The sequence below is a fragment of the Demequina gelatinilytica genome, assembly GCF_000971115.1.
In the GTDB taxonomy this organism is placed as follows: Bacteria; Actinomycetota; Actinomycetes; order Actinomycetales; family Demequinaceae; genus Demequina; species Demequina gelatinilytica.
The window spans coordinates 93,782-151,452 of sequence record NZ_BBLV01000005.1; the positions used below are offsets into that span (position 1 = coordinate 93,782).

49 protein-coding genes (2 of these 49 running past the window's edge) are annotated in these 57,671 nt (G+C 69.8%); 31 read left to right on the plus strand and 18 right to left on the minus strand.

Going from position 1 to position 57,671, the window contains the following annotated elements; all coding sequences use genetic code 11:
• Positions 1-420, plus strand: the final stretch of a protein-coding gene (locus AOM00_RS05450; protein WP_169746815.1) for a PD-(D/E)XK nuclease family protein. It extends 699 nt beyond the left edge of the window; 420 of the gene's 1,119 nt are visible here — the last part of the coding sequence; its start codon lies off the left edge, out of view; it ends in the stop codon at positions 418-420.
• 78 nt (positions 421-498) lie between these two features.
• Here AOM00_RS05450 and AOM00_RS05455 read toward each other — a convergent pair whose 3' ends face one another.
• The 6 genes from AOM00_RS05455 to AOM00_RS05480 are packed head-to-tail and all read right to left on the minus strand — an operon-like array spanning position 499 to position 17,898.
• Entirely contained in the window at positions 499-1,251 is a 753-nt protein-coding gene (locus AOM00_RS05455) for a hypothetical protein (RefSeq protein WP_062516825.1), read from the minus strand.
• Positions 1,248-1,877 carry a GTPase domain-containing protein gene (locus tag AOM00_RS05460; RefSeq protein WP_156159049.1) on the minus strand — a complete coding sequence of 210 codons (630 nt, stop codon included), beginning with the start codon at positions 1,875-1,877 and terminating at the stop codon, positions 1,248-1,250. The genes AOM00_RS05455 and AOM00_RS05460 overlap by 4 nt, the downstream gene beginning before the upstream one ends.
• Before the next feature lies 1 nt (position 1,878).
• Positions 1,879-4,083, minus strand: a complete 2,205-nt coding sequence (locus tag AOM00_RS05465; protein ID WP_062516827.1) for a 3'-5' exonuclease — start codon at positions 4,081-4,083, stop codon at positions 1,879-1,881.
• A gap of 12 nt (positions 4,084-4,095) precedes the next feature.
• Positions 4,096-10,464, minus strand: coding sequence for a DEAD/DEAH box helicase (locus AOM00_RS05470; RefSeq protein ID WP_062516828.1), 6,369 nt, complete (start codon positions 10,462-10,464; stop codon positions 4,096-4,098).
• On the minus strand, positions 10,461-15,005 hold the full coding sequence (locus AOM00_RS05475; RefSeq protein WP_062516829.1) for a hypothetical protein: 4,545 nt from the start codon (positions 15,003-15,005) through the stop codon (positions 10,461-10,463). Before AOM00_RS05475 ends, AOM00_RS05470 begins: the two co-directional genes overlap by 4 nt.
• A gap of 1 nt (position 15,006) precedes the next feature.
• Positions 15,007-17,898, minus strand: coding sequence for a DEAD/DEAH box helicase (locus AOM00_RS05480; RefSeq protein WP_062516830.1), 2,892 nt, complete (start codon positions 17,896-17,898; stop codon positions 15,007-15,009).
• A 340-nt stretch (positions 17,899-18,238) separates the two neighbouring features.
• Here AOM00_RS05480 and AOM00_RS05485 point away from each other — a divergent pair, with 340 nt between their 5' ends.
• The 18 genes from AOM00_RS05485 to AOM00_RS05570 all read left to right on the plus strand — a co-directional run bounded on the left by AOM00_RS05485 (position 18,239) and on the right by AOM00_RS05570 (position 36,284).
• The gene (locus AOM00_RS05485) at positions 18,239-19,162 is read left to right on the plus strand and encodes a hypothetical protein (RefSeq protein ID WP_062516831.1); all 924 of its coding nucleotides are present in this window, start codon (positions 18,239-18,241) and stop codon (positions 19,160-19,162) included.
• A 620-nt stretch (positions 19,163-19,782) separates the two neighbouring features.
• A complete protein-coding gene (locus tag AOM00_RS05490) occupies positions 19,783-22,290 on the plus strand; it encodes a hypothetical protein (protein ID WP_156159050.1) in 2,508 nt (835 codons plus the stop codon).
• A complete protein-coding gene (locus tag AOM00_RS05495; RefSeq protein ID WP_062516833.1) occupies positions 22,287-22,706 on the plus strand; it encodes a hypothetical protein in 420 nt (139 codons plus the stop codon). The genes AOM00_RS05490 and AOM00_RS05495 overlap by 4 nt, the downstream gene beginning before the upstream one ends.
• A gap of 38 nt (positions 22,707-22,744) precedes the next feature.
• The gene (locus AOM00_RS05500) at positions 22,745-23,341 is read left to right on the plus strand and encodes a hypothetical protein (protein WP_156159051.1); all 597 of its coding nucleotides are present in this window, start codon (positions 22,745-22,747) and stop codon (positions 23,339-23,341) included.
• Positions 23,341-25,026 carry an Hsp70 family protein gene (locus tag AOM00_RS05505; RefSeq protein ID WP_062516835.1) on the plus strand — a complete coding sequence of 562 codons (1,686 nt, stop codon included), beginning with the start codon at positions 23,341-23,343 and terminating at the stop codon, positions 25,024-25,026. The genes AOM00_RS05500 and AOM00_RS05505 overlap by 1 nt, the downstream gene beginning before the upstream one ends.
• A 313-nt stretch (positions 25,027-25,339) precedes the next feature.
• A complete protein-coding gene (locus AOM00_RS15765) occupies positions 25,340-26,065 on the plus strand; it encodes an SHOCT domain-containing protein (protein ID WP_062516836.1) in 726 nt (241 codons plus the stop codon).
• 182 nt (positions 26,066-26,247) lie between these two features.
• The gene (locus AOM00_RS05515; protein ID WP_062516837.1) at positions 26,248-27,393 is read left to right on the plus strand and encodes a 4Fe-4S dicluster domain-containing protein; all 1,146 of its coding nucleotides are present in this window, start codon (positions 26,248-26,250) and stop codon (positions 27,391-27,393) included.
• Between the two features lie 65 nt (positions 27,394-27,458).
• Complete coding sequence (locus AOM00_RS05520) at positions 27,459-28,136, plus strand: DUF8548 family protein (RefSeq protein ID WP_062516838.1); 678 nt, start codon at positions 27,459-27,461, stop codon at positions 28,134-28,136.
• Positions 28,137-28,213: 77 nt separating this feature from the next.
• On the plus strand, positions 28,214-28,840 hold the full coding sequence (locus AOM00_RS05525; RefSeq protein ID WP_062516839.1) for a hypothetical protein: 627 nt from the start codon (positions 28,214-28,216) through the stop codon (positions 28,838-28,840).
• A gap of 256 nt (positions 28,841-29,096) precedes the next feature.
• Positions 29,097-29,837, plus strand: coding sequence for a hypothetical protein (locus tag AOM00_RS05530; protein ID WP_062516840.1), 741 nt, complete (start codon positions 29,097-29,099; stop codon positions 29,835-29,837).
• Between the two features lie 186 nt (positions 29,838-30,023).
• Positions 30,024-30,947, plus strand: a complete 924-nt coding sequence (locus tag AOM00_RS05535; RefSeq protein WP_082096649.1) for an FAD/NAD(P)-binding protein — start codon at positions 30,024-30,026, stop codon at positions 30,945-30,947.
• Position 30,948: 1 nt separating this feature from the next.
• On the plus strand, positions 30,949-31,827 hold the full coding sequence (locus AOM00_RS05540) for an NADH-quinone oxidoreductase subunit B family protein (RefSeq protein ID WP_082096651.1): 879 nt from the start codon (positions 30,949-30,951) through the stop codon (positions 31,825-31,827).
• Positions 31,824-33,131 (plus strand): Ni/Fe hydrogenase subunit alpha, encoded by a 1,308-nt coding sequence (locus AOM00_RS05545; protein WP_062516841.1) that lies wholly within the window; start codon positions 31,824-31,826, stop codon positions 33,129-33,131. Before AOM00_RS05540 ends, AOM00_RS05545 begins: the two co-directional genes overlap by 4 nt.
• Positions 33,128-33,625: a hydrogenase maturation protease gene (locus AOM00_RS05550; RefSeq protein ID WP_062516842.1), complete on the plus strand. Its 498-nt coding sequence runs from the start codon at positions 33,128-33,130 to the stop codon at positions 33,623-33,625. The genes AOM00_RS05545 and AOM00_RS05550 overlap by 4 nt, the downstream gene beginning before the upstream one ends.
• Positions 33,616-33,858: a HypC/HybG/HupF family hydrogenase formation chaperone gene (locus AOM00_RS05555; protein ID WP_062516843.1), complete on the plus strand. Its 243-nt coding sequence runs from the start codon at positions 33,616-33,618 to the stop codon at positions 33,856-33,858. Before AOM00_RS05550 ends, AOM00_RS05555 begins: the two co-directional genes overlap by 10 nt.
• Positions 33,855-34,772, plus strand: coding sequence for an EamA family transporter (locus AOM00_RS05560; RefSeq protein WP_062516844.1), 918 nt, complete (start codon positions 33,855-33,857; stop codon positions 34,770-34,772). Before AOM00_RS05555 ends, AOM00_RS05560 begins: the two co-directional genes overlap by 4 nt.
• Entirely contained in the window at positions 34,769-35,581 is an 813-nt protein-coding gene (locus AOM00_RS05565; RefSeq protein WP_062516845.1) for a DUF6390 family protein, read from the plus strand. Before AOM00_RS05560 ends, AOM00_RS05565 begins: the two co-directional genes overlap by 4 nt.
• 19 nt (positions 35,582-35,600) lie before the next feature.
• Positions 35,601-36,284, plus strand: a complete 684-nt coding sequence (locus AOM00_RS05570) for an energy-coupling factor ABC transporter permease (protein WP_062516846.1) — start codon at positions 35,601-35,603, stop codon at positions 36,282-36,284.
• A gap of 355 nt (positions 36,285-36,639) precedes the next feature.
• Here AOM00_RS05570 and AOM00_RS05575 read toward each other — a convergent pair whose 3' ends face one another.
• The 5 genes from AOM00_RS05575 to AOM00_RS05595 all read right to left on the minus strand — a co-directional run bounded on the left by AOM00_RS05575 (position 36,640) and on the right by AOM00_RS05595 (position 42,285).
• Positions 36,640-37,197 carry a hypothetical protein gene (locus AOM00_RS05575; protein WP_062516847.1) on the minus strand — a complete coding sequence of 186 codons (558 nt, stop codon included), beginning with the start codon at positions 37,195-37,197 and terminating at the stop codon, positions 36,640-36,642.
• A 68-nt stretch (positions 37,198-37,265) separates the two neighbouring features.
• Positions 37,266-40,217: an AAA family ATPase gene (locus AOM00_RS05580; RefSeq protein ID WP_062516848.1), complete on the minus strand. Its 2,952-nt coding sequence runs from the start codon at positions 40,215-40,217 to the stop codon at positions 37,266-37,268.
• Entirely contained in the window at positions 40,214-41,410 is a 1,197-nt protein-coding gene (locus AOM00_RS05585; RefSeq protein WP_062516849.1) for an exonuclease SbcCD subunit D, read from the minus strand. Before AOM00_RS05585 ends, AOM00_RS05580 begins: the two co-directional genes overlap by 4 nt.
• 46 nt (positions 41,411-41,456) lie before the next feature.
• Entirely contained in the window at positions 41,457-41,750 is a 294-nt protein-coding gene (locus tag AOM00_RS05590; RefSeq protein ID WP_062516850.1) for a hypothetical protein, read from the minus strand.
• 58 nt (positions 41,751-41,808) lie between these two features.
• Positions 41,809-42,285, minus strand: a complete 477-nt coding sequence (locus tag AOM00_RS05595; RefSeq protein WP_062516851.1) for a CoA-binding protein — start codon at positions 42,283-42,285, stop codon at positions 41,809-41,811.
• A gap of 383 nt (positions 42,286-42,668) precedes the next feature.
• On the opposite strand from AOM00_RS05595, the gene AOM00_RS05600 reads away from it, so the two are divergent.
• The gene (locus tag AOM00_RS05600; protein WP_062516852.1) at positions 42,669-42,866 is read left to right on the plus strand and encodes a hypothetical protein; all 198 of its coding nucleotides are present in this window, start codon (positions 42,669-42,671) and stop codon (positions 42,864-42,866) included.
• 24 nt (positions 42,867-42,890) lie between these two features.
• Here the strand turns inward: AOM00_RS05600 and AOM00_RS05605 are convergent, their stop codons facing one another.
• The gene (locus tag AOM00_RS05605) at positions 42,891-43,259 is read right to left on the minus strand and encodes a VOC family protein (RefSeq protein WP_062516853.1); all 369 of its coding nucleotides are present in this window, start codon (positions 43,257-43,259) and stop codon (positions 42,891-42,893) included.
• A gap of 129 nt (positions 43,260-43,388) precedes the next feature.
• On the opposite strand from AOM00_RS05605, the gene glpK reads away from it, so the two are divergent.
• On the plus strand, positions 43,389-44,906 hold the full coding sequence (gene glpK / locus AOM00_RS05610) for a glycerol kinase GlpK (protein ID WP_062516936.1): 1,518 nt from the start codon (positions 43,389-43,391) through the stop codon (positions 44,904-44,906).
• 7 nt (positions 44,907-44,913) lie between these two features.
• On the opposite strand, the gene AOM00_RS05615 is transcribed toward glpK, so the two are convergent.
• A complete protein-coding gene (locus tag AOM00_RS05615) occupies positions 44,914-45,489 on the minus strand; it encodes an LbetaH domain-containing protein (RefSeq protein ID WP_062516854.1) in 576 nt (191 codons plus the stop codon).
• Between the two features lie 200 nt (positions 45,490-45,689).
• On the opposite strand from AOM00_RS05615, the gene AOM00_RS05620 reads away from it, so the two are divergent.
• From AOM00_RS05620 to AOM00_RS05635, 4 genes are read left to right on the plus strand one after another with little or no spacing between them, the layout of a single operon-like run.
• Complete coding sequence (locus AOM00_RS05620) at positions 45,690-46,100, plus strand: hypothetical protein (RefSeq protein ID WP_156159052.1); 411 nt, start codon at positions 45,690-45,692, stop codon at positions 46,098-46,100.
• Between the two features lie 55 nt (positions 46,101-46,155).
• Complete coding sequence (locus AOM00_RS05625) at positions 46,156-46,617, plus strand: heme-degrading domain-containing protein (protein ID WP_062516856.1); 462 nt, start codon at positions 46,156-46,158, stop codon at positions 46,615-46,617.
• The gene (locus AOM00_RS05630) at positions 46,617-47,126 is read left to right on the plus strand and encodes an aminoacyl-tRNA deacylase (protein ID WP_062516857.1); all 510 of its coding nucleotides are present in this window, start codon (positions 46,617-46,619) and stop codon (positions 47,124-47,126) included. Before AOM00_RS05625 ends, AOM00_RS05630 begins: the two co-directional genes overlap by 1 nt.
• 20 nt (positions 47,127-47,146) lie before the next feature.
• Positions 47,147-47,917, plus strand: coding sequence for a DUF6226 family protein (locus AOM00_RS05635; RefSeq protein ID WP_062516858.1), 771 nt, complete (start codon positions 47,147-47,149; stop codon positions 47,915-47,917).
• Positions 47,918-47,938: 21 nt separating this feature from the next.
• On the opposite strand, the gene AOM00_RS05640 is transcribed toward AOM00_RS05635, so the two are convergent.
• Positions 47,939-48,532 (minus strand): dienelactone hydrolase family protein, encoded by a 594-nt coding sequence (locus tag AOM00_RS05640; RefSeq protein WP_062516859.1) that lies wholly within the window; start codon positions 48,530-48,532, stop codon positions 47,939-47,941.
• Between the two features lie 119 nt (positions 48,533-48,651).
• Between AOM00_RS05640 and AOM00_RS05645 the strand changes: the two genes are divergently transcribed.
• The gene (locus AOM00_RS05645) at positions 48,652-50,352 is read left to right on the plus strand and encodes a cation:proton antiporter (protein WP_228373419.1); all 1,701 of its coding nucleotides are present in this window, start codon (positions 48,652-48,654) and stop codon (positions 50,350-50,352) included.
• 13 nt (positions 50,353-50,365) lie between these two features.
• Here AOM00_RS05645 and AOM00_RS05650 read toward each other — a convergent pair whose 3' ends face one another.
• From AOM00_RS05650 to AOM00_RS05665, 4 genes are all read right to left on the minus strand, one after another.
• The gene (locus AOM00_RS05650; protein WP_062516860.1) at positions 50,366-51,121 is read right to left on the minus strand and encodes an anti-sigma factor; all 756 of its coding nucleotides are present in this window, start codon (positions 51,119-51,121) and stop codon (positions 50,366-50,368) included.
• Positions 51,118-51,756, minus strand: a complete 639-nt coding sequence (locus AOM00_RS05655; protein ID WP_082096691.1) for a sigma-70 family RNA polymerase sigma factor — start codon at positions 51,754-51,756, stop codon at positions 51,118-51,120. Before AOM00_RS05655 ends, AOM00_RS05650 begins: the two co-directional genes overlap by 4 nt.
• 31 nt (positions 51,757-51,787) lie before the next feature.
• A complete protein-coding gene (locus AOM00_RS05660) occupies positions 51,788-52,099 on the minus strand; it encodes a hypothetical protein (protein ID WP_062516861.1) in 312 nt (103 codons plus the stop codon).
• An 83-nt stretch (positions 52,100-52,182) separates the two neighbouring features.
• Complete coding sequence (locus tag AOM00_RS05665) at positions 52,183-53,868, minus strand: cytochrome c biogenesis protein DipZ (protein WP_062516862.1); 1,686 nt, start codon at positions 53,866-53,868, stop codon at positions 52,183-52,185.
• An 84-nt stretch (positions 53,869-53,952) separates the two neighbouring features.
• Here AOM00_RS05665 and AOM00_RS05670 point away from each other — a divergent pair, with 84 nt between their 5' ends.
• The 5 genes from AOM00_RS05670 to AOM00_RS05690 all read left to right on the plus strand — a co-directional run.
• Positions 53,953-54,783, plus strand: a complete 831-nt coding sequence (locus AOM00_RS05670; RefSeq protein WP_062516863.1) for a patatin-like phospholipase family protein — start codon at positions 53,953-53,955, stop codon at positions 54,781-54,783.
• On the plus strand, positions 54,780-55,910 hold the full coding sequence (locus AOM00_RS05675; protein WP_228373420.1) for a 1-acyl-sn-glycerol-3-phosphate acyltransferase: 1,131 nt from the start codon (positions 54,780-54,782) through the stop codon (positions 55,908-55,910). The genes AOM00_RS05670 and AOM00_RS05675 overlap by 4 nt, the downstream gene beginning before the upstream one ends.
• A 9-nt stretch (positions 55,911-55,919) precedes the next feature.
• Entirely contained in the window at positions 55,920-56,396 is a 477-nt protein-coding gene (locus AOM00_RS05680; protein ID WP_082096655.1) for a methyltransferase family protein, read from the plus strand.
• Between the two features lie 185 nt (positions 56,397-56,581).
• A complete protein-coding gene (locus AOM00_RS05685; protein ID WP_062516865.1) occupies positions 56,582-57,289 on the plus strand; it encodes a DUF6318 family protein in 708 nt (235 codons plus the stop codon).
• Between the two features lie 38 nt (positions 57,290-57,327).
• Positions 57,328-57,671 carry the 5' end (the start) of a hypothetical protein gene (locus AOM00_RS05690; RefSeq protein ID WP_156159053.1) on the plus strand. 454 nt of this gene lie beyond the right edge of the window, so the window shows 344 of its 798 coding nt (coding positions 1-344); the start codon lies at positions 57,328-57,330; the stop codon falls past the right edge of the window.

The window sequence follows — 57,671 nt, forward strand, 5'->3', positions numbered from 1 at the left end:
CGCGTCGAGGGCGAGCCAGAACTGATCGACGACGCGGTGAACCGGGCGCGTGCCGCGCGGGAGGCAATCGCCGCCGCCGGCAGGGGAGAGCACGAGCTCGTCGGCCTGCCGGACCCTGGACGATGCACGGGTTGTCCCTACCGCGGAGTGTGCCGCGCCTACCTGGAGGCGCCTGAGAGCGATCGAGCGCTCGGCAGAGCCTTCGCGTTCGAGGTGCTCGAAGTCGCTGTGGAAGGGCCTCGCCACGGGGTCCGGGCCAGCGTGATGGCACCCAACGACATCGCGGGGGAGACCTGGATCACGGGGTTCCCGTTCCCGGATGGTGTCGCGGTCGGTTCACTGTGGGGAGCCGCAGGCTTCGAGCTCCTCCGCGGGCACGCGCGCGGGCATTGGACGACGTTGCTGCACCCGCTGGGCTGACCGGGCCGTCTACGGCCGCTTCGTGAGCGTCCATGAGACCGGTCAGTCCTGACCTGACGGGTTCGAGCCCTGCGGGAGTTAGAAAGAGATCTCGTACTTGACGGTGAGTTGGTCTACCGCGCTCTTGGTGCCACCGCCGGTGGCCTTTCCTGAGCCGTAGTCGGCGGCCTTCACCTCGAGAGCGAGCTTCAGCGTGCTCTTGGCTTCGCGCGTGACGTCGACAGTCAGAGCGCGTTCCTGAATCTGGTTGTTCTCGAACGCGACCATGTCGACCAGAGATCGCAGCATGCTGTCGGACTCGAGGTTGTGCTGTGCGAGGTAGTCCCGCGCGGCTTGAATGTCCGGAATCCCGCCGGAGCTCTTGTCACTCAGTGTGATCCGACGGGCCAGCTGCTTCGTCTTGCCGCCGGTGCCGCTGAACTTCCCCAGCACTCGCTTCGAACCGCCACCTGCGTCGGCGCTCCATTGGGTGCCGTCCGTATCGTTCTGCACGGACGTCACATTGAATCGGCGTGCTCCAATCAGGTGGCACACCTCGGCGATGCACAGGGTCTTCTCGAGAGCGATCTCCACGGCAGCGTCCTCCTCGAGGAAGTACCGCGAGGTGTCGTACGGGTTCTGCACGAGAACCGCTCCGTCAGTCACGGTGAAGTCTGCGAGCACACGTTTCGCCACAGCGGGATCCATCCGCGATTCCCCGTCGACGACAAGGATCGCGACGCCGGGACGTCCCGACACCTCACGCTTCCTCGCCCGGTCCATCGCATCCCACTTGGCTTGGGCGAACGCCACGAGTACCTTGCGTGATTCGGGACTGTCAGCCGTGGTCATGAACGGTCCTTTCGTGAACGCCGTTGCCGCTGTAGCAGGCCCAGAAGGGCCTCGGTGGTCTCGCTCCACGTGTCGCGATCCGTGAGGTCGCAGGGGCGGACGATGCTTGCGCCTGTGAGGTCTAGAAGGCGGAGCAGCTCCGGCGACTTCACCACATCCGCGAGTTCCTCGCTAGCGAGGGAGTCCGCGTGGCTCAGTACGATTCCACATTGCGTATTAGCGCCGGCCAGCGTACCTACGAGTTTCGCGATGCGTACTGGGTTCTCCCAGCCGTCAGACGCATGGAGTGCCTGTGCGGAGACGACCAGGCAGATGAGGTCGGCCTGCGCTGCCCTCTCTCTAATGGCGTCGACACCGTCGCGTCCGCCGGGAGTGTCGGTGGAGGCCACCTTCAACTGGAGATCAACGAGCTTCGACGCCCGGTTCACCCATCGCTCCTTGGACGACGGGCGCACCACGAGCTCGTTATCGCCGAAGATGCGCACGAGCGATGTCTTGCCCGAACCCGAGGGTCCGACGATCAGCACAGACTTCCCCTTGAGGTGACGCATCGACAACCCAGTACCCACTGCTCCGGCTGCTGCTGCGACGACAACAGCGCCGCCGATGATGAGTGGGAGCGGCATGTCAGGCGTCCGCCGCTGACGAGATGAGCGCACTCTTCTTCCCGCTCCACGTCACGACGAGTACATCGCGCGCTCGGGTCGCCGCGACGTAGAGCAGCGACCGCTCGCGGAGCATCGCGTCGGAGAACGAGTCTTCGGAGTAGCGTTCCGACCGCATCGCTGCCGGCACGGCGCCCTCGGAGACCCCGGCCAGCACCACTCGCGCGAACTCCGTGCCCTTGGCGCGGTGCATCGTCAACACGCTGGGGTGTCCGGCGTGGATCGAGCCGGTGTCGACCTGGTGCAGCGCAACACCGCGCTCGCTCAGCGCGGTGGCGAGGCGCGCCCGCGTCGACTTGTCGCGCACCAGCACCGCGATGGACTCGGGTGCGACGCCTTCGGCGAGCCACCCGCTGACCCGCGACGCGATCGCGTCGTACTCCTCGGTGACGGAGCCGCACGGGACCAGTTCCGGGACGGGACCCTTGCGTGCCGAGTGGTAACCCGCGGTCGTCTCGTCCACGCCCTCGACGTCCTCATACGCGGCCCCGGAGAGCACGTCCACAGCGAACCTCAAGTTCTCCGCGGTGGTGCGGTAGTTGAGCGTGAGGCGATGCGCACGGCCGACGATCTTGATGCCGTAGCGGCCGAGCACCACCTTCTGACCGTAGATGCGCTGGTGGGAGTCCTCCGCGATGAACAGGTCGTCGGGCCCCTCGGACGCGAGGGCCCGGAGAAACTGCCAGCGTGCCGGGGTGAGGTCCTGACCCTCATCGACGAGCACATGGTCGGCGAGTCCGGTCCCACCCACGGACGGCTCGGCGTAGGCCGCCGCGATCGCCGCGGCCTCGTCGTAGTCGATGACACCGTCGATGTCACAGGACGAGCGATACGCCTCGAGAACCGACCACACCTGTGCGCGGCCCGCGCGGTTGAGCGCGACGCCGCGCCCGGGACGCGGCACCGCGAAGTAGTCGGCCTTCGACGTGATCCGCGCCGGCAGCACGACCATGGAGTACTCGGCAGCGAAGAACGCGGGCGACCTGAGCGCTTCCGACAGCTGAGGATCGGCGGTGTCGATCGCCTCCTGCCAGGCGCCGTCAGGTGTGCGGTTGTTCACGTGCGTGATCAGCTTGCCAAGCACCGACTCGGCAGCCGTCGCGACCTCGGCACCAGCAGCCTTCAACACCCGGGAGATGAGTGCATCGACATTGGCGATGTAGACGCCCGGGTCGCCGAGATTCTTCGCCAGCGGAACCTCGGGGTCGAGCTGGTGCATGTTCGAGGCGAGCATGTCGGCAAGGTTGCGGGTGTACGTCGTGAGCACGATGCGGGCGGCCGGGTTCGCCTTCCACAGCTCGCGCGCGCGATGAACAAGCACGACCGTCTTGCCGGTGCCCGCGCCGCCCGAGAGCCTGAAGGCACCGTTGTAGTGCTTGGTGGCGTACTTGCGCTGGTCCGGATGAAGGAAGACGCGCCATGCGCCGAAGTCGCTCGCCTCGATCGCGTTCTGGAGTTCGGTCTGATCGCCGATGAACGTGAACTTCGCACGCGCGGTCGGGTGCGCGAAGCCCGCTTCGAGCTTCTCGTCCTCGGTGGCGTCGGGGTCGTGCTCCACCGGCTCGTCGAGGCTGAACTTCGCACGGATGTCGTCGATGCTGAGCCCATCGAGCAGGTAGTTCAGCGCCTCGCCCTGCCACCCACCGTCACGCACGGCGATCTCGAGCACGTCGACCTTGGTGGCGGCGGCCATCGCGGCGGCAGCGAGCGCTGGCGCGAGCCCCATCTTCTCGGTGAGGTCCTTGAGGGTGAAGCCCCATTGCGCCAGCTGCGACAGCGAGGGCTCGTCGTCGCCGATTCCAGGGGAGGAGGCGCCGATGGGCGCCGAGTCGGCTCCGGGCTCCACCTCCTCGATCTCGGTGAACCCTCCGACCGCGTTGATGGTGAGGCGCATCTTCTGCGCGCGCTTGATCGCGTCGTCGTGGTGCCACGTGCCCACGTACACGTACTTCACGCCGAACTTGCCGGTGAGCTTGAACAGCACCGCGCGGTAGTGGATGTCGACCCGTCCGGTGCGGACGCGGGGGTCCGCGACGTTGTTGAGCGGCTCGATGTGGAGGCCGGGCAGGGCGTCGTCCTCCTGGAGCTTCCCGAGGAAGTCGAAGACCTTGGCCTTCACATCCTTCTCGAGCTTCTCCTTGGGGTTCATCAATTCGAGCAGCGGCATCGGACTCCCTGACTACTGCGTGAAGGCGGCGGCGATGGACGTGAGCGTAGCGGGCACCACCGACCATCCCTCGGATGCGAGCGACGATGCGGCGGACGGGTGGAGATCCATGTCGACCACGATCATGTGGTCGGGCCACGAGACGGCGAGCGGGACACCATCGGCAGTCTCGAAGCCGAGCTCCGGCACGGGAACCGACGGGGCACCCGCGAGCGCCTCGAGGAGGCTGCGCTCGTCGTCGCTCGCTGCCAGGTCTCGGACCGCTTCCCACTCGGGTGCCAGCGCGGACCGCTCGGCGCGGGCCTCGACCACGGATCCGGAAGGAGCGCCGATCTCGCTGAGCGCCGTGATGACCGTCGAGTGATCGCGGAGCCCGAAGAGGTTGGCCAGCCGAAGCCACTCGCGCCACGCCGCCTTGTGCGAGGAGTCCTCGAGTGTCGAGTCCGCATCGTCGATGGCAATCGCGACACCGATCGCAGCGTTCGCCTGGACCTCTGATGCGAGGCCGACCGCCCCGGACCTCCACAGCCACGCGCGCGGTGGACTCGCCTCCGCCGGCTTGACCCCGTCCCTGATCGCGGAGGCGACGATGCTCTCGAGGCTCGAACCGGGCTCGGGCACGTAACGCACCTGTGCGGGGGAGAGGAAGTAATACGGTGCGAGCTCTGCGAAGCTGCGGAGCTCGTCGGGGCGTGGCGCGCGCATCCATTCCACCAGGAAGGACACCGGGCCGCTCGCGACGGATGCTACATCAGCGGGACCGAAGCGGGCGCCGGGGGATGCCATCAGCTGCTGCGTCACCTGCGGCGCCATCCACGACGGCGCCTCGACCGTGCCCGAGCGCCACGCCTCGATATCCGCTGCCGTCACCGCGATCACCCTGATGCCCTTGTCGCGCAGCGTCTGGCGCTTGCGGGCGTCGTCCGCGATGCGGTTGGTCAGCGGATGCGCATGCCAGCGGTGGCCGTCCGTGAAGACGGCGACCTTGTGCTCGTCCGCACCGGTGTTGGAGCGCAGCAGGAAGTCGGGCTTGACGCCGCCCATCGGCTCCTGCGGGTCGATCGTCCAGCGCAGCGGCTGGCCCGGGAACGAGGCCTGGATGCGCGTCCCGTTCGGACCCTGCTTCGACGTCACCTTGGCGCCGGCCTTCGTCAGTGCCTCCTGCAGCACGGCACGGAACGCCTGCTCGAGGTGGCTCTCGATGTCGACATCGACGGGAGCCTTCTCGGTGATGTTCCACGCGCGCGCCGCCGGCGGCTCAGCGCCCTCCGAGGAGCCGGCGAACAGGATGTCGGCCAGATGCCGTGCGGCGAGCGCACGCGACACGTGTGGCACCTCGTGGGCGCGGGCGAACGGAAGGAGGCAGCGGTGGCACGCGAGGCGCTCGCCGTCGCCTTCCTCCTGGCACGGGCATGATGCGAGCACGGCCCACGCGCGGCGGAGCAGGCTCCACACCTTGTCGGGGTCGGTGAGGTCGGCCAAGTACCCCGTGCCGCCGGGGACCACGTCGTGAAGCAGCAGCGCCGGCGCCGGGGAGCCGTCGGAGTCGCCAGGCTGCGGGTCCACGGAGACGGTGACGTCGATGTGGTCCGGCGCCCCGCCGAACTCCTCGCGCAGGCCCAGCAGCACCGCGGCCTTGAGGCTGGGGACCGCGAAGGTGTCGCCGACGGTGACCGCGAGCGGCAGGCGCAGCAGCACGCCCTGGGTGGTGAGCGTGCGCGACAGCGCGACCTTGCGGCTGCGCTCCTTGGCCGCGTTGCGGTGGCGGCACCACGTGCGGTGCTCCCACGGATTGTTGGCGCCCGCGGTGGTGTCCTGCTTGCCGCAGCCCTCGCACAGCGCGAACAGCGGCGCCGCGCGCTCCTCGCCGGCGATCATCTTGGTGTTCGCCTGGACGTCGGCCTTGCCCAGGTTGAGCCACGTGATCGACAGCTTCGAGAAGTACCGGGCGCCGAAGTCGTAATTCTGCACGTACCAGGAGCCGCGCTCGAAAGCCGGGTCGATGTCCGGCGCGGTGACCACGTGGAAGCGGGCGCGGTCGCGCTCGTCGCGGCGGTCGGAGATGCGCTGCTCGTCGCGACGCACCTCGGCCGAGGCGCGCGTGAACTCGAGCACCTCGAGCCGCTGGTTGACGTCCGCGATCTCCTTGTCGCCGCAGCGGGGACACACGGTGACCCCGGACCCTCCGGTGACGTCCTTGGTGTACCCGCATGCCCCGCACAGAGCCAGCTCGCGGATGCCGGTGCCGTCGACGCCCAGGTCGACCGCGTCGATGACGATCTCCAGGCCGTTGGCGTAGAACGTCGCACCGGGCGCGAACTCGCTCAGCGCCTGCCGCGAGCCACGGGTGTAGCCCACGGGCTCGGACTGGTACTCGCCCTCGTCGTCGACCCAGTTGAGCGCGATGTCGAGCTCCACCGAGTCGTCGAGCAGCGTGTAGTTGGGGAGGATCCCGTACTCCTCGAGCACGGCCACCCACCACTTCGACTTCATGTCCGCGATCTGCGCCTTGACCAGCTTGAGGGAGCCGCCGGCGCTGCGCGCGTCGCGCTTCTCGTCCTCGGTCGCGGCCGGCATCTCGGCCTTGCGGCGCAGCTCGGGGATCTCCTCCTCGATCGCCTTGAGGCGGTACTGGAGGCCCTCCAACGTGATCGCCCAGCGACGAGAGGCGCCGTGCACCAGAGCAGCGAGCCCGCTCGAGCCCTCGCCCGCGGCGGGGACCGCCCACGAGGTCAGGGCCTCGACGGTCGACGGCGCCAGCGTCTCGAACGTGGCGAGGAACCGTGCGACGTGGCCCCGTGCATCGTCCTCCGCGAACGCGATGAGCGAGCCGAGGAAGGTGCCCGGCTCGGACGAGTGCATGACCTTCGAAGCCTGGTCCGGGTGGAACAGCTCGGTGTCGCGCGCGAGTGAGTCGACCAGGTGCGCGATGTACTGGCGCTGGAGGATCTCCTCGGCGTCGAGGTACGTCGCGGGCGGGCGGACCTCGCCGTTGATGACGGACAGCGGATCTTGCAGGCGCGGGAGCTGCTCGCCGCGTCCGGTGATGAACGCGAGGTTCAGCGCATTGCCGGTGAGGCGGCCCGCGCGGCCCACGCGCTGCAGGTACGAGGCGACGGACCGGGGGAGCGAGGACAGGAACACCGTCGACAGGTCACCGATGTCGATGCCCATCTCGAGGGTGGGCGTAGCGACCAGCACGTTCGGCGCCTCGGGGCGCTCGCCGGACTCCTTGAAGCCCGTCTCGAACTCGAGACGGAGCTTGTCCTCGAGCAGCGACGTGTGCTCCCGGGCGACGATGCGGCGCATGGCGGCGTCGCCGTAGAACCGGCGGTAGAAGTTCGTCGTCCCGGATTGGCGCGCCAGATAGCCAGGGCAGCGGACCACGAGGCACGGGGCGCCGTCGAGCTGGTCGACGGCCTCGCGGCCGCCGGGGACCACGTTGGCGCACACGTTGCAGGCGAGCAGCGTGCCGCCGGCGGCGAGGTCCTCGTCGGACACACGGGTGAGCATGACGATGCCCGGGTCCAGCGAGTACACCGTCGAGCCGGAGTCCTTGACCGCGTGCTCGAGCACCAGGCCGGCCTTCGCGAGCTCGACGAACAGCGCGCGGGCGAACGATGCGGCCGCCTGGTTCGGCACGCCCAGTGCCCGCTGCGCCCAGCGGGCGTACCAGCTCTGCGGGTTGGTGACGTTGACGAACTCGGAGTTGCGCGTCGCGGCGCGGCTGTGGCCCACGCGCGGCAGTTCGGGCGCGGGACGGCCGCGGGGGAAGGCGGGCATGCCGACGTTCTTGGGGCGCCCGCCCCAGATCTTCCAACGGTTGCCGTCCTCGGCGATGTAGCCGTCGAGCCAGCGGTGATACAGGCCGCCCTGCTGGCGCAGGTAGACGAGCACGCCGCGCACCCACGCGGCGAGCGCGGCGTCGGACTCGGCGCCGAGCACCTGGATGTCGGCGCCCTCGACGGCCTTGCGGGCGATGCGCGCGAGCCGGTCCACGCCGCCGGCGTCCACGTGCGCGGCGACGGAGCCCGTGAGCTCCAGCGTGCGACCGACCCGGGACTGAAGACCGAACTCGAGGATCGCGTCGAACAGCAGTCGGTTCTGCACCCGGTCGCGGACACGCTTGGTCACAGTCGCCGAGGTCTTCTCCTTCCAGAACGGCTGGAAGCCCTCGTTGTCCACCAGGTCGGGCGGCAGGATGCGATACCGGGCCACGGCATCGTCCCCCGCGTCGCGGATGATGCGCTCGGCGAGCTCGTCGAGGCTGACCGAGCCCGTCGAGGGGACGGCATCCATGAGGAGCGAGCGGACGGTGAGGGAGTGGGAGCGCGTCTCGACGAAGCCGGCGCGGTGCGCGGCGTCCTGGACGGAGTCGGTGAAGACCAGCGCCTTCTTCTCGTTCTGGTCGAGCCCGGCGCTGCCGAAGAGCGTCGACAGCGACACGGAGAGCATGGTCGCGATCGCGGAGCCGAGGAAGCGGATCGCGTCCTTGGTGCCGCAGGAGGGGCAGGTGTCGGCGCGCGAGGCGTCGTCCGCATCGTCCCCGGTCTGGGTGAGGATGGGCAGGACGTAGCCGTCGCGCAGGTCCTCATCGTCGGCGTCGGGCGCTGCCCACGAGAGCTCGCGGTCCTTGATGCGCCAGTACGCGAGGCCCTGGATGGGGGCGGCGGCGAGCTCTGCGGCGTCGGCCTCGGCGGGTGCGTACAGCAGCGCGCGGAAGCGCGACTCCTTGGTCATGTGCTTGCGACGGATCGACGCGGTGTCGTCGTCGATCGCGGTGCCCGTGGGGCTGAGGGTGACGCCCCAGCCGGAGCGGCCGCAGTGGCGGCAGAAGACGGCGGGGAAGGCGTCGCGGTGGAAGGACTCGTCGAGGGCGGCGTCCTCGGTGGGGACGATGGCGCCGTCGTCGCTCCACAAGAAGCTCGGAGTGGCGCCGGCGCGGCGGTCGATGCGCGTGAGCTCGCGGACCCACAGGTGCATGTCGAGGTTGAGCATGGGGATGCGCTCGGGCCCGCAGGCCGCGCGCACGTGGCTGAGCGCGGCGAGCACGTAGAGGAGGAACTCCTCGCGGGTGGCCTGCCACTGCTCGGCGGTGTGGTCGGCGGCAGGGGCGCGGGGGAGCACACGGTCGGCGAGGTCGGTCAGCGAGACGGCGTCCGCGGCGGCTGCGGCCAGGTCGCGCACCAGCGGGAGGGACGATGCGGCGCTGACCAGGGTGCGTGCCTCGTCGGGCACCTCGCTGTGCATGCCAGTCAGATGGAAGAGGACAGAGGTCGCGGCCTCCGCGACGGTCGTCTCCTCGAAGGCGAACCGCCAGTGGTTGACGGCGCCGGCGATCCAGTCGGGATCGAGCTCGGTGGGGCGGCCGGCGGTCTCGAACGCGCCGGCATCAACCCTGGTCGCCCACTCGTCGTAGGTCATGCGCGACTCGGTGACCACCGCATCGTCGCCGAACCGCTCGCCGAACACGGTGTGCGCGAAGTCGAGCATGACGCCGGGGTCGCCCTTGTCGCCGAGCGTCGCAGAGGTGGCGATGGGGGTGATCCTGCCGAGCGGGCGCGCGAGGTCGTCGTCCGAGAGGCCGTCGCCCTGGTGACTGCGGAGCGTCAGGCCCAGGCGGCGCAGGAGCATGGCGACGTCGGTGCCCTGGGCGCCGTCGTAGGTGTGGAACTCGTCGAGCACCAGGTACTGGAGGCTGTCGGCGCTCGCGGACCAGAGGGGCTGGTCGGCGGCGCGCAGCAGCAGCTGGTCGAGCATCTTGTAGTTGGTGAGGAGGATGTCCGGCGGCGACGAGCGGATGACGTCGCGGTCGGTGATAAGGCCCTTCTCCGAGACGATGGTGCGGCGGCCGGAGTCCTCGCCGGTGTAGATCGCGGCAGTAAGGCCCGCGAGTCGGGTGTCGCTGGTGAGGAGCTTGGTGAGGCGCTTGGCCTGATCGTTGGCGAGCGCGTTCATCGGGTAGAGGATCAGCGCCTTGATGCCGGTCTGGCCGGCGGCTCGCATGCGGCGTGCGTGATCCAGGAGTGGGAAGAGGAACGCCTCGGTCTTGCCGGAGCCGGTGCCGGTCGTGACGAGTGTGGGGAGCGGGCGCTCGTAGAGCGAGTTCGACAGGCGCCCGAACGCCGCCGCCTGGTGGCCGTAGGGAACGAACCCGTCGGGGACCCACCGGAGCGCGTCCTTCCAGCCCGGCTCGGCCGGGCGGAAGGGCAGGCGCAGGCGCACGAACGGTCCCTTGAAGATGCCGGACGATGCGTCCTCGAGGAAGTCCTTGAGCGCCGCCTGCGCGTCGCCGTCGGTGAGCGCGAAGGTGGTCGCGAGGTACTCGAGCAGGCCCGAGCGGATCTCCTTGGCCTGCAGGGACGGCAGAAGCTCGCTCACAGATCGTCTCCGAACTCGGCCTCGAACCGGGCGTAGGCCTCGCGCATGTCCTTCTCACGGTCGAGGACCACGAAGGGGAACTCATAGGTGTAGTCGATGCCGCTGCCGGGGTGAGTCGCGGTGCGCTCGTCGACGGTCAGGTTCTCGCCCTTGGCCTTGTAGAGCTTCAAGACCTCGTTGGGCACGAGGCGCCCGTTCGCGTCGTAATGGTTCTCCTGGTCGTATCTCCGCAGTACCGCGAATTGCGTGCGGTACACGGTGCAAAGCTCGTCCGCGGTGACGCCGAGCCCGAGGGCGACGAGGGCGTCGATTTCTACCTGGATTTGGCGGCGGACTCGAGGAATTCGAGCCGCCACGGTCGGTGTCCATGGCGAGCCCTTCCCTGCCGTTGCCAGCCAGAAAGGTGCGAATGCGTCGGTCAGGCAGAATAGGCGTGCGGCGCGGTCAGCGATCATGGCTGCGAGGGCTTGATCCGTGATCCACGCAATTCGCGAAATCGTACTCAGCGGTATGTCCGATTTCGGCGACGAGCGGACTTGAAAGTCGGAAAGGAGCGAGCACAAAGTCCCGACGACCGACGCAAGTTCACGGGCGCTCAGATTCGCGCTACCCGCTGCAGATACCGGGTGCACATGCGCCGTACCAGGTGGAATCACGGCGGCGATGAGCGTGCGTTCTCCCGTGTTGTTCGCCATTCTGCGCCATGCAAGACGGAAGTGCGCTCGAGCCGGGGAACGCCCAGCTGCCTGTCCCCAGTGGGTGTAGCTCGCGTCGTACCTTTCAGTACCAACCGATGGCTTGTAGGAAGTGATCGGAACGTAGTCGTGCGGCAGGGCTTCGAGGTCGACCGGTGTCCAGTCAAGCTTGTGCAGCATGGTCTCGTTCGGGTACTTATACGCTGGATTGGCTACGTAGAGGTGGGGGCCCTGGAGAATCACCTCGTTCCAACTCTCGGCTGGTCCCCAGTCCTTCCTGAAAATGCCCTTCTTTCGGTCAATCGATTCGTCCCAGCCGCGTGAGAACTCGAGATCCAACTCACTGATCCTTGGTGAGGCTGCAATCTTGTCGAGCACGCGTGACTCAGATCGATTCACTGTGTAGAGCATCCGTGACTGCAGCACCGGTACAGGCTCGGCTGACAGCAACTCATGCCACGTGCGCAGGGTCGCGTCCGTCACCTCGGTAATGCGCGCCAAATGGGGTCGGACTTCCCATTTCCCTTCTTGGTCTTTCACCCCAGGTTCGGCACCTGACCCGTCGTGGTCGAATGAACGCTCAACCGTCGTCGGATGGTAGAGGCTCGACGCGCTGGAGAATTGAACAAGATCGGTCGCGGATCCATACACATGGACGCCGAAACTGGCGTGGTGGTGGACTTCCTCGAAGAGTTGCAGTTCGTTCAGGAACTGCCAATGGCGTCGGAGTCTCCGGTAGGTGGATGCCCGCAACAACCCGGCCTTCTCGTCGGTGAAGTGGGACTCGGGATGGATAAGGCCGACGGACGCGCGCGCCGATAGATTGGCCCAAGTCCGCATCATGAAACAGCGGTAGAGATCGGGCTGGAGTCCCGCCAATTCAGGGTAGTTGGCGCCTGAACCCAAGTACTCCGCCGAACAGGCGCTGTCCGTCGAACCGTCGAGCACCAGCATTTTGATTCCGGCGAGTTGAAGCGTGAGAGCGCGTCGCGCCGCGCGTTCAGATTCGGAGGGCTTGTTGGCGAGTTGCCACCAGGGGTCGCCCTCCGCTAGCAGCGCGTCAACGTCAGAACGAGGTCGCACCCACGGAGGATTTCCGATCTGCAGATCGAACCCGCCGTGACCAAGCACCGGAGCGAACTCGATTTGCCAATGGAAGAACCCGTGTCGTGAGGCGATTTGCCCGGCAACTGAGAGCCAGCCGTGGACTGCGTTGGCGTCAGCCGTGCGGAGCGCTCCTGCAAGGCCGAGGTCAGTCGCCTCGGCATCGTTCAGCTCTTCCCACGAGTCCGCGCTCGCGAGAGTGTCGGTCCCAAGCCGGCTCCGGCTCCGCGCCTCAGGGGCGCGGCCGAGAAGCGCGAAGCAGGTGGCGATCCACTCGTCGAGAGTCGGCGGGGCGACGTCGGTGGTGAGCGGCCAGAACCACAGCGCGCACCAGGCGTCCATGACGGCCCGCACGCGGCGGTAGGCGCCGTTCGCGTCGGCGAGCGACTCCTCGATCTGCTCGCGCGTCACGATCCCGGCCGGCGTATCGTCCTCTCGGCCCCACACGGGGATCGGGCGTCGAGCCTGCTCGTTCGCGATCTCCAGCCTCCGCGCGGCCATCTTCCAGAGTGTGTCGACGCGGTAGCTCAGTTCCATTAGGTCGTCGAGCTGCTTGCGGGTGGGCTTCGCCTTGATGGACTTGCGCCACGCCTTGAGCGACGCGACCGCCTCGGGGGCGAGCTCCTTGGCCTCCTTGGCGTCGGCGGCTGCGCCCCACCCCTCGGCCGGGAGCAGGAAGTGCCAGATCTGGTGGGACTCGCGATCCCCGAGCGTGATGTCGGTGGGCGGGGTGGTGAGCCACGCCTTCGCGTTGATGGTGTCGCGCGTGTAGACCGCGCTGCGAGCGCCGATGAGCGAGTTGCCGCGGCGCAGGTGCAGGCCGAACCACGGCGCCTCGAGACCCTCGACCATGGTGTCGAGCCACAGCGAGATCTCCGCGAGTTCGACCGCCGTCGCGTTGAGGTCGACGCCGTAGACGTTGTGCAGCGCGATGTACGCCTTCACCCGCTGGAGCTCCCTTTGGTACTCCTCCGGGGCGATCCTGTCGCCAAGTTCGGCCTGGCGCCTCTTGAGGTACTCGGAGGCGAGCTGACGCGTCGCCTCGATGGCGAACGCACCCGAGCCGAGCGCCGGCTCGCACACCGTCAGACTCAGGACCTCCTCGGCGGTGGTGGTCTTGCCGTCTTGATCGAGCAGCTCGGCGAGCGCCTGGGACACCGTGAAGCGGGTGAGCACCTCGGGCGTGTAGAAGGACGCCGACTGCTGGCGCTCGCGACCCGCGAGGCGGAACACGAACGTGCCCTTCTCGTGGATGACGGGCTTCTTCTCGCCGGTCTCGGGGTCCTCGGTGGTGACGAAGTCGGTCGCGGCGATGCCCTCGGCGCGGGTGGTCGGCACCACCCACGAGCCCTTGGACGAGTCGCCGTTCTTCGCGACCTCGAACAGGTCCTCCTCGGCGAAGAAGCCGGTGTACGACATCAGGCCCTCGTACACGGCGCCCAGTTGGTTGATGCCCAGCTCCGCGTAGGAGATGAAGCCGCGGTCGCGCTTGGACTTCTCCTTGCTCAGCAGCAGGTGCTCGAGCACCTGCTGGAGCGCGCCGTTGCCCAGTTTGACCTCGTCGAGGTAGGCGACGGCGCGGGGTAGGAACAGGTCCGCACGGAGGCTGTGGAACGTGAGCGAATCGGTGACGGCGTCCTCGCTGCGAGACGATGCGGGGGAGTGGCCCCGGTCGACGAGCCGGAAGAGCACGTCGAGGGACGCGTACAGGTGCGTGCCGTGCTGCGCCTGCTCCGTGGTGATCTCCTGGAGCACCAGCTCGCGGAGGCGGTCGAGGCTATAGCCCGCGTCGTACTCCGGTGCGCCGACGGGCAGCACGCCCAGTTCTGGCGATGCCTCCGCGTACAGGAGGAAGAGGATCCGGTAGATGTAGCGCAGCGACTGCTTGGCAAGCACCTGCGCCTCCGCCTGCGGCAGCGGCTCGAGTCCCTGGGCTGCGCGGCGGGCGACCACCTCGTTCGCGAGGATCTCGATGGAACGGCGCACGCCATCGCGGAGGTCCTTGCTCACGCCGACCGTGTGCTTGACCGACTCCTCGAGCACCTGCTCCCACCAGATGCGCCCCTCGGCGTCCGGCGCGAGCGACTCTGCGGAAAGGATCGTCAGGGCGGTGACGATCTCGCCGCCGTTCTTGGCGTCGTTGCGCTCGGCGACGAGTTGGAGGTCGACGGCCAGGTAGCGTCCCTCGGCCCAGCGGGCCGCCTCGGCGACCAGCGCCCACCTGCCGGCCAGGACGAGGACGAAGCGCGGCGCATCGTCCCCCGCGAAGAGGCTGCTGACGCGGCCGGGGAGCGACCAGGACGGCTTGCCGTCGACGCCCTCGAAGGGATCCCACAGGCCCATGCGTTCCTTGTCGCGGAGATCTTCGACCGCATCGGCCGGGCGCGCGGAGACGATCGCCAGCGGTGCCGCGCCAGAAAGCCCGGGCACGCCGACCGTGGTGACGTGCGCATCGTCCTTGATCACGTAGCCGGCGCCGCGGAAGCCGAGCACACGCAGATACTCCTCGTGGAGGGCGTCGACCTCGTCCTGCGCGGGGTGGTCGTTCTGCCCGATGCCGACGAGCGCCTTCTCGAGCGCGCCGCGCGCGGCGGTGAAGCGGGAGAGCGGGGAGTCCTCGGCGTCCTTCCACTCCTTGGCGCGGGCGGTCACCTGCGCGGCGAAGGAGGCCTTGCCGTCGGAGGTGAGGAAGTGCTCGCCGATCCAGTCGCCCTCGTTGACGATCGAGTCGAAGACGGCCATGTCAGATGTCCCCCTCGGAGAAGTCCTGCGGCACCACCACGAGCAGCGGGCGGACCAGGTAGCGGTCGGGCCGCATCTCCTCGATCATCCGCTCGACGTCCTTGACGGTGGTGCGTGAAGTCCTGATGTCGCTGCGCTGGATCAGCGCGTCCGCCTCCAGCTCCCAGGCGGTGGCGCGGCCGGCCCAGCGCTCGACACGCGCGGTGGTGGCCTGGCGGGCGGCGTCGAGGTGGTGCTCGAGGTTGGCGTGCGCGTCGCGGACGGCCATCCTCACGAGCGGCTGGAGGGCCTCGGCGCCCCTGATGGCGCCCGGGTTGGCCCGGGCGGCGGTGACCCCCGCATCGTCCAGCATCTCCAGCGCGGTGGCGTAGGCCGTGACGATGCACTGGGGCGCGCTCGGGCTCAGGCGGCGGGCCGCGATGTGGCTGGCGGCGACCACATGGCCGCGCTTGTTGGTGAGCGTGCCGACCAGGAGGACGGTGGGGGAGTCGACGTCGCCGCGCATGGCGTAGACGTGGTTGCGCTCGAGGCTGGCGAGCGCGCGGTCGGTCGCCCAGTCCACCACGGGGTGCTGCGGGCCGAGGAAGTGCGCAGCGGGCCAGCTGGAGCCCTTCGAGTCGGCGAGGGCGGCGGCGAGCTCGCTCTTGCCCTTGGCATCGGTGACGGCGAGCTTGAAGGTGGCCTTGACGTCGCGGTCGCTCAGGTAGGTCTGGGGTAAGGCGTCGAGGCGCTGGCGCAGGTCGCGCGGCGGGGAGAACTCGACGATGCCGTCGGCCGCGTGCTCGCGCCACCTCACGCCGCCCTCGTTCGGGCGGTCCGTGAGGTCGGCAGACTTGTCGGGGAAGGCCGCGTCGAGGGCGTCACGGAGGTAGTCCAGCGTGGTCGCGTAGAGGTGCGAGCCGTTGGTCGTGGTGGCTGGTGCGGGCGGTGCCGCCGCCGTTCCCGGGAGGCCGAGGTTGAGGATCTGGCTGATGAGGTCGACCTCGACGGCCGCCTCGGGGGTGCGCACCGCATCATCGAAGTCCCGCTTGCCGGCGAGGATGTCGCGGACCGCGTCCTCTTCGTCGCCGATGCTGAACTTGTCCATGAGCGAGGCGACGTCGCCGAGCGCCTTGTGCGCCGCGTGCTCGCGCTCGAGGAGCCTCGTCAGCACCTTGAGGTCGCCCTTGAAGCGCGCGGATGCGGGGTCGAGGATCAGCGTGGTGATCTGCGGCGAGTGACGCTGGCCGTAGCGGTCGATGCGGCCGTTGCGCTGCTCGATGCGGATGAGGGACCACGGGACGTCGTAGTGGATGAGCTCGTGGCACTGGGCGTGGAGGTTGACGCCCTCGGAGGCGACGTCGCCGGTGACGAGGACGCGGATGGGCGAGGACGCCTGCTTGAAGGATTCGATGAGGCGCATCTGCTCCTCGTCGGAGAGGCCGCCGTGCATGACCTGGACAGCCTCCGGCCTGAGGCCGAGGCTCTTGGGGAGGTGCTCGGTGAGCCAGTTGAGGGTCGCGACGCGCTCGGCGAAGACGACGGCGCGCATCGGGCTGGTCTTGGAGACGCCGATGCCCTTGAGGTAGGCGACCAGGGCGTCGTACTTGGCGCTCGTGGCCTTGCTCGGCTCGTTGAGGTCCTTGAGGCGGTGGAGCGCGGCCTCCTCGGTTGCGGCGGCGTCGCCATCTTGGGTGCCGAGCGACTTGAGGCGGTTCTGGATCGACTCGTGGAGCGCGTCCGGGCTGGAGAGGAACGCCTTGGCGAGGGTCCAGCCGAAGAGGGTGTCGGTCTTGCCGGAGTAGGGGCTCTTGCCGCCGACCGGGTGGAGCCAGGTGTCCTGGAGCTCCTGGGCGACGGCGTTCTCGGCGTTCGAGGCGGGGATGAGTTTGTGCTGGGGGTCCTTGCGCGGCGCCCACTGGGCTCCGACCACGCCGGCGACCTCGTCGCTGTTGCGGTGGCGGCGGATGATCAACCGCTTGGTCTCCTCGGGGTCCGGGGTGCCGTCGGGGCGGACGGCCGTGGGCTCGAGGAGGCGGATGAGGTTGGCGAAGGACTCCATCTTGCCGTTGTGGGGTGTCGCGGAGGCGAGGATGAGCGCATCGGCCGTGGGCGCGAGCGTGCGCGCGAGGCGGTTGTTGAGCGTGCCGGAGTTGGTGAGGTTGTGGGACTCGTCGATGACGACCGCGTCCCACTTCTGGTTACGCAGGTGTGCGAGGTAGCGGTCGGACTTCAGGGTGTCGATCGAGATGATCGCGCGCTTGTAGTACGTGAAGGGGTTGCGCGTGGCGGGCAGCTTCTGGCGCACGCGCTGGATGCCGGCGCTGTCGAGGCGCACGAACGGGAGGGCGAAGCGGGTCCACATCTCGTGCTGCATCTGCTCGAGCACATGGCGCGGCGTGACGATGAGGATGCGCTCGCCGCGGCCGCGCCTGACGAGCTCGGAGAGGATCATGCCGATCTCGATGGTCTTGCCCAAGCCGACCGCGTCGGCGAGCAGGATCCGCGGACGGAGGTTGTCGGGGTCGAGCGCCTGACGGATTGCGGTCGCCTGGTAGGGCAGCTGGTCCGCGAGCATGTGTGGCGAAACGGTGAGCGTCGTGTCCGTGATGGGGACGGGCGTCTTGCGGAGCATCGCCTCGACCCACAGGCGCGAGTCTCGGTACTTGGGGCTGTTGTCCGCGGTGACCTTGGCCTCCGCCGGGTCGAGCGGCTCGATATGGTCGAGGCTCGCGAAGAACTGAGCGGTGGTGCCGCGGACGAGCTCGCTCAGGCCCTGGACGTGGACCAGGGGGCCGTCGGAGGTCTCGGTAACGTTGCTGACGAGCCACTCCTCGTCCCGCACCACGACTGTGGAGCCGGGAGCGACGTTCAGGTCGTGTGTTGTCTGCTGATTCGTTGCGGCACTGCTCACGGTAGTCACCCTACTTACTGTTCCCCTCAGCGTTGCGGGGCTCGGTGCCCGCGTGTGGCACATGGTGTCAGATGACTCTGACGCCGTTCCGATGCGTGGACATCGCGCCTGCTTCCTAGGTTGGCAGCGCTGACCAGCGTGCCCGGAAGCCCAAGCGAGCGAAGTTCACCGCCAGAGACGGGTCGCTCGGCGCGGGACTCCCTCGTTTCCTAGCGATCACGTTGACTAGGCGTAGCGCTCACTGGGGCAGACCCGTTGGAGTCAAGGTTCAACTCCCGAAGGCCTTGGACGCTGCGCGTGGGACCCGACCGGTGCCGTTGGGGTGGTGCATGATGCGGCCATGGCAGGCTTCATCTCCGCTGCGCAGCTGCGCTCCATGGCAATGCAGGACTATCCAGACTGGGCGGGCGACGTCGAGTACAGCAACGCGGTCGCTACGGCCCGCACCGAGTTGAAGAACGGTAAGCAGCGGAGATACACCGAGTACACCGTGAGCCTCCGCCACCGAGGGCTTTCCGATAGCCGGACGATCGTCGCGCGCACGCCCACCGGGTTCGGCAACAAGCTGGACAGGCTCTTCGAGGCGTGGGACAAGCAGTGGCGAGTTGCCAAGCGTGTCGGCGGAGTGGGCCGCGTGAGCACCCATCAGCAGGGCACGAAGCGGGGAGGGATGTACGTCCAGGTGGTGTACCTGAGCGATCCCGATGACGCCGCAGAAATCGACATCGTCGAGACCATTCGCCACAACGGACTTCGCAAGCCGCAGCGCGGCGCGAAGAACTTGCAGCACGCTTACATATACCGTTGGCCATTCGCGCAGAAGCCGCAGCGCGGCCACCTGGTGATCGGGTCCGGGGCGCTCGCGGTGGTGACGAGGCTCAGTAGGTCGGGGTCCGACTACCACGGATGCATCGCTGACCTCGATGCATTCATCGGCGGTGACGCAGCGACCTACTCGCGCGAGCAACTGGTCGACCTGGTGGGGAAGGTCCCAAGAGGGTCGCTCGACGAAGAGCGCTTTGCCATATCGCAGCCGACCGCGCACGTTGTGCCCGTCGGAGGCAATGCCACGGGCGGCTACCGAGCGGCCGCGCACAACTTTCCGCCGGGTGTCCACAGTTACGAGTCCGCTGCTCCGTACCTACCGGAACCCGCGTTCGTCAGAGACCGGAATGTCGAGCCGGCTCGCGGTGGCGGCGCGAACGGGAAGTCAGTTCTACGAAGTCCGCTCGACACGCTGCGGCGCCGCTTCAGGGGAAACTAGATCGAAACGAGAGCGCCCCGGTGACTCTGTTTACGGCATGCACAACGAGACAAAGCAGGCGCTGCATGCCTGGATCAGCGCGGTCCGTAACCGAATCCAAGAACTCCAGAACCGGATGCCGTTCCGTGGATACCTCGATTCAGCCGCGGCGACGAGGACTTGCCGACCCTCGCGGGCAGCAAACCCTGGGACCCGCCGTCCTGAGATAGCGGTTACACGACGCCGGGTGGCTCCCCAGACTCCATTGTTGGCTTGGCGGCGTGCGTTGGTTTGCCTCTTCCGTCGGTACCTGGCCGGCGTAGAAGCTGGGCGGAAGAAACTCTGGCCAACGCATTTCTCACTCTGCGTGACACATGGTGTCAGCGAGGGGTGAGGACCGTCGTGGCGGTCGAATGTTCAGTTGGTCACAGCGGTTCCCGCGCAATCGAGGTTGTTGTACTCTCCAGCCAGCACCCGCTATTGGGTGCCACTGCCGAGGTCTCAACGCTGGGCCCGACGGTCAACCGGACCATGGGGGGGAGGGCCGGCGTGGCTTCACCGGTAAATGTCACAACCGATGCTGGGCGCGAGTCGCATTTCTTGCGCACGGGGGTCCGCTGGCCGATCTGGGAAAACCGAGCGTGAGCGGCGCGCCAGAAACGCCAATCGGCGTACAGGCGGTGGTGCGGGTCGATGCCGCGCCACTCGAGGTGGGATGTCTCGTCGAACTCTGGCGGGGCATCAGGCGTCATCGGGCCGTCGTGATGGAGTTCGACGAACGGGCCGAGGTCCTGTGGGAGTCCGGCGCGATCGCCTCGATCCCGGTCAGGCGACTCCAGGGCCTTGGCTCCACCGACCGGTACCCGGGCGTCAGGTCGAACGCGGGGCGGCTGACGGCTGCTTACCGTGCGATCGCGAAACACGGCTGGCTGTCACCGGCTGTTGACGAGCAGCTCCGCAAACGTCTCGCGACTCTGGTCGCGCGCCCGCAAGAAGGATTGGGCCTGCTGCTGGATCACGCGCAACTGGAGCTGTGTACGGACGATTTCGCGACGGTTGCCGTCGAGATGTGGCGCGTGAACTACGAGTACCTGAGGTGGGAGCCCAACACCGCCCGAGCGCTGGGCCTGGCCGAGAAGATCGTGGCAGACGGGGAGACGCCGGACGGAGTGCGAATCGTTGTCGCCACGAAATTCGGCATCCCATTGGATGGTGCGACTAGTGACTTGTTCGGCGGTCGTGAAGATCCGCATGGCTATTCCCTCGCCAGTTTGCAGGATCTGGCGTCCATCGCGAGCAGCGCCCTCGGTCCGATCATCGGTGCTCCCGCACGCGACCTCGGCGTGGTGGCTGTAGATCCAGGTGAACTGCCCGGTTTCGGCTCTGCTGGTCGGTTGCTTGCGGCACACGCGCGTGCGGAAAACCGTGGGCCCAAGATTCACGTAGAAGACAGCTGGGCCCCGTGCATGGTCGACGACCTGATCGACCGCGGAGTGCAACTCGAGGTGAGGGAGTATGCCGAGCTCGAAGCTCACCGAGAGGCCGCTGCAGTCGCGAGCTATGTCAGGGCGCGCACTGAGCCGGAGCAGTTGACCAGCGAAGAGGTCGTGTCGCTCGGGTTTCATGCCGAAGCGCTCCGGCGATACCTCGATGGGGACGCAACGGTGGAAGCCGCGTTGGCTCCTGGAGCGGCCGAGGCGGCAGACGACATTCGGACTCTCGCTGCAGGGGGCTCGCTTGAACGGCTGAGCACCGACGCTGTTGTGAGGGAGATCCAGGAACTCATGGCGGCTGCGTCCGCTGGCGTGCACCCCAGCTCCGAGCTGCTCGCTGACAGGTCGCTATGGCCGGTTCTGATCGGTCGAGGCATCGCCGGCGGCACCACACACCGCGGAGCCGAGGCGATTCAGATCGAGTACGCGGAGCATTCTGCCCTCGCCCGTGCCTCCACGGCCCTCTATGAGTGGCGGTGGGACGATGCACGGCAGATAGCCCGCTCGGGGCTCGCCGTGGCGCAACGTGAATCGGTGAGGGACGAGCTTCTCAACATCACTGCCTGCTCGCTGTGGCTTCAGAACGAACCCGAGTCGGCCCTTGAGGCCCTCAACAACGCGCTCGAAGGTGCCTATACCGACGCCTTGGTAGTGAACGCCGCGGTGGTGGCGACTGAGCTTGAGCACGAATCAGCGGCTCGCCATCTGGTGAGGCTCGCAACGGAGGCGCCCTCGGTCCATCAACGGGCGGTCGCGGCCGAGCGCGCCCTCATGCTGTGGTTCCACGATGACGGGAAGATCTGGGACGAAGACGACCAAGAGCACCTCCCGCGAGAGATCGCTGGCGCGCTCCGTCCCCTGCTCCGCGAGAAGCTGCCCGCTGAGCGCTATCGGCAGATCCTCAGCGTCCTTGCAGCCCAGGACGACGCGTGGTTAGCCTCGCAGCCCGATGCTGCGTTTGGCGAGAGCGCCGGCACGCCAGCGGTCCGCGTGTACCGTGCGCGGGCGCGCGGGCCCGAGGAATTTCTCAAAGCCCTGGGACGAGAGCTCAAGAGCGGCGAGGCGGATGACTGGATGCGCCATGAGCGCGACCAGGTGGTCGACGCGGCGATCCAGGTGCTCCTCGCCGACACTACGGAGTTGCGCGCGGCGGCATTCGGTCTGACGGTGATCGACTCTGGACTCACGCTAGAGCTGCACCAGAGGATCGCCCTGAAGTGCCTGACCGCCGCGTCCATCGCGATGGGACTTGACGACGGCGAGCCGAACTTGCGCTTCATCGACTTCGTCGAGCAGTCGAGATCGGAACTGACTTCTGTCTCGCCGGGCGAGCGCCCGCGACTCGAGGGCATCGTGCACGTCGCTGGCGATTGCCTGGCGCAGTCGTACCTCCTAAGCCGCAGCGCGCAGCTCGACGAGGTCGGTTCCGCCTACCGCATGCTCATCGCAACGGTGCGTAGCATCCCCCGAGCGAACCTGAACTGGCCGGCGGTCGCGCAGGTGCGAGATCCGCTCCTGGCCTTCGTCCTGGACACGCGCAGGCTGCTCCGACGACTCAAGCCACTGGTTGCTGACGCTTCGCTCGAGCACCAGTTGACCCGATTGCTCGGGCAGGTCGACGAAATGAAGGGTCAACTCGAGAGGATCAAGCGGTGAGCAATCGCAGGCACAGCCCGTACCTGGTGCTGGGCGTTCCGTACGGAGTCTCCAAGGCCGAGGCGTCTCGTGCCTTCGCACAGGCAACTCGGCGGCTGCGGCGCATGGCTGACGCTCCATACGAACTCGAGGATCTCAACGCCGCGCTGCATCAGGTTGAGCACGAGATCGCTGACGCGGAACAGTCCATCGACCACTACCGAATGCCCGCGGATGCTGGAGTCTACGTCCTTCCCGCGGGGCCGGGACGCTTGAACCTGGTCGTGGAGCCGCTGGCTCGACAGACCCCTCCCACCCAGCAGAGCGATGTCGACGCGGTCCATGCCCGAGCCATCCTCGAGGCCGCGGCACGGCTGCGGCACTCCATCGAGAGCAGCCCCCTGCCCGCCATCCATAGTTTCGACACGAAAGGCTGACGATGTTCTCACGAAGGGCACGAGAGACCCACGAGATTGTGAAGGGTCTCGAGCGCGAGGTGGACCGGATCTACACGGCTCTGGTCGTGCGAGACCCGGGCACGACGTTGTCCACTGGCGCCTACGAGGGACTGCGCAAGCAGGTTGTGGCTGCCGCGTCAGAGCGCCAGGCGCATGTCGCTCAGCTCGCCGAGATGGATGTGGCGCTCCAGCGCGGTGCCACGACTGATGACCTGCGTAACCTCGTTACGCAATGGCTTGCGCAGGCAGGTGTTGAGCGAGTGACCGACCCTTCGGAACCGCACGCGTTCGACTCGGCAAGCACCCCCGGCCCGGGGATGGAGGTCGAGGTGCCTGCGTACCGGGTCGCGGTCACCGGTCAACTCGTGCGCCAGGGTCGCTTACGCCCAGTGCCGCGAGCCGAGGCGCCCGTCGCGCCCGATGGTGCCGACGGCGTCGACAAGGGTGGACTTGATCGGCCGAATGCCGTGCAGGTCGAGGGCCCGACCGCATCCGCCGCTGTGCTGGTCGTGCAGGAGCCGCCAACGACGTCGTGCGAGGACGAGACGCAGCCGTCGGAGCAGACGGCCGTCGCGTCGTCTGCGCCGCGCGACGCGGCAATTGAGGAGAAGTGATGGCAGGCATCGGCATCGACTTCGGCACCACGAACTCAGTGGTGTCGCAGTTCGCAGGCGGCGGGACGGAGGTGCTTGCGATCGATGAGCCACCGGCGGATTGGGCGGCGCTTGGTTTCGACCGCGTACTCCCGACGGTGTTCGGCCGAGGCGACTCTGACGAGCCGATTTTCGGGTGGGCCGCCAAGCAGCGGCCGGGATCGTTGGCTGCGGTCAAGCGTCTGTTGAGGGCTGAGGAGGTGGCCGACGTGGACGGCGTCGAGTACGTGGTCGAGGAGATCGCCACCATGATCTTCGGCCACCTCAAGCGCGCGAGCGCGGGTCAAGGCGTCGGCTTCGACCAGGCGGTGGTGACGATCCCCGCGAACAGCCGCGGGGTGGCTCGGCATCGGACCAAGCTTGCCGCAGGCATGGCGGGGATCCAGGTCAAGGCGCTGATCAATGAGCCCACGGCGGCGGCGATGGCGTACAGCATGAAGTCAGCCACGGAGGAGACCCTGATGGTGGTGGACTGGGGCGGCGGAACGCTCGACGTCACCGTGCTCCGCAACATCGACGGCGTGTTCATGGAGCAGGCGTCCAAGGGCATCCAACAGCTGGGCGGCTTGGACTTCGACTCGACGCTCTCGAGGCTGGTGCTCGAGACAGTCGCTGACCCCTCGCGCTGGACTTCAGGGGATCGTGCAGGCTTCCGCCTCGACATTGAGCGCGCGAAGATTCTGCTGTCTCAGGTGGAGCAGGTGAGCGTCCCGATTCCGGGCGGCGAGTACCGGCACGTGACACGCGCGATGTTCGAGAAGGCGGTCCGTCAGCAGATCGAGCGCGTGCGCGAGCCGATCGACCAGTGCCTGAGCGACCTCGGTGTCCGAAACTCGGACATCGATGCGCTCGTCCTCGTCGGCGGTACCTGCAAGATCCCTGCTGTACGCACGCTGGTGTCCGAGTTGCTGGACCGCGGCCCAGCGGCCGGTGTGGACCCGATGACGGCAGTGGCCGAAGGGGCCGCCGTCGCGTCCGCGATCCTTTCGGGCGAGCTCGACGACCGCGATTTCTTCGTGTCTACCGAGCACGCCCTAGGAACCGTCAGCCTCGACCCCCGCACGGGCCTCGTGTTCTCAGAGCTGATTCCTCGGAACCACAAGTTGCCGGCACGCGTCAGCGAGAGCTTCTCCCCGGTGGTGGACTATCAGGAGACGCTCGCTCTCAAGGTGATCGAGGGAGATCCTGCCAAACCGCTCGACGACCACGACAACGTGGTGCTCAAGGAGTGGGAGCTCGCGTTGCCCGAGCCTCAGCCGATGGGCGAGCTCTCGATCGATCTCACCTACAGTTACGACGTCGACGGGATCCTGCACGTCGCGGCGGCAGACAGTCGCGGCAATATTCTGCTCGACGACGTCGTGTCGTATGGCGTCGCAATCGACCGGAAGAAACTCGCCACCATCGCGCGACGGTCTGCGGAAGCGCTCGACACGGGCAAGCTTGAGGCGCCGGAGCCCCGTGCGCACACGCTGGATCCCGAGACGCAGAAGGCGATATCCGAGTTGCAGTCGAAGGTGGTGCCCTTCATTGCCGATGCCGAGGTCGCAGAAGTCAAGGAGGCCATCGATCGCGTCCGGCTCGACGGCCACGACGGGGGCGGGACGCTCGGCACTTTCACTCGCAAGTACAGTTACCTCCTGTAGTCCACTTCGGGATTGGTCACGGCGGGCGTGGTCTGGAGTCGTCGAGACAGAACCTGAACAGGCGCGCTGCAAGCCGTAGCCAAGCTCTGGTGCATGTGACCCGGGCACCCGTCGCTGGGCGAGTTGCGTAGATGGCAGTCCTTGTGCCGCGCTTTGGTCGGCGGAACTTGCCGCACGTGGCGCACCGCGCTTGCGACTGCGATTTGACCGGTTGGTCGGCTATTGGCAGATCTCGCCCGTCGTGGGAGCATCGTCGCGTCGAGGGTGCGCCGTTGCGCCCCGAGGGTGCTTCCAGTTGTGCACATTACGGCTGGTGGCCTGGCGGCTGGGGGCGGCGGTGGGTTTCTTGAGTGACTTCGCGAACGGCGCGTTCAAGAGTCTGGGGATTGACGAGTCTGTTGGTGAGTTCTTCGGCCGACGCGTCGTCCCATTCGCGCAGGACTTCGTCTCGGGATGGATGGACGCGAGCGCAGGGATCAGCACAGAGCCGACGGACGAGGACTGGAGAGCCCTTGACGAACTCGACGTTGTCGAGGTCGAGGGTGAGTCTCCTGGGCTCGCATTTGGACTGCCGTTCGCGGTGTCGAGCAGCGTTTATCGGGTGCTGGACCCGGGCGGTGGAGCGAAGCTCGAACGGGGCGATGAACTCATCGCGCACTTCGTCCAATACCGCGGGGACGGGGATCTCGTCGCGTCGTCCTGGGAGGACGGCGCGCCGGAGCGGTTCGTGCTAGGGGACCCCAACTCGGGATTGCTCAACGAACTCGCCGGAGCGGCGGTCGGCGCACGCGTGGTCATGGCAGTACCCGTCCGGGAAGGCGCACGCGTTCTCACCATCGTGACCCTGGTGGACGTAGTCGGGACGGGTCAGCCGAATTCGTCTGCGCGCGCCATCTTGTCGGGCCACGAGGAGTCAAGCGTCGGCGCGCCATCGTTGGTCGACCAGATCAAGGAGTTGAGCCGATTGCGCGAAGCTGGAGTCCTGGACGACGAGGAGTTCTCGGCGGCCAAGAAGCGGCTTCTCGAGAGCAGCGGCTGACTGGAATGAACCTTGGACACCGGCCCATCTAGGCATGGCGTTGTGTTTTCGCGATGCTCGCCGAGCTGTCTCTCGACGAACCCGCTTGACGTGCGTGTTCGTTGAACGAGCCCGCTCCTTGCCGGACCAAGGTCCCTAGCATCCCCGAACAACACGCCTACCGTCGCAAGAGGAGGCGTGTCATGGACGACATCCGAATCCTCGAGCCGAAAGGTCTCGACGCACTCATCGCGGCACTACACGAGCGCGGCTACCGCGTCGTCGGGCCGACCGCCCGGGGCGATGCGATCGTCACCGGCGACATCCACGCGGCCGCCGACCTGCCGCAGGGTGTCGGCGACACGCAGGAGGCAGGCACGTACCGGCTCAGACAGCGCGACGACGATGCCTACTTCGGCTTCGCCGACCCCGCCCAGTCCACCAAGCCGGTGTTCTTCCCGGCCGAGGAGGTCGTCTGGCGCGGCCGCCGCGAGGAGGGCCACTTCACCGTCGAGCGTGACGCCCCCGAGAACCAGCCCGTCGCGCTGCTCGGCGTCCGTAGCTGCGACCTCCGCGCCGTCCAGATCCACGACGCCGTCCTCGCCGACCGGCCCTTCCACGACGCCCACTACGTCGCCCGCCGCGACGGCACCTTCACCGTCGCCGTCGCCTGCGGCGAGCCGGCCGCCACCTGCTTCTGCGCCTCGATGGGCACCGGCCCACGCCCCGCCGCGACCGACCCCCAGACCCTGGAGCCCTCCTACGACCTCCTCCTCACCGAGGTCATGACGCCCGAACATCACTTCGTCCTTGAGGTCGGCACCGAGGCGGGCATGGAGGTGGCCGACGCCATCGAGACCACGAAGGCCGGCGAGGCCGCACAAGCGGAGGCGATAGCGGTCACCGACCAAGCAGCAGCCCGGCAAGTGAGAAGCATCAACACCGACACCATCCACGATGTCCTCCGCGCATCCGCGGAATCCCCGCGCTGGGACGACGTCGCCTCCCGCTGCCTCGCCTGCACCAACTGCACCCTCGTGTGCCCGACGTGCTTCTGCACCACCATCCAGGACACCAGCGACCTCGCCGGCGACAACGCCGAGCGCCACCGCGTCTGGGACTCCTGCTTCTCCGAGAACTTCAGCTACATCCACGGCGGCCCGCTCCGAGGCGACGTCAAGGCCCGCTACCGCCAATGGATCACCCACAAGCTCTCCAGCTGGCAGGACCAGTTCGGGATGCTCGGCTGCGTCGGGTGCGGACGCTGCATCGCCTGGTGCCCTGTCGGCATCGACATCACCGAGGAGGCCGCGGCGCTCGGCCGTATGGCGACCGCCGCATCGTCCTGACGAGTGCCAGACGATGCTCGGCGCGCCAGCCAGATGCCAGCAGCGTGCCTGGTATCTTCGCCCGCATGGACGCTCACGATGCTGTCGCAACCTTCCTCGCGCAGGTCCACCATGACTTCCCGGACGGGGTCCGCTCGCTGACCAGTTACGGGTATCCCGACTCACTCGCACTGTGCGCCCTCGACTCGGTCTTCTCACTGACTGCGCACTACTCGAGCACCCGCAGGGTGGTCGAGCGTTACCGCACCGCCCGCGTGGCGGCCGGTGCTGATCCCGAGCTTGACGGTCTCGGAGACCTCGTCGCGGCGATCGACGCTGCGGGAGGTGCGAGCGCTGCGGCTACTGGCATTTTCGACAACCGGCAGCACGCGCCAGGTGCCAAGCGTCTCAAGGCCGAGGCGCTCTACGGTGCCGCCGTGCGTCTTGCGGACGCCGGCATCGTGACGTCCATCGATCTCCGCGAAGCGGCCGCAGACCCCATCCGCCTCGCGGTCGTCGAGCGCGCTTGGCGAGCCGAGCGCGGCCTCGGCCACGCCTCGTGGCGGTATCTCCTCATGCTCGCGGGTGTGCCGGGCGTGAAGATCGACCGCATGATCTCGCGTTACGTCACGCGCGCTCTTGGCGGGAACATCCCCAAGGCCCAGATCGAGAAGGTCTTTGCCGAAGCCTCCGAGACGCTCGGCGTCGAGATCCACGAGCTCGATCACGCAATATGGCGTATGGAGTCCGGGCGCGCCGACTAGGGCCCAAGGGCCCGAGAGGGCTGCTGGCGCGCTGTCGGCGAGGTCCGGCTGTCACACCTCGCGCGTACCGTCCACCCATGATCGTCGCCGACGGACCGGGCTTCGCCACCCTCGACAAGCTTCGCGCCCTGGGCGCCGCCGACCCGACCGCGCACGCGCTGACATTCGCCCGAGCCCTCAACAGCATGGCGCTCGACTTCGACCCGTTGCCACGCGCGATCGACTACCTCGACGAGGCCGCGTTCGCCCTGACCCGCCTCATCGACGCCGATGGTGCGACCCCGGAGCGGCTGCACCACCTCGTCATGGTCCTTGCGAACCAGGCGCAGTGCGCGGCGTTCAGCGGCGCCACCGGATGGTCCGACCTGCCTCGCGCTCTCGACGCATCGGCCCAAGCGGTGGCCTGGCAGCGGGAGCAATTCGCGCATGTTGCCCAGGCGGCGGACGCTCGCGGAGCGCACGAGGTACTCGCCGAGGTCCTCCTGATCAGTGCCCGCATCCACGCAGCCTGCGCGCAGCTGGACGAGGCCGAAGACGCGTACCGCGAGGCGGAGGAGATCATCCGACGGGACAACCTCCATGAGCAGTGGGGCGATGCGCTCCGCACCGTTGGCGCGGAACTCGGCGTCGACCTCGGAGAGTGGGGTGGCCCGCTCGCGCCCGAGCATCGGGTGCACCGCTGGTACTGGTACCAGCCCGTGTGATCCGGCCGTGCCGCGATGTACCCGGCAGCTGCGCAGCCGAAGTCATCCACGTGCGCCGCCCGAGCATCGTTCGCGACGTTGGGCGCCCCGGGATACCGCTGGGCGCCGCCGTTGGCAGCGGGCGATGCCACGCGCGTCGCGATCCGCAGACGTTGACCCCGCGGTTCGCCGAATCGCCTCACCGCTCGCGGCCCTGTGGACAACCGGCCGGATTTCGGTCGCCGTGAGTACGGTGCGAGAGGTCGAGGAGGTGCACATGCGTAGCGGAGACCACGTCGAGATCCACCTTGCCTACGTCAAGGACGTGGGGATAGCGGGAGAGTGGCCATGGGCGACGGCGGTGGACGCGGACGAGGGCGGCGACACCTTCTGTCTCGAGAACTTCCTCACGATGACGCCCCTGGTCGTGGGCGATCTCGTCAGATGCCAGCTGGGCGCGGATTCGAAGCTCCACGTGGCGGAGATCGTGGCACTCCTGCCCGGGGTGCTACTCGGACTGACCCATCCGCGGGACACCGAGGCGACGGTCAGGCCCATCGCGCAGGAGCTGAGTGACGCGGGCTTCGCCGTGAATCGTCCGGGCGACGGCTTCCTGCAGGTCTGGGCCGGTGCGTCGCCTCCGCACCTTGTGCAGGCACTGCTGCGACACGACTGGCCGGATGGCTGGGAGGTCGCGGAGAGGCTCGATGCTGTCGGCCGCATCACGCAGATCGACCGAGACATCGACCTCGCACCCGCGTCGAGCGTGAGCGCGCCGGAAGGCGATACAGGCTACTGGGCGGCCGAGGACCCCGCCTGGCAGCGGCATGGCGTGAGCGACCCGGACACGCTGAGCCGCCTTCAGCTGCTTGCCGTCGAGGACCCGCGTGTCCTCGCAACCATCCGTGCCGGCAGGCACGCCGACGTGCTGACATACATGTCCCGCATCGCCGTACGCGATCCGCGACTGCTCCCACCCCTGACTCGCCCGTTGCTGGTGGATCCGCCGGGAGAGTGACGTAGCCGCGAGCACATCGCCCGCAACGGAACGCAACCGTCATGCAGGAAATGCGCGAGGAACGCGGCACGAACATGCTGATCCCGCGCGCGCAGCCTCACGCCCGGCGAACCCCCAGACCCCACCCGGACCAAGGTCCCTGGAATCGCCTCAGGACGCGCCTAGCGTCGAATGCGGAGGCGTGTCATGGACGACATCCGCATTCCCGAGCCCCTCGGTCTCGACGCGAGAGTCGCGCCAGGCTCGACTGCGGCCTCCGACCAGGCAGCGACCGCCGTCCTCGACCCCGACCCGATGGTCCCGCGCCGCTACGTCATCACCCACGTGCGCCAGGACACGCGCGACACCTTCACGCTCCTGCTGGACCCGACGGATGACCAAGCGCCGATCGCCTTCAAAGCCGGCCAGTTCACCATGCTCCACGCCTTCGGCGTAGGTGAGGTCCCCATCAGCATCAGCGGCGACCCCTCCGACCCCGCCCCGCTCGAGCACACCATCAGGAATGTCGGCGCCGTCACGCGCGCCCTTGTCGAGGCCGCCCCCGGCACGGAAGTCGGCGTCCGCGGCCCCTTCGGCACGTCATGGGACGTGGACGATGCGCGAGGACACGACGTCGTCTTCGTCACCGGCGGCATCGGCCTCGCGCCCCTGCGCCCCGCGATCCTCGACGTGCTCCACCACCGCGACGACTACGGCAAGGTCCTCCTGCTCTACGGCTCGCGGACCCCCGACGACATCCTCTACGGCCACGAGATGCACCGTTGGGGCGACCTCAACGACGTCAACGTCCAGATGACCGTCGACAACGCGCCCTACGGGTACAAGGGCAAGGTCGGGTTCGTGACGGAGCTCGTCGCGCGCGCCGGCTTCAACCCCCGCAACGCCTTCGCCTTCGTGTGCGGGCCCGAGGTGATGATGCGCTCCGCCGCCAGCGCCCTCAATGGCAGGGGCGTCCCCAAGCACAAGATCCGCCTCAGCATGGAGCGCTCGATGAAGTGCGGCGTGGGCCTGTGTGGGCACTGCCAGCTGCGCGAGCTGTTCGTCTGCGTCGACGGGCCCGTGCTCGACTTCGCGCGCCTCGAGCCGCTCATGAACGTGAGGGAGCTCTGACATGACCGAGCACACCCACACCCACACCCACGATGCGCCGGCCGGCCAGGTCGCGGCGGCCCCGGACACCCGCCCCAAGCTCGCGGTGTGGAAGTTCGCGTCCTGCGACGGCTGCCAGCTCAGCATCCTCAACTGCGAGGACGAGCTCCTCGAGATCGCCTCCACCATCCACATCGCGTACTTCCCCGAGGCCACGCGCGCGATCGTCGAGGGTCCCTACGAGCTCTCACTGGTCGAAGGCAGCATCACCACCCCCGAGGACGTCAAGCGCATCCACGAGATCCGCGCGCAGTCCGGCACCGTGGTGACCATCGGCGCCTGCGCGACCGCCGGCGGCATCCAGGCGCTGCGCAACTGGGCCGACGTCGACGAGTTCCGCAGCATCGTTTACGCCCACCCCGAGTACCTCAAGACGCTCGACACCAGCACCCCGATCGCGAGCCATATCGACGTCGACTACGAGCTCCGCGGCTGCCCGGTGGACAAGGTTCAGCTTGTCGAGGTCCTCGCGGCGTTCCTCAACGGCCGCAAGCCGCGCATCCCCACCTACTCGGTGTGCGTCGAGTGCAAGCTCAAGGGCAACGTCTGCGTGCCCGTCGCGACCGGCACGCCCTGCCTCGGCCCCGTGACCCAGGCGGGATGCGGCGCGCTCTGCCCGTCATTTGGCCGCGGCTGCTACGGCTGCTTCGGTCCGCAGGACAGCGCCAACACCGACGCGATGACGCGCCAGCTCACGGAGCTCGGGATGTCCGACGCCGACATCGTCCGCGTCTACCGGACCTTTAACGCCGGCGCCCCGGAGTTCGCGGCGGCCTCCGACAAGATCGCCGCCGCGGCCGGCTTCAGCGCTGGCGGAAGCGGGGGAGGAGGCGCGCCATGACCCACCAGCTCAAGGACGGCGGGCAGGTGATGCACGTCGGCATGCTCGCGCGCGTCGAGGGCGAAGGCGGCATGCACATCGAGTTCAAGGACGGCAAGGTCGACAGCGTCAAGCTCAACATCTTCGAGCCACCCCGCTTCTACGAAGGCTTCCTGCGCGGCCGCAAGTTCACCGAGCCGCCGGACATCACCGCGCGCATCTGCGGGATCTGCCCCGTGGCCTACCAGTCAGCCTCCACGGAGGCGATGGAGAGCATCTGCGGCGCGACCACCACCCCCGAGATCCAGGAGATGCGCCGCCTGCTGTACTGCGGCGAGTGGATCGAGTCCCACGCGCTCCACATCTTCATGCTCCATGCCCCCGACTTCCTGGGCTACGAGAGCTCCCTCGAGATGGCCAAGGACCTGCCCGACGTGGTCCACATGGCGCTGCGCCTCAAGAAGGCGGGCAACGACCTCATGACCGCCGTGGGAGGCCGCGCGATCCACCCGGTCAACGTCAAGGTCGGCGGCTTCTACCGGATGCCCACGGTCGAGGAGCTCAAGCGGCTCCGCCCCGACCTCGAGCGCGGCGTCGAGGAGGCCTACTCGGCGATCGCACTGGTCGCGGGCTTCGACTTCCCCGAGTTCCACCAGGACTACACCTACGTCGCGCTGCGTCACCCCGACCGGTACCCGCTCGAGCGCGGCACCCAGGTGGTCACCTCGACCGGCCTGAGCTTCCCCATCGCCGAGATCCCCGACCACATCACCGAGTTCCACGTCGAGCACTCGAACGCCCTCCACGCGAGCTTCGACGGCCAGCCGTACTTCGTCGGCCCCCTCGCGCGCTACGCCCTCAACTTCGACCAGCTCAGCCCCCGCGCGCAGGAGGCCGCGCTCGCGACCGGCATCGGTCGGGAGTGCCGCAACCCCTTCAAGTCGATCATCGTCCGCGCGGTCGAGCTCGCCTACGCCTTCGAGGAGGCCCTGCGCATCATCGACGGCTGGGTCGACGGCCACGCACCGAGCGTCCCCGTGACGCCTCGAGAGGGCGAGGCCATCGGCGCCTCGGAGGCGCCGCGCGGCATGATCTGGCATCGGTATCGCATCGACGCGGACGGCATCATCACGGACGCGCAGATCGTGCCGCCCACGTCCCAGAACCAGGCCAGCATCGAGGCGGACCTGCGCAAGGCCGCCGAGCAGTGGACCGACCTCGACGACCACATGCTCACGCACCGCTGCGAGGAGGCCATCCGCAACTACGACCCGTGCATCTCGTGCGCGACCCACTTCCTCGACCTGAGGGTGAAGCGATCATGAGCGACGGACGCGTGCTGGTGGTCGGGCTGGGCAGCCCCGACCGAGGGGACGATGCGGTCGGCGGCGCCGTCGCCGAGCGGCTGGCCGGGCTGCACATCGAGGGCGTCGACATCGTCACGCGCGAGGACCCCACCCAGCTGGTGCAGCTGTGGTCGGGCCATGGCGCGGCGCTGGTGATCGACGCGGTCACGTCGGGCAACAAGCCCGGGATGCTGCACATCCGCGAGGTCGGGGATGCGGGTGAGCCGCTGCCCACGCATGCCTTCACGGCGGCGGGCCGCGGCGGGAGCCACGCCTTCGGGCTGGCCGGCGCGGTCGAGCTCGCGCGCACGCTGGGCACGCTGCCCACGCATGTCACGGTCGTCGGGGTCGAGGCCAAGACCTTCGACTTCGGTCCGATGTCCCCGGAGATCACCCAAGCGCTCGACGCCGCGGTCGCGACCGCGGCGGCCGAGCTCATCGCACTCAAAGAGGAGATGCAGTCATGTGCCTAGGAACCATCGCCAAGGTCGTCGAGGTCCACAAGGACGGCCGCGCCGTCGTCGAGGACCACGGCAAGCGCCAGCTGGTGCTCGAGATGACGGTCAGCGATGACGACATCACCCCCGGTGACTGGGTGGTGGTCCAGTCCGGCTTCGCGCTCGAGCGCATCTCCGAGCAGGAGGCGCTCGAGGCCATGGCGATCCGCGAGACCGCGCCCCCGGACGAGGCAGGGCAGCCGACATGACGTCGCGCCGCTCCCGGGGGCTCGCATTGGCGGGCTGCACGGCGCTGATCAGCGGCGTCGCGGTCTACGTCAACGGGTTCGGCGTCGCCGCCTACGGCGACGCGACCGCCTACACGACTGCCAAGAACGGCGCGGCGGCGCTGGTCCTGGCACTCGTGTTCGCGGTAGGTCGCCGGTCTGCTGGGGCCGGGTCGGTCGCACTGTCGCGACCCACCCGCCCCGGCCACCGGTGGGGGCTTCTCTACGTGGCGATCATGGGCGGCGCTGTCCCCTTCGTGCTGTTCTTCGAGGGGCTCGCCACGACCGCGTCGACCCAGGCGGCCTTCGTCCACAAGACGCTGGTCGTCTGGGTCGCGGCGCTCGCCGTGGTGCTCCTCAAGGAACGTCTCACGTGGTGGCATATGGGCGCGATCGCGCTGCTGATCGTCGCGCAATGGGGGCTTGCCGGGGGCGGCGTCAGCCTGGTCGCCGACCCCGGCACCGCCATGATCGCCGCGGCCACGCTCCTGTGGGCCGTCGAGGTGATCGTGACCAAGCGGCTGCTCGCCGACCTCACCCCGTGGACCCTCTCGCTCACGCGCATGGGCGGCGGCACGCTCGCGCTCCTCGCCTGGTGCGGGGCGACGGGCCGGCTCGGCGCGGTCGTGCCGAGCACCGCCGCCCAGTGGGGCTGGGTGGCTCTCACCGGCGTGCTGCTCGCCGGTTATGTCGCGACGTGGCATCAGGCGCTCGCACGCGCCCAGGCCGTCGACGTCACCGCGGTCCTCGTGCTGGGGGCGCTGGTCACCGCGATCCTGGCCGGAGCCCTCGACGCCGCCCCGCTCGCGGCGCAGGTGCCCTGGCTCCTCCTTCTCGCCTCCGGCGGGCTGCTCGTCTGGCTCGCCCCCCGACTGCCCGGGAGGGCCGTCACATGACCGACACCGTGCATCGTCCCCCGTCCGCGCACCCCGAGGCTCTCCCGCCCGAGGATGGAGCGCTCCTGTTCGGCCGCTACGCGTTCCCGCCGAACGACCTGGGCTACTGCGGCCCGGACCGCGCCGACGAGCTCCTCGACAGGGTGAGCGCGGGCGCGTCCGGGCCCGGTCTGGAGGAGGTCGCCCGGGCCTTCGAGGGTGCGTGGCCGTACCTCGAGCTCATCGGGGAGTGCCTGGGCCGCGCGCCGCTCGACCCGCGCGTGGTCGAGGCGTACTGGCTCGGCGGTCCCGAGCTGGGACGATGCGGGGGAGCGGCCTTCGCGCGCAGCCTCGAGGAGCGCTTCCGGCCCCGCCTGACGCGGCTCGAGTTCGAACGCCTGGTAGCCGCCGTCGCTGCCGGAGGCACGCCGCATCACAACTTCCACGTGTTCGCGGTGTACCCCTGGGTGGGGCTCATCCGGATCGGCCACGTCGACGGCCCGCTCACCGTGCTCGACAGATGCCGCATCCGTTGCGGCCAGGTGCTGTCGATCGAAGGCGACACGGCGCTGGTGGAGAGCCGCCACCTGTCCTGGGACGGGCGCACGCTATCGCTCGCCCCGCCCACCGCGGAGACCGCGCACTTCCGTCGCGACGGGCGCTCGCTCGCGCCCACGATCAAGCCGGGCGACTTCGTCACGCTGCACTGGGACTGGATCTGCGACTGGATCGGGCCCATGAGGCTGACGCGGCTGCGCAACGCCACCGCTCACGAGCTCGCCGCCGTCAACGCGTGCACCTACTCCGCGCCCGCCGCGGTGCTCTCGTAGCCCCCGAGAGGAGACGATCATGCACATCCAGGACGGGGTCCTCGACCCTGCAACAGTCCTCGGCGCCGGCGTGGCCGCCATCGGCGCGGTCACGTACGCCGGGTGGACGATGCGCCACGGCCATCCGCGTCTCGGTTGGGCCCTCGCGGGGGCGGGCGGGGTCCTCATCGCGCATCTGCTCGACGTGCCGCTGGGTGCGGGCGGCGCACTCACCGGCCACGTCATCGGCGGCACGCTGCTGGCGATCGCGCTCGGCCCGGCGCTGGCTCTGGTGACCATGTCCGCGGCGCTCGCGGCCGAGGCCCTGTTCTGGGGCGACGGGGGAGTGCTCGCGCTGGGCGTCAACGTGCTGGTGATGGGAGTCGCGGGCGTGGGGGTCGGCTGGGCCGTATGGCGCCGGCTGAGCGTGCGCGGCGACCCGTGGCGCGTGCCCGCGGCGGGACTGGCTGGCTTCGCGAGCGTGCTCGCCTCCTCGCTGATGCTGTGGGGCGTGTACGCGCTGGGCGCGCCGGGCATGGCTTCGGTGACGCTGGCGCATCACCTCGCGTGGGCGGTGCTCGAGGGGGCCGCCACGGCGCTGGCGGTGGCGCTCGCGCTCGGCTGGGAGGCGCATCGCGTGCACCTGCGTGACCACGCCGACGCGTTCGGGGTCGGCCATCGCCACCAGGCGGTGGTCGACGGAGAGCTGGAGGCGCTCGGCTAGCCGGCGCTCTGTTCCGTGCGCCTGGCATGCACGAACGGATGAGCGTGCCGGGGTGCGGTGCAGCGTGCTCGCGCCTCGTATGCACAAGGAAGGGGCATGCGTTGCGTCCGCTCGTGCATGACAGGCGCGAGCACCGCCGCATGGCCTCGCCTCTACCCGTCCGTTCGCGCATGAAAGGCGCGAGCACCGCCGCACGACCTTGCCTCTACCCGTCCGTTCGCGCATGAGAGGCGCGACGACCATGGCCCCCGCGCGCCCGTGGTGAGATAATGGAGGTGACGAAGGGCAGTAGCCCTGAGGAGCGAGCCCGGCAGCCTCCCGGATGGTTGGTCAGCCGGGCTTCGCGCTGTCCCGATCAGGCAGCGGCCTCGTCGGCGTCCGACGTCACCACCTCGTGGTACACGATGAGCGGGCTCAGCGCCGCACGATGCTCGCCCCCGCGCGTCCACAGCCACGCGGCCAGGTCGGCGATCCACAGCAGCGGCTCCGAGACCCCTGGGGCATGGCCGTACTTGAGCCGGGGGATCACACCGAGCGAGATGAGCGCGGCAATGGTCTGGCGGTCGCGGTACTCGGATGGTCCGTCGCGCTCGAGCAGCCAGTGCGTCACGCCTGCGGAGCCGGCCCACAGCGCCATGCCCGCGACGCAGGCCTCGCGCGCCACGAACTCCGGATGCGTCTTCGCGTGCTCCACCACCACGATCTCGACCGTCCCGACCATCCGCAGCAGCGAGGCGAGCGCGCGGTCGCGCGCCTCGGGACGCTCATGCGAGGTGTGGAACCGATGCGACTCGCCCACGCGCCAGGTCAGCACGTCGCGGCGCACGCGGCGCACATCCTCGGCAGCGACAAGCGCGCCGGCGAAGCGGTAGCCGTCCACCTTGGACTCGTCGCTGAAGAGATGCCCGTCCACGTGCCGCCTCCCTCACCTCGAGTCTTCCAGGCGAGGCGGTCCGGCGCTCAGCTCAGCCGTGGCCCAGCTCAGCCGTCGCCGAGCGACACGCTGACGCGGCTCGAGCCGTCTCCGGCCTTCACCACCTCGAGCTTGGCCGGGATCTGCTCCTTCATGGTCTCCACGTGGGAGATGAGGCCGATGGTGCGGCCCGCATCCCGGAGGTCGTCGAGCGTCGACATCGCGATCTCGAGCGTCTCCGCGTCGAGCGACCCGAAGCCCTCGTCGATGAAGATCGTGTCGAGCTGGATGCCGCCCGCCGCCGCCGTCACCGTCTCCGCGAGGCCCAGCGCGAGCGCGAGCGAGGCCAGGAACGTCTCGCCGCCGCTCAGGGACCTGGTCGAGCGCGAACGGCCTGTATGAGCGTCCGCGATGCGCAGCTCGAGCCCGGTCTGCCTGTTGCGGAACTGCGCCGAGTCGTCGTACTCGAGCAGGTACTGGCCGTTCGACATCACTCCCAGGCGGGCGTTCGCCGCCGCGACGATCTCCTCGAGCCGCGCCGCGAGCACAAAGCTCTCGAGCCGCATCCGCCGCTCGTTCGGCGGGCTGCCCTCGAGCGTGCTCGCCAACGTCTCGACCACCGCATGGCGCTCGCGCGCCTCCGCCGTCTGCGCGGCCTTCTCGCGGTAGCGCACCGCGAGCGCCGCGAACTGCGCCGCGCGGCTCTCCGCCTCGGCGAGCGCTCGCGCGGCATCCTTGGCGACACGCTCGGCCTCCGCCGACGCCGTCTCGAGCGCCGCGAGATCCGCGACCTCCGCGGGTAGCGCAACCGTCGCGAGCTCGGCCACCACGGCCCTCGCCCCGGCGAGCTCGGCGTCGTAGGCGACGATGCGCGACTCGAGCGCGGCGAGCTCGGCGCCGGGAAGCGCTCCGTCCCGCGCCTCCGCGGCGTCCGCGAACCCCGCCTCTGCCAGCGCGCTCGTCAGCGCCGCCTGCGCCTCCGATGCGGCCCGCTCGGCGGATCCGAGCGTCTCCGTGGCGGTCGCCAGCGCCTCCGCACGGCCGCGCTCCTGCTCGACCTCGGCCGCACGCGCGGCCACGGAGGCGTGCTCGCCGCGCCCGCGTTCCGCCGTGCTCCGCGCCGTTGCGAGCGCCGTCGCCGCCTCGGTCGCGGCCGTCTGGGCGGTCTCCAGTGCTGCGGCCGCCTCGGCGAGCCGCTCCTTCAGTGCCGCGGCCTCGGCCTCGAGCGCGGCCAGCTGCCGCGCGAGAGCGTCCGCGGCCTCCGCGGCCTGGGCGGCGGAGTCCCGCTCCGTGCGAGCCGCGCCGAGCACCGCTGCGGCCTCCTCGCGCGTCCCGTCCCCGGCCTCGGCCCGCGCGACCTGCGTCGCGGTGTGGGCCTCGGTCGCGGACGCCTGCGCGCGTTCGAACGCGGCGGTCGCCACGGCAGCGCGTTCGGCGGCGGCGTCGACCTCCTCGTCGGTCGCGTGCTCGTCCGTGGGCTGCGCGGGGGAGGGGTGCGCGGTCGCGCCGCAGACCGCGCAGGGCTCGCCGTCCACCAGGGTTGCCGCAAGGTGCGCGGCCTGGGAGCGCAGGCGCCGCTGCAGCAGCGCGTCATGCGCATCGACCGCCACGCGCCGCGCGCCCGAGGCCGTGGCCTCCCGCTCGCGCGCCTCGGCGAGCGCCGACTCGAGCGCGATCAGCCGTTCGTGGGCTGCGACCGACCGCTCGGCGCGCGTCACTGCCGCGTCCAGGTCATCGAGCCGCACGGCGGTCGCAGCGAGCTCGTCCCGGCGAGCGCGCAGCTCCTGCTCGCGTGCGGGCACGGCATCGATCCCCGCCTGATGCGCGTCCCGCGCCTCCCGGGCGGCCTCCACCCGGGCAGCCGCGGTCCCGGCAGCCAGCTCGAGCCCGGCGAGCGAGCGCTCGGCCTCGAGCGCACCGTCCAGGGCACCGCGCGCGGCATCGAGCTCTCCGACGCGGCCGCGCAGGCTCTCCAGCGAGGACCCGGCGAGCGCCTCGGACCCCACGAGCGCCGTCTCCCTCGCCTCCCGCGCCGCGGCCAGGGCGGCCGACGCACGCGCGGCGACCCCGAGCGCACCCGCCACGGGCGCCGCCCTGCGCGCGAGATCGCGTCGCGCGACGTCCGTTGCATGCGCGTCGGCGCCTTCCTCCAGCGCGACCACGCGCTCCCGGGCCGTGGCGAGCCGCGCTCGCTCCGACTCGATCCGTCGCGCCTCCGCGAAGGTCTCGCGCGCCGCGGTTGCGGCATCGCCCGCCGCAGCCGATGCGATGCCGAGCTCGGACGCCGCGGCGCGCAGCGCATCGTCCACGCTCGCGAGCCACTCCTCGCGCGAGCCCGCACCCGGCGCCTCGACTCCCGCGACGGTCGCGGCGTTGCGCGCGATGACCTCGAGCTCCGCGTCCGCCGCCTCGATCGCGCGGTAACGCGTGCGTGCGAGGTCACGGATGGATGCGGTGAGGTCCTCGAAGCGCTGCGTCCCGAACAGCGAGCGCAGCAGCTTGAGGCGGCTGTCCGTGCCCGACTGGAGGAACTCCGCGAAGCGGCCCTGCGCGAGCAGGATCACCTGGAGGAACTGGTCGGAGGTGAGCTGCATGATCGCGCCGACCTCGTGACCCACCTCCCGCGGCGCCATGGCGACCGCCTCCCAGTCGCCGCCGGCCCAGCGCCACAGCTTGGCCGAGGGCTTCTCGGTGGTGGTGCCGGTGCCGCGCGACTTGGGACGCTCGTACTCGGGGGTGCGGGTGATCCGGTACCGCTGCGTCCCGACCTCGAAGACGAGCGTGACCTCGGTCGGGTCGGACGGCGTGCAGAAGTGGCTGCGCGCGGTGGCCTTGGTGCCGTCGTAGCGCGGCACGTCCCCGTAGAGCGCGAACGTGATGGCGTCGAGGATGGTCGACTTACCCGCGCCCGTCTTCCCGGTGATGACGAACAGCCGGTCCGTGTCGAACGCCGTGAAGTCGACCTCCTGGCGAGCGAGGTAGGGCCCGAAGCCCTCGAGGGTGAGGCTGATCGCCTTCATCGCGAGGCCTCCTTCGCGGCGAGCGCTCCGAGCGCGTCCGCGATCAGCGCGTCCTCGTCCGCGGTGGCGCCGTGGCCGTTGCGCGTGAACTCGAGGAAGGCCTCCACCAGCTCGGTGTCGGTCTTCCCGCGGGTCCGCTCCGAGTAGCTGGCCTCGCCGTGGTCGGCGACCGTCGCGGGACGATGCGTGAGGGTCACCGCGTGCGGGTAGCGCTCCTGGATGCGGCGCATCGCATCGCGCGGGCGGAGGTCGTCGGTGAGCACCACGTCCACCCAGGCGTCGACCGCATCCGGGTGCGCGTCGGGAGCGAGGAGCTCCTCGAGCGTGCCCTCGAGGCGCACGGCCGCGCGCGGGGTCGGGAGCTCGATGTGCTCGACCTCCGGCTCTGATCCCGGAGCCCCGAGGTCGACCAGCCACGCGCCCTTCGCGGAGCTGATCTCCCCGAAGCTGAACCGCAGCGGCGCGCCGGAGTAGCGCACGCGCGGCGACAGCGTCACGCGCGAGTGGATGTGCCCGAGCGCGACGTACGCGGCGCCGTCGAATGTGGACGGCGGGACGATGTCGAGCCCGCCACGCGTGATGTCCCGCTCCTCGGCGCGGCCGGACTCCTCCGTGGTCTCATGCACGGCGTCGCCCGCCTCGCCCGAGCTGAACGTGTGGGCCGCGACCACGTAGCGGGCATCCAAGCCCGCCCGTGCCACGGCATCGTCCCTGATGAGGTCCATGGCGAAGGCGTGCGCCGCCGCCTGCGTGGTGCCCTCGAACGCCGGGAAGGCGGAGCGCAGGAACTCCGGGTGCGGGTAGGGGATGCCGTAGACCAGCACCTCGCCGTGCTCGTCCTCGAACGCCACGGGCGTCGCGAGCGCGCCCAGGTCCGCGAGCACGTGCACCCCGCCGAAGGCCGCGAACTGCGCCATGTGGCCCAGCCGCGCGGGTCCGTCATGGTTGCCCGAGGTGAGGATCATGCTCGCGCCCGCCGCGCGGATCGCCGCGACCGCGGCGTTGAGCATGGTGAAGGCCTCGGCCTTGGGGGTCGAGCTGTCGAACACGTCGCCCGCGACCACCACGGCGTCGACGCGCCGCTCGGCGACCACGGACGCGATGGCACCGAGCACCTCCGCCAGGTGCTCGTCCGTCGAATGCCCGTGGAACGTGCGCCCGATGTGCCAGTCGCTCGTGTGTAGGAACCGCATGCCGCGAGGCTAGCGGCACGCGCCGACACCCACCGCGATGCGGGGCTCAGCCGGCGTCGGTCTCCTGCTCGTCCAGCAGCGCCCGCGTCTGACGCGTGGTGACGCCCACGAAGGTGAGGATGCGCGCGGCCATGGAGAACAGCACGAAGGCGGGGACCGTCGAGATCGCGCCCACCAGGGCGCCGATCCCGAACGACCCCCAGGAGAAGCCGTCGCCGTCGCCCTCGAAGACGAAGCCCGCGATGATCGCGATCGCGAGGGTCTGCGCGAGCCCCCACAGCCACATGACCGCGGACTCGTCGGCGAGGTCGAGGTTCACGTCCGGCTTCGCTGCGCTCATGATGCGAACCTAGCGGCGCGCACGATGCGCCACACGCCCCCACTTCTGGGGACGCGGCTCACACGTTCCGTGGGACGTTCCCCGAGAGCTTGAGCATCGCGCACATGAACTTGTGGCCGCCGTCCGCGGTGGGGCCGAACATGCACGGGCAGCCGCCGTCGATGACGCGGATCCCGTGCTCCCGACCCCAGGCCGCCGCGGCATCGTCCACGCTGCCGCCGCCCGGCCCGCGGTGCATCCACACGTCCTTGATCCCGAGCGATGCCGCCTCCTTCATGGTGTCGAGGGCGCGCTCGGGGCGCGTCCCGATGACCACCGCCTCGACGCCGCCAGGCACGGCGGCGAGCGACGGGTACGCGGGCTCGCCCTCGATGGACTCGGCATGCGGGTTGATGGGGAAGGCCTGGTAGCCGCGCTCGCGCAGGCGCAGGTAGACGGCGTTGGATCCGTGCGATCCGGGTGTGCGGGACACGCCCGTGACGGCGATCCGCTGATGGGTGAGGAAGGCCTCCGCGGCCTCCTTGATGGCAGGCATGATCGACTCCTTCGGAGCTTCGGCGGGGACTGTTCTTCTATGGTCCGCCCGCGTCGCTCTCGCGACAACGGGAACGATGCGCGCCGTCCTTACAGCACGAGCGCGGCCAGTGCGGCGAGCCCGACGCCCACGAGGCCGCACCAGGCCCACACCAGGATGGCGTAGGTGGGCACAGAGGTGCGCGGCGTGGTGGTCGGAGTCATGCGAGCATCGTGGGCCCCGGCACGCCGGCCCGCCAGACCCCATTTGTGGGGGTTCGTCCCCGCATGCCCCCAGAAGAGGGGGCTTTGCCCTCCGCGGCGTCCGCGCCAGGGTGGAACCGGAGCGGCAGATGCGTGCCGCAGCTCGTGGGGGATGCAACGCAGGGGGATGCAGTGAAGGGGATGAAGGAGACCACCCGGTCCGCGATCGACGCGACGCTCGCCGCGGCGGTCGCGATCGCGGTGGTCGCGTACTTCGTGTGGATGTTCCGCGACGGCTCGGGGTGGACCGCGTCCGCGGTCCAGGTGCTCATCGCGCTCGGCGTGATCGTGCCCCTCTGGGCTGTCGCGGTCTACCGCGCGTACCGCCCCGTGCGCTGAGGGGTGCCTCGCTGAGCGTGGGGCTCAGCGCTCGATGTCGGTCACCCCTTCGTAGAGCCCGATCGCGTTGCCGTCGGGGTCGGTGAAGGCCGCCCACCATGACGTGGGGGTGATCTCCATCTTCGGCATGGTCACCGTGCCGCCATGCTCCGCGACGAGTGCGAGAGCGGCGTCGATCGAGTCGACCTCGACGTACGAGCGCGGCTGGGTGAAGCCCTCGTCCCGCGGGGCGAGCCCGCCGCCGCTGATCTCGTTGGGTGCCTGCCACATCGGGTAGTCCTCGAAGCCCGGCGGGGCCGCGATCTGCCACCCGAAGAGCGCTGCGTAGAAGCCCTTGGCCGCCTCCAGATCGGAGACGGGGATGTCGATGTGCGTGATGTCGCCGTGAGCCATGACGCCTCCTCCGAGGTCCACCGGGAACGGGCTCGTCTCCGAGTGTGCGGCGATGTCGCCCGCGGGGCAAGCGCTGACGATGTCATGCCTGGACGGGCCCCGATGGTGCTCCCTCGCTACCGTGAGGGCATGACCCGCTACGTCCTCGCCATCGATCAGGGCACCACGTCGACGCGCGCGATCGTGTTCGACCACGATGCTCGGGCGGTAGCCCAGGCCCAGCGCGAGCATCGCCAGCTGCTGCCGCGAGCGGGCTGGGTCGAGCATGATCCTCTGGAGATCTGGGCGCACACCCGTCTGGTGGTCGCGGAGGCGTTCGCGCAGGCGAACATCACGCGGCTCGACCTCGCGGCGGTGGGCATCGCCAACCAGCGCGAGACCACCATCGTCTGGGACCGCCGCACCGGCGAGCCGGTGCATCCCGCGATCGTGTGGCAGGACACGCGCACGCAGGACCGCGTCGACGCGCTCGCGGACGGCAGCGGCGTCGACCGCTTCCGCGGGATCACGGGCCTGCCGCTCGCGACGTACTTCAGCGCCAGCAAGATCGCGTGGATCCTCGACAACGTCCCGGGCGCACGCGCCGATGCCGAGGCCGGCCACCTCGCGTTCGGCACCCCCGACACGTGGCTCGCCTGGAACCTCACGGGCGGCGTGGAGGGCGGCATCCACGTCACGGACGTCACCAACGCGTCGCGCACGCTGCTCATGGACATCGCGACCCTCGAGTGGAGCGAGCCGATGCTCGAGGCCTTCGACATCCCGCGCGCGATGCTGCCCCGGATCCGGTCGAGCTCCGAGGTCTACGGGCATGGCTACATGAACTCGCTGCTGCGGGATGTGCCGCTCGCGGGGATCCTGGGCGATCAGCAGGCGGCGATGTTCGGCCAGGCCGCCTTCTATCCCGGCGAGTCGAAGGGCACCTACGGGTCGGGGGCGTTCCTGCTGGTCAACACCGGCACGGACGTGGTCCACAGCGAGAACGGGCTCCTCACCACGGTGGCGTACCGCCTGGGGGAGGAGCCGCCGTCCTACGCGCTCGAGGGGTCGATCGCGGTCACCGGGGCCCTGGTGCAGTGGATGCGGGACAACCTGGGGATCATCGCGGAGTCCGGGGAGATCGAGCGGCTTGCGGCGACCGTCGCCGACAACGGCGGGGCGTACATCGTCCCCGCGTTCTCGGGGCTGTTCGCGCCCATGTGGCGGCCCGACGCCCGAGGCGCCATCGTGGGGCTCACGCAGTTCGTGACCAAGGCGCACCTGGCCCGGGCGGTGCTCGAGGCCACCGCCTACCAGACGCGTGATGTGGTGGTCGCGGGCGAGGCGGACGCCGGTGTGCCGATGCGTGCCCTCAACGTCGACGGCGGCATGGCCGTGGACGGCCTCCTCATGCAGTTCATGGCGGACATCCTCGGTTGCGACGTCATCCGGCCTGAGGTGACCGAGGCGACCGCGCTCGGCGCCGCGCATGCCGCAGGACTGGCCGTCGGCTACTGGTCGGACCTCGACGAGCTGCGCGACCACTGGCACGAGGACCGCCGCTGGGGTCCGCTCATGCCGCGCCCCGAGGCCGAGCGGCTCTACCGCAACTGGCGCAAGGCCGTCGCGCGCTCGCTCGACTGGGTCGACGCGGACGTCGACGAGTAGAGGGGCTTCACCCCTCGGGGAACCGCGGTCCCGCGTCCTGTGCCGGGTTGCCGGCGACGATGCGCCCCGCAGGCACGTCGCGCATGACGACGGTGGCGGGGGAGACCAGGCATGACCGGCCGAGCGTGACGCCGCCCGTGACGATGCACCGCGAGGTCACCCACACGCCGGGCTCGATCACGAGCGGCCGCGTGATGAGCGCCATGTCGCGCCGGTGCGCGTGGCTGCCGGTGGTGAGGAGCGTCTCCTGCGACACCACCGCATCGTGCCCGATGGTCACCTGATCCTGGTTGTGGATCCACACGCCCTCGCCGATCCAGCAGTGGTCTCCCACCTCGAGCTTCCAGGGCAGCTTGACGCGCGTGCGCTGACGGAAGATCACGCCGTCGCCGATCCGCGCGCCGAAGGCCCGCAGCGCCGCGACCCGCAGCCGCGACGAGGGCTGGAGCGCATTGGTCACCACGAGCCACTCGACCGCCATCCAGGCGGCGACCACCAGGGGGGAGCGGCCCCATGCGGCACGCTCGCCCGGCGCCTCGCTCAACGGGATCACCGGCGGTCCGGTGCGCACGTCCTCGTCCATCCCTGGGCCCCCTCCGCGTCGCCTTCTCCGATCATGCCGTCACGGGCGGCGTCACGGGAAGGGGGTGCGGGCGCCGCCGGCGAACTTCGCCCCAACGATCAGGGTGTTGGCTACGTCTTTACCTGAGATTGGAATAACCGTAACCGCGTTCCGGTTGCGGGAAGCAGGCCGAGGGACTGGACTGTGAAAAGGGGTGAATCGTGACTGTTCCGCACATTTCCGTCAGCACCTGGAGCGCGCGTCGCGGCCGGGAGCTCTTCTCGGACGTGCGGCTCAGCGGGCTCCTGGCGCGGCCCACGCGGACCCGGACCGCCGTCGCGTCGGGCGCGGGCATCGCATGGGTGGACGTCATGATCCAGGTGGTCGTGGGCACCGCGATGCTGTACGCGCTGTGGTGGGTGCTCGCTTCGGGCGTGTTCGCTCACGCGGTCCAGGGTGCGGCGGGCTGGTACGTCGACACGATCATCCCGGCCTTCAACACGGGCACCCCTGCGGTCCTCACCGGCACCGACTTCACCGAGGGCTTCTTCGTCCCGGCGCCCGAGCCGCCGGCCATGCTCCAGTACGACGGCCCCGCCACGGTGCAGTTCGAGCAGGCGATGGGGCTCTGAGCCCCGCCCGAGCCACGCACCGCTAGCGTGGGAGCACCGTCGGAGGGAGCACCCCATGTTCATCGGACTGACGCCCGAGCTGTGCGCGCAGGCCTGGGAGATCGTGAAGCCGTCGATCGAGCGCGCGGCCGCGCACGGCGCCATCCGCGGCGCCGTGGGCGACCTGGTGGTGATGGACCCGGCGCGGCCCGGCACGATGCTGTGGGCGGGGTCGATCGGCGACACCGAGGACAAGACCTACGGCTACGCCGTCGCGAAGGCCAAGGTCGCGGAGCGCACGGGTCTCGACACGTCGCGCGTGCGCATGGAGGCTCCGCATCTCTACACGGCGGGCGACATCGTCTACCCGGGAGGCGTGGTGCGCCACGGGATGGTCGTCGCGTTCTCGGGGGTCGAGGGCGAGGCGGACGAGATGATCGCGGAGTGGTTCATCGCGACGGTCCGCGGCCTCGCGCGGCTCGCATTCGTCTCCGCGCACGGCCCGGACGCGACCGGCACGCGCTACCTGGGGGAGTGATGGACGCGCCGGACACCCCCGCGCTGCGGGCGCTCGCGGACACGGGCATCGACGTCGAGGTCACGGTCCACGGGCCCGTGCGCTCGCTCGAGGAGGCCGCCGAGGCCCGCGGGTTGGACCCGCGCCAGATCCTCAAGACCCTGGTGGTGCGCCGGGCCGCGGGGGAGTACCTCTTCGTGCTCGTCCCCGGCGACCGCGAGATCAGCTGGCCCAAGCTGCGCGCGCTCCTGGGCGTCAACCGCATCTCGATGCCCGACAAGGACGTCGCGCGCGAGGTGACCGGCTACGAGCGCGGCACCATCACGCCGTTCGGCGCCCGACCCGACCCTGCGACCGGCCTGGCCTGGCCCGTCATCGCCGACGCGCTCATCGTCTCGCGCGAGGGGCCCGTGTCGATCGGCGGGGGCGCGCACGGCGTCGCGGCGACAGTGGACACGCAGCAGCTTGTCGAGGTGCTCGAGGCGCGAATCGCCGACGTGACCGAGCCGCTCGCCCCACGACAGGGCTGAGCCCTTGTAGGGTGTCGCACGTGTACGAGAGGCCTGCGCTGCCGGAGCTCGTCTTCACCGACGCGGACGGCGAACCGATCCCGTACGGATCCCGATGGGGTGACGACGGGCCGCCGGAGCGTACCTACTCGCGCACGCGCCACCCCGAGCGCTTCGCACCCCTCGTGGAGGTCGCGGACGCCCTGATCTCGCACCTCGAGGCCACCTACGACGTCGACGTGCGCCGCACCGACGGCCTGCCCGAGGACGCGCCCGAGGCGCTGCGGCGATTCGAGCATGGCGACCTGCGCATCGTGCGTGCGACCACGCTGCTGCCGCGGCACGATGCCTCGGCGCCGCTCGTGATCGCCGAGACCAGCTTCCCGAGCATCGTGGTGTCCATGGGCGCCGCGGGCCTCGAGCGCGCGCCCGACTGCGGCTGCGACGCGTGCGACGAGTCGCTCGAGGCGAGCGCCGACGAGCTCGAGCGCCTGGTGTTCTCGGTGGTGGAGGGCCACTACCAGGAGCGTTACACCTGGACCGACGGCATCGAGATCATCATCGGCGGGGCGGACGGCGCGAGCTACAACCGCCAGCCGCGGCACGCCGCCGACAAGGAGCGCGTCGACGCGCTCAAGCAGAGCCAGCGCGAACGTCACGGCGAGCGCTGGCTCCCGTGGCCCCCTCGGCGCGACGACGACGATGCGCCCGCATGGGACGAGCCGCCGCGGCGCATGCGCACGCGTGCCGAGCACGAGGCCGCCATCGAGGAGGCGCTGAGCCGCATCAAGCGACGCCTGCGTACCGCGTAAGGCCCGCTGCGCCGCGGCGGGCTACGCCATCTGGCGCGAGCGCTGGTGCTCGTCGAGGTCCGCGAGCCATGCGGTCGCGCGCTCCTCGAACTGGTCCGCCGCATCGGCGTCGTAGTCCGGCAGCGACGCGTCCATGAACAGGTGCGCCTTGCCCGTGTAGCGATAGATGCGCGCGTGCGGAGCGTGATAGAGCAGCGCGTCGATCTCCGCGGGCTCGACCCACTCGTCGGGATCCGCGACGTGGATCTGCAGCGCGACCTCGTGGCGCCACACGCCGCCGAGCGCGGCCGGCGGCAGCGCTCCGCCGACCAGCAGGCATGCGCGGAACCGGCGGCGGTCCTGCGCGAGCAGCTGCGCCTGCATCGCGCCCAGCGAGTAGCCGATCACCACATCGGCCTCGCGGTGGCGGCGGGCGGCGGAGTGCGCGGCCTCCTGGAGCGCATCGTGGCCGATGCGCTGCGCGTAGGCGACGCCCTCGTCGATGTTGTCGAAGGTCGCGCCCGCGTAGCAGTCGGGGCAGTGGACCGTGTGGCCGTTCGCGCGGAGGCGGTCGGCGAAGGACAGGAGCCCCTCGGTGAGCCCCTTCGCATGGTGGAACAGCAGGATCTCGGCCATGACTCATCCTCTCGCTGAGAGCGGTCCGGCGCGACCGCAGGCCGCGTCGGTCGCGCATCCGGGCCCGCAGGTGGTTGGCTGAGGGCGTCGGATGACGGTCCGTTCCAGGGAGGTCACGCGTGGGAATCGACGAGGTCCTGCTCATCGGGGTGGTCGCGGTCATCGCGATCGTCGCGGTCCACTCCATCGCGCCGCGCGTGGGCGTCGCCGCGCCCCTGCTGCTCGTGTCGCTCGGCGTGGCGGTGAGCTTCATCCCTGGCTTCCCCGAGATCGAGATCGAGTCCGAGTTCATCCTGCTGGGGATCATCCCGCCGCTGCTGTACTCCGCGGCGGTCAACCTGCCGTCGACGGAGTTCAGGCGCGACTTCCGCGCGATCTCGAGCCTGTCGGTGGTGCTGGTGCTCCTGAGCGCGGTCCTCATGGGCCTGTTCTTCATGACGGTGATCCCCGGCATCGGCTTCGCGCTGGGCGCGGCGCTGGGTGCCGTGGTGAGCCCCACCGACGCGGTCGCGGTGCAGATCATCCGCAAGATGGGGGTCTCCCCACGCATCGTCACGGTCCTCGAGGCCGAGTCGATGTTCAACGATGCGACCGCGCTGGTGACCATGCGCACGGCCGTGGCGGCCGCCGGCGCCTCGATGGGTCTCGCCGAGGCGACGTGGGACTTCGCGTCCGCGGTGGTGATCGCGGTGCTGGTCGGGCTGGTGACGGGCGAGCTCAACGTGCGCCTGCGGCGCTGGGTCCCGGGCGCCGCCAACAGCACCGCGATCAGCTTCGTGGCGCCGTTCGCGGCCGCGGTGCCGGCCGAGCTCCTGGGAGCCTCGGGCCTGGTCGCGGCGGTGGTCGCGGGCCTGGTGACGGGCTATCGCGCGCCGCTGTACCTGCGCCCTGCCGATCGCATCTCCGAACGCGCGAACTGGCGCACCGCCGAGCTCCTGCTCGAGGGCGTGGTGTTCCTGCTGCTCGGGCTCGAGCTGCTCACGCTGGTCGACGACGTCGAGGAGACGCACGGCTCGGTGTGGAAGGCCGTGGGGCTGGGCCTCGCGGCGCTCGCGCTGGTGCTGCTCATCCGCATCGCGTACGTGGCGCCGTTGGTGCTCGCCGCGGGTAGGCGAGCGCTGCGGGTACGCGCGCGGCATGAGCGCGTCGAGGGGCTCGGCCAGGAGGCCGAGTCGCACCCGGATCCCGCGCATCGTGAGGCGGTCGCGCGCCGCGTCGAGCAGCACTCGGCGTACGCGGACTACCTCGAGAACCGCCCGCTCGGCTGGCGCGAGGGCGGCGTCCTGGTGTGGGCGGGCATGCGCGGCGCGATCACCGTGGCCGCGGCACAGTCCCTGCCGTCGGACACCCCGTTGCGCTCGACCATGGTGCTCATCGCGTTCGTGGTCGCGGTCGGGTCGCTCATGGCGCAGGGCGCGACGCTTCCATGGGTGACGCAGCGGCTGGGGATCGCGGGGGAGTCGGTGCACGACGAGCGCGAGCGGGCCGAGCTGCGCGACCTGCTGGCCGGCGTGGCGGACACGGTGCTCGCGGAGATCGCGCTCCGGGGCGACGACGGCCGGCTCTACGACGCCTCCGTGGTCGACGCGGTGCGGCGCGCGATGGCCCACGCGCGCGCCGAGGACGAGGAGACCGTGCACCACGGCGAGCACTTCTACCGCCTGAGGCTCGCGATCATCGAGGCGCAACGCGCGCGGCTGCTCGAGGCGCGTGCCGTCGGCACCTTCGGCTCGGAGGCGCTGGGTGACGCGCTGCGCATCCTCGATGCCGAGCAGATCTCGCTCCAGCTGCGCTCCGACCACCCCGACGGGGACGACTGAACCGGCGGCGCCCCTACAGCTCGACCGACGCCACCATGTCGGTGGTGGGCTGCTCCGAGCCGCCCATGGGCTCCTCGGTCACCACGAAGCCGGTCGCGCCCTCCATGTCCATCTCCATGAGCGTCATGAAGCTGCCGTCGGAGTCGGGCATGAACGTCGGTCCGGCGTGCTTGGAACCGTCCGCCATCACCACCCAGAGCTGGTACTCCATGCCGTCCTCGGGCTCCGGGCAGTCCTCGCCCATGGCCACGACCGAGGACATCTTGTCGCTCATCACCAGGTGCGCCGCGCCGAGGCCCAGGTCCATCGAGTGAGCATCGGGCGCGCTCGTCACCATCATGACGTCGTGCTCGAGCGCGAGCTCCTCGTCGCGGCTGTCGGACAGCGACGAGCCGACCAGGCCGCCCACCGCGAGCACCGCCGCCGCGGCTGCCGCGACCGCCGCCTTGGGCCACCAGGACCTGCGGGAGGACGATGCCGCGGGAGCCGTCGCAGCCGGTGCCCCCTCGGCGGGCACGGGTGCGTCGTCCGAGGTGATCGGCGCTGCTTGGGGGGTCCGGGCGATCTCGGCCATGACGCGCGCCTTGAGCGCGACCGGGGGCGCGACGGACTCCGCCTCGCCCAGCACCGCGGCCGCCTCGCGCAGGCCGGCGAGCTCGACCGTGCAGTCCTCGCATGCGTCGAGGTGCGTCTCGAAGTCCTGCCGTTCGGCGGGCGTGACGGCATCCACCGCGTACGCGCCGACCAGGGAGTGCACGTTCTGGTTCATCGCGTCCCCTCCCAGGCATCCCGAAGCCGGATCATCGCATCCCTGATACGGGCCTTCGCCGTGCCGAGCGGGATGTCGAGCGACTCGGCGAGCTGCCGGTTCGTGTAGCCCTTGTAGTACGTGAGCTCGAGCGCCTCGCGCTGGAGCGGCGTGAGCGTCGCGAGCCCGCGGCGCACGCGTGCGGCGCGCCATTGCGCGTCCATCGCATCGACCACCTGCTCGGGGTGCTCGACGTCTGCGGAGTGGCGGGCGCCGTGTGTGAGGAGGCGGTCCGCGTGGGACTGCTCGGCGCGCACGCGGTCGACCGCGCGCCGGTGCGCGATGGTGAGCACCCACGAGCGTGCCGAGCCCTGGTCGGGGCGGTAGCGCGCCGCGACGCGCCACACCTCGACCAGGGCTTCCTGCGCGACGTCCTCCGCGAGGTGGGGGTCGCGGACGATGCGGAGGGCGAGGCCGTGGACCGCGCCGGCGAGCGCATCGTAGAGCTGCTCGAACGCCGACGCGTCGCCGCGTCCTGAGCGCACCAGCAGGTCGGCGAGCCGCTCGGCATCCCGCCCGGCGCGGGGCGCGGCGTCTGCGGGGCCGGTGCCGCCGGGCACCGCCCGGAGCCCACCCTCGCGCCGCTGCGCGCTCATGCCGTCCTCCGCATCGTCCGTCACGGGGGCGTCAGCCCTCGTCCTCCATCATCGCGTCCTCGGACTCCATGGCGTCCGGCGACTCCGACATCATCGAGTCGTCCTCCTCCATCATGGTGTCGTCCTCCGACATCGACTCCTCGGGCTCCATGGTGGAGTCGTCCTCCATCATCGTGTCCTCGGACTCCATGGTGTCGGACTCCATGGTGTCGGGGTGCATCGTCTCCTCCATCATCGTGTCGTCCGAGGACGTCGACGCGGGCTCGGTGTCCCCGCACGCCGCGAGCGTGCCGCCCGCGAGCAGGATGAGGGCCGGGACGGCCAGGGTGCGCATTCGGTACATGATTCCTCCCTGAGACGGGCCTCCCCGGGTGGGGGCCCGACGTTGCCTGTTCGGTGCGCCGGCGCGACCGGATGGGTCGCGGCTCAACCGAAGGTGAAGGCGTAGGCCTCGACGCCGGGCGTGAACTCGAGGATCATCACGTCCTCGCGCGGATCGCCCTCCCAGAGGTCGTAGAGGTCCGCCGTGCCGTCGACCTTCACGGTCCGCTCGTACGAGTCGTCGTCCAGCAGCGTGACGCGTACCTCGCCCTCGCCGGCCATCACCAGGTGGGCGTCGGAGGCGTAGAAGTTGAGCATGAGCATCGCGCCCTCGCCCGCGAGCGCGTACTCGTCCGTCACGGTCCATTCGCCCACGTAGGCGAAGTGGTCGGGCTGGGGGAAGGCGTCGTGGCCGTACGCGACGGGCTCGTCGTGGACCACCTGTCCGCCGTTGTCCGCGTACTGGAGGCGCCCGTAGCCCAGGTAGGTCTCCTGCGTGCGGTCGGTCGTGTGGCCGCCCGTGTCCATGTCGACCACGTCCTGCGGCGCGGCGTCGAGCAGCTGCTGGATGAGCTCCTCGGTCTCGGCATAGGCGCCCTCGCCGTAGTGGACCTGCCGCACGGTGCCGGTCTGGTCGATGAGGTAGTGCGCGGGCCAGAAGCGCTGGTCCCACTCGCGCCAGGTCTGGTACTCGTTGTCGATCGCGACGGGGTAGTCGATGCCGTAGCGCTCCGTCGCATCGGCGACGTTGCCCACCACCTTCTCGAAGGCGAACTCCGGCGTATGCACGCCGATGATGGTGAGCCCCTGGTCGCGGTACCGCTCGTCCCACGCGGTGAGGTACGGGAACGTGCGCTGGCAGTTGATGCAGCTGTACGTCCAGAAGTCGAGGAGGACCACCTGGCCCTCGAGATCCGCGAGGTCGAGCGCCTGGCCGTCCTCGGTGTTGAGCCACTCGTCGATGCCGGGCAGGTCGCGCGCGGGTCCGCAGTTCTGGAGCACCGCGGTGTTCGCCTCGCACTGGTCGAAGCTGAGCGCATCGCCGGTCACGGTCGTGTCGACATCCTCGCGTCCCGTCAGCGAGTCGAGCTCGTCGCGCACCGTGTCCGAGTCCTCGATCTGGTTCTGGATGCTCGCGAGCTGCTCGGGGACCAGGCGCTGGAGCGGCTCGGCGATGTTGGTCGCGATGACCAGCGCGGTCGCGACCAGCACGGCGCCGGAGATCGCGCGGATGAGCTGGAGGCGCTCCCGCACCAGCGTGATGCGCGAGAAGATCGCCTGCCCCGCGAAGCCGAAGCCGAGCAGGGGGATCGCGATGCCGGCGCTGAACGCGAGCGTCAGCGCGACCAGGCCCCAGCTCACGCCGTTGGTGGCCGCGAGCACCGTGATGGACGCGAGGATCGGTCCCGCGCACGGCACGAACACGAGCCCGAGCGCGAGGCCCATGACGTAGCCGTTGCCGCCCCGGTCCATCTGCACCGGTCGCACACGCTCGAACGGGCGCTGGAGCAGCTCGCCCACCTTCGGGATCATGAGGCCGACGCCCACGATCGCGAGGACGGCGATCCCGGTCCACCGCAGGAGGTCGTCAGGAAGGCCCAGGCTCGACAGCAGGATGCCGCCCAGGAGCGTGAAGACGGCGAAGCTGGTGACCAGGCCGGCGACCACCACGAGCGGCCGGCGGCGGTTGGCGCCGCCGTCCTGGATCGCGCTGGTGAGGATCGCGGGAAGCACGGGCAGCACGCAGGGGCTGATGGCGGTGATGATGCCGGAGATCAGTCCGACGAGCACGAGTGTGATCATGACCGAGGTTCGGCGCGACGATGCGCGGGGATGGGTGGGCGCGGTGCCATACCTGCAACCTAGGCTGGCACCATGACCGTCGCATTCGTGCTGGGAGGTGGGGGCGTGCGCGGCGCCACCGAGGTCGGGATGCTGCGCGCCCTGCTCGAGGCGGGCATCGTCCCCGAGCTGGTCGTGGGGACCTCGATCGGGGCCATCAACGGCGCCGCCGTCGCGCAGGACCCCACGCTCGGCGTGGTCGAGCGGCTCGAGCATGCGTGGGCGTCGCCCACCGCGAACGCCGTCTACGGCGAGTCCGTGGCACGCCAGCTGCGTCGCCTCGCGCAGTCCCGCACCCACCTCAACGACCCCGACGCGCTCCGGGGGCTCATCGCGAACATGCTCGGAGCGGACACGCAGTTCGAGGACCTCACGGTGCCGCTCGCGGTGTGCGCGGCGAGCATCGAGCGCGCGTCCGAGCACTGGTTCGACACCGGTCCGGTGGTCGACGCCGTGCTCGCGAGCGCATCGGTCCCGGCGGCCCTGCCGCCTATGCGCATCGGCGACGAGCACTTCATCGACGGGGGGATGGTCAACTCGATCCCGCTGGGCGAGGCCGTCAAGAGGGGGGCCACCACCATCTACGTCCTCCAGGTGGGCCGCATCGAGGAGCCTTTGCATCCGCCGCGCCGCCCGACCGACGTGGCGCGTGTCGCGTTCGAGATCGCGCGACGGCACCGCTTCCAGCGCGAGCGTGCCGACGTGCCGGCGGAGGTGGCGCTGCACATCCTCCCGTACGGCGGTCACCAGCCCGGCGACGAGCGGCTGAGCGCCTACCGCCGGCTGGACCGCACGCACGCGCGGATCGAGGCGGCCCGCGCCGCGACGGCCGAGTACCTCGACGGCCTCGAGGCGCGCGGGTGAGCGCGGACCGCAGCGGCGAGGCTCGGCGCTCGCCGCGACGCATGCGATGGTGGCGGCTGCCTCCCCGGTGGGTGCGAAGAGCGCTGCTCGCGCCGGCGCTGGTGCTGCTCGCGTTCGTGTGGCTGCCCATCGCGGTCTGGTACGTGGTGGTCGTGGCGGCCGTGGTGAGCTTCGCGCTGCCCGGGCGCATGCGGATCACGCGCGTCGTCTGGCTGGCGGGCTTCTACCTCCTGTGGGACGCCGCGTGCGTGGTCGCGCTCGCGGGGCTATGGGTGTGGCAGGGCTTCGGGACCAGGCTGGACACGGAGGCGTCGCAGCGGCGCCACCTCGCGCTCGCGAGCACGATGCTGCGGCTCCTGTTCTCGCAGGCGCGATGGACCCTGCGGCTCGAGGTGGACCTCGAGGATGCGGACCTCGACGCGATCGGGCGCGGGCATCCGCTCATCGTGGTGAGCCGCCATGCCGGCCCCGGGGACTCGTTCATCATCGTCGATGCGCTGCTCAACACCTTCGGGCGAGCACCTGCCATCGTGCTCAAGGACACCCTGCAATGGGACCCGGCCATCGACATCCTGCTCCACCGGATCCCGTCGCAGTTCCTCACCCCGCGCCGGCATCGTGCCGTGGGCGCGCCGGGCGGCACCGAGGCGATCGCGGCGCTCGCGGGCGAGCTGGGCGAGACGGGCGCGCTGCTGATCTTCCCCGAGGGGGCGAACGTGACGCCCGGCCGGCGCGCGAAGCGGATCGCAGCGCTGCGCGAGGCGGGGCACGTCGAGCTCGCCGAGCGCGCCGAGGCGATGCCGCACGTGATGCCGCCCCATGCCGGGGGAGTGCTCGCGGCGATGGACGCGCGGCCCGACGCGGTCGTGGTGGTGGTGGGGCACACCGGCCTCGAGCGGCTCTCCACCGTGGCCGATGTGTGGCGTGAGCTGCCGGTCGACAAGCGCATCGTCCTCAAGGGCTGGAGCGCGGACCCGGCGGACGTCCCGGAGGGCCGGGAGGCGCGAGAGGCGTGGCTCTTCGAGTGGTGGGAGACCGTCGACGCGTGGATCGAGTCGCACCAGCCGGAGGTGTCGCCCTCGGCGGAGGCGCGCGAGCCGCGCGTCGAGCGTGGAGGCGCCAGGTAACCTGACGCGATGTCACCGCCACGGAAGGGATCGTTCATGGGGCTGCTGCTCGTCGGGCTGCAGGGCCTCATCTTCCTCGCCGTGGGCACCACGGCCTTCCTCACGGACCCCTGGATCGAGGGCTCGCTGTGGGCGGGCACCACCCTGATCCTGCTGGGGCTGCTGGGCATGTTCTGGTCGGGCAAGGACCTGGGCCGCGCCCTCACTCCCATGCCTATGCCGAACGGTGAGGGCCTGGCCGCGGGCGGCATCTACGGGTACGTGCGCCACCCGATGTACTCGGGGATCATCCTGATCGCGCTCGGCCTCGCGGTCGGGTCCGGGCGGCTGTGGACGTTCGCAAGCGCGGTGGTGCTGGTCGGGTTCTTCGAGGTGAAGACCAGGCTCGAGGAGCGGTACCTCGTCGAGGCCTACCCCGGCTACGGCACGTACGCCGCCCGTACCGGCAAGTTCCTGCCCGGGCTGGGCAAGCGCCGTCAGGGCTGAGCAGGCGGGCGTGCCTTGCCCGCTTCGCATCGCCGCTCCCGCAACATGAGTGGATCGTGTCGCTTCCGTGCTCTCTTGGCGGTCAACCTGTGCGAATCGTGTCGCTCGCGCTGCTGCCCGCCTCCGCGCGACACGATTCCCCCACATTGACCGTTCCCGCGGTGCTGTGACGACACGATCCGCACATGTTGATGGCGCTGGCACGATTCCGGGCCGTGATTCCCCAGATGTGCGACCAGGTCTTCTGCCAGGGCGGTTTGACCGTTACGGTCTGTTTCATGCGGATCGGGGGGCTGGTTGCGGCGGCAGGCGTGCTGCTGCTCTCCGGATGCTTCGGCGAGCCCGGACCGATCGTCTCCGAGACGCCTTCGGTGGCCGGGACGGTCGCGGCGGCCGTCTCCCCGACGCCGACGCCCAGCGCGTCCGCCGTGTCGGAGGCGCTCACGGACGAGGAGCTGACGGCGTTGCTGCCCGAGCGTGCCCTCATCCCCGATGTCCGCGGCGCGATGGCGACAGCGGAGTTCTTCCTGGAGCAGTACGCGCCCATGTTCCACACGGGCGACACCCGCGTCTGGGAGGCGCTCTCGGCCGAGGGGTGCGAGTACTGCGCGAGCGCGCTGGAGAACGCAGAGCGAGTCCGCGACGAGGGTTGGACCGCGCGGGGTGGGCAAATTGCCGTTGTCAGGAACACGCAAGACGGCGCGCTTACCTCGCCAACCACCGCGTATTACTCGATCGAGGCCGACCGCGAGGCCGCGTTCCTCGCCCCGGCCGAGGGCCCGGAAACGCGGTCCGCCAAGGCTTCCCGAACGCACTTTGAGTTCGCGCTCGAGTTGGTGGATGATCGCTGGCTCGTCGCAGGCGTGACATCGGAGCTGGTGTCGGAGTCATGAGCGCGCTCGCCGCGATTGTCATTGCTGGAGTCCTCGCCGTGACTCAGATGCCGCAATACTCCGAGCCGAGTTTTGGGGATACAACCAACGAATCGAACGACACGCTTCGTGTTGACGGCGAGGCCGACAAGGCAGGAGCCGAGGGCAGCTCCACCACGTCCACATCATCCACGGCACCCGTCGTCGAGTACCTGCGCATGGCCGAGTGCACCAACGGCTCGCCGCTCGAGTCCGAGGGGGCGTGCAGCACCACGGCCGGCGACTCCGTCACCTGTGCCGACGGCATGGATCCGCTCCTGCCGCTGTGGTCCCGTACCCTCCAGGCCGACGGCACCTGGGGCGCCTGGACCATGGAGACCGGCCTCGGCTGCCCGTCCCAGTC

Excerpts from the sequence above, each read along its gene's own strand:
- AOM00_RS05455 (WP_062516825.1), bottom strand. The coding sequence starts at position 1,251 with ATGACCACGGCTGACAGTCCCGAATCACGCAAGGTACTCGTGGCGTTC.
- AOM00_RS05460 (WP_156159049.1), bottom strand. The coding sequence starts at position 1,877 with ATGCCGCTCCCACTCATCATCGGCGGCGCTGTTGTCGTCGCAGCAGCA.
- AOM00_RS05465 (WP_062516827.1), bottom strand. The coding sequence starts at position 4,083 with ATGCCGCTGCTCGAATTGATGAACCCCAAGGAGAAGCTCGAGAAGGAT.
- AOM00_RS05475 (WP_062516829.1), bottom strand. The coding sequence starts at position 15,005 with ATGGCCGTCTTCGACTCGATCGTCAACGAGGGCGACTGGATCGGCGAG.
- AOM00_RS05485 (WP_062516831.1), top strand. The coding sequence starts at position 18,239 with ATGGCAGGCTTCATCTCCGCTGCGCAGCTGCGCTCCATGGCAATGCAG.
- AOM00_RS05505 (WP_062516835.1), top strand. The coding sequence starts at position 23,341 with ATGGCAGGCATCGGCATCGACTTCGGCACCACGAACTCAGTGGTGTCG.
- AOM00_RS05515 (WP_062516837.1), top strand. The coding sequence starts at position 26,248 with ATGGACGACATCCGAATCCTCGAGCCGAAAGGTCTCGACGCACTCATC.
- AOM00_RS05520 (WP_062516838.1), top strand. The coding sequence starts at position 27,459 with ATGGACGCTCACGATGCTGTCGCAACCTTCCTCGCGCAGGTCCACCAT.
- AOM00_RS05525 (WP_062516839.1), top strand. The coding sequence starts at position 28,214 with ATGATCGTCGCCGACGGACCGGGCTTCGCCACCCTCGACAAGCTTCGC.
- AOM00_RS05530 (WP_062516840.1), top strand. The coding sequence starts at position 29,097 with ATGCGTAGCGGAGACCACGTCGAGATCCACCTTGCCTACGTCAAGGAC.
- AOM00_RS05535 (WP_082096649.1), top strand. The coding sequence starts at position 30,024 with ATGGACGACATCCGCATTCCCGAGCCCCTCGGTCTCGACGCGAGAGTC.
- AOM00_RS05540 (WP_082096651.1), top strand. The coding sequence starts at position 30,949 with ATGACCGAGCACACCCACACCCACACCCACGATGCGCCGGCCGGCCAG.
- AOM00_RS05545 (WP_062516841.1), top strand. The coding sequence starts at position 31,824 with ATGACCCACCAGCTCAAGGACGGCGGGCAGGTGATGCACGTCGGCATG.
- AOM00_RS05550 (WP_062516842.1), top strand. The coding sequence starts at position 33,128 with ATGAGCGACGGACGCGTGCTGGTGGTCGGGCTGGGCAGCCCCGACCGA.
- AOM00_RS05555 (WP_062516843.1), top strand. The coding sequence starts at position 33,616 with ATGTGCCTAGGAACCATCGCCAAGGTCGTCGAGGTCCACAAGGACGGC.
- AOM00_RS05560 (WP_062516844.1), top strand. The coding sequence starts at position 33,855 with ATGACGTCGCGCCGCTCCCGGGGGCTCGCATTGGCGGGCTGCACGGCG.
- AOM00_RS05565 (WP_062516845.1), top strand. The coding sequence starts at position 34,769 with ATGACCGACACCGTGCATCGTCCCCCGTCCGCGCACCCCGAGGCTCTC.
- AOM00_RS05570 (WP_062516846.1), top strand. The coding sequence starts at position 35,601 with ATGCACATCCAGGACGGGGTCCTCGACCCTGCAACAGTCCTCGGCGCC.
- AOM00_RS05580 (WP_062516848.1), bottom strand. The coding sequence starts at position 40,217 with ATGAAGGCGATCAGCCTCACCCTCGAGGGCTTCGGGCCCTACCTCGCT.
- AOM00_RS05585 (WP_062516849.1), bottom strand. The coding sequence starts at position 41,410 with ATGCGGTTCCTACACACGAGCGACTGGCACATCGGGCGCACGTTCCAC.
- AOM00_RS05590 (WP_062516850.1), bottom strand. The coding sequence starts at position 41,750 with ATGAGCGCAGCGAAGCCGGACGTGAACCTCGACCTCGCCGACGAGTCC.
- AOM00_RS05595 (WP_062516851.1), bottom strand. The coding sequence starts at position 42,285 with ATGCCTGCCATCAAGGAGGCCGCGGAGGCCTTCCTCACCCATCAGCGG.
- AOM00_RS05600 (WP_062516852.1), top strand. The coding sequence starts at position 42,669 with ATGAAGGAGACCACCCGGTCCGCGATCGACGCGACGCTCGCCGCGGCG.
- AOM00_RS05605 (WP_062516853.1), bottom strand. The coding sequence starts at position 43,259 with ATGGCTCACGGCGACATCACGCACATCGACATCCCCGTCTCCGATCTG.
- glpK (WP_062516936.1), top strand. The coding sequence starts at position 43,389 with ATGACCCGCTACGTCCTCGCCATCGATCAGGGCACCACGTCGACGCGC.
- AOM00_RS05615 (WP_062516854.1), bottom strand. The coding sequence starts at position 45,489 with ATGGACGAGGACGTGCGCACCGGACCGCCGGTGATCCCGTTGAGCGAG.
- AOM00_RS05625 (WP_062516856.1), top strand. The coding sequence starts at position 46,156 with ATGTTCATCGGACTGACGCCCGAGCTGTGCGCGCAGGCCTGGGAGATC.
- AOM00_RS05630 (WP_062516857.1), top strand. The coding sequence starts at position 46,617 with ATGGACGCGCCGGACACCCCCGCGCTGCGGGCGCTCGCGGACACGGGC.
- AOM00_RS05640 (WP_062516859.1), bottom strand. The coding sequence starts at position 48,532 with ATGGCCGAGATCCTGCTGTTCCACCATGCGAAGGGGCTCACCGAGGGG.
- AOM00_RS05650 (WP_062516860.1), bottom strand. The coding sequence starts at position 51,121 with ATGAACCAGAACGTGCACTCCCTGGTCGGCGCGTACGCGGTGGATGCC.
- AOM00_RS05655 (WP_082096691.1), bottom strand. The coding sequence starts at position 51,756 with ATGAGCGCGCAGCGGCGCGAGGGTGGGCTCCGGGCGGTGCCCGGCGGC.
- AOM00_RS05660 (WP_062516861.1), bottom strand. The coding sequence starts at position 52,099 with ATGTACCGAATGCGCACCCTGGCCGTCCCGGCCCTCATCCTGCTCGCG.
- AOM00_RS05670 (WP_062516863.1), top strand. The coding sequence starts at position 53,953 with ATGACCGTCGCATTCGTGCTGGGAGGTGGGGGCGTGCGCGGCGCCACC.
- AOM00_RS05680 (WP_082096655.1), top strand. The coding sequence starts at position 55,920 with ATGTCACCGCCACGGAAGGGATCGTTCATGGGGCTGCTGCTCGTCGGG.
- AOM00_RS05685 (WP_062516865.1), top strand. The coding sequence starts at position 56,582 with ATGTTGATGGCGCTGGCACGATTCCGGGCCGTGATTCCCCAGATGTGC.